The organism is Streptomyces sp. A01 (assembly GCF_059026195.1).
This window is the reverse complement of the sequence record NZ_JBWLKN010000001.1, coordinates 283707-341377: the sequence shown is the minus strand read 5'-3', so window position 1 is coordinate 341377 and position 57671 is coordinate 283707. Positions and strand designations below refer to the sequence as shown.

Genomic DNA, 57671 nt, shown 5'->3' with positions numbered 1-57671 from the left:
CGCGGGCCTCGTCCTCCACGGAGCGGGCCAGTTCGGTGAAGAACGGGTTGAGCACGTCGCTGATGACGAGCCCGAGGGTCCGGGTCTGGTCGGTACGCAACGAGCGGGCCACGGCGTTGGGCCGGTAGCCGAGCCCGGCGACAGCGGCCAGCACCCGGTCGCGGGTATCCGCGCGAACGGACGGGTGATCGTTGAGCACCCGGGAGACCGTGGCGACGGAGACCCCGGCATGCCGAGCGACGTCCTTGATGCTCGCCATCCGCGTTCCACCTCCTTGTGGAATCGATTACAAGGACGAATGAAATCGATTACATCAGCGGAACGCAAGACTCCGGGCCCCCTCCGAGACGTAATCGTGACCCCCGGGGGCGGGCGTGGGCGGGACGGGACGTAGGGACACCGCCGCCCCCGCAGAGGGTGTTCGCGCCTGCGCGGAGGCGGGGCGCTGGCGGGCGCCGGGCTCCGCCCGCGCCCACACAGGACGGACTACCCGTCGATCCGCGCCCGTGGTCCGTAGCGCTACGCGCCCGCGCCCGCGCGGGGCGGGGAGCGGTCCGCACGATCAGGCGGCTGAGCACGGTGGAACGGCGCGGCGGTGCGGCGCGGTGCGGAGGCGCGGTGCGGTGCCGGCCACCGCCACGACCGACTGGTTCCCCGCCCCGGACGGGGCTCTCACCCAGCGCGCCCCCGTGGGGTCCGCGCCGCTGACGTCCTTCCGCTACGACCCGGCCGACCCCACCCCCTCAATGGGCGGGCCCCTCCTCTCCCGCGCCGCCGGTCCCCGCGACAACGGCGACCTCGAAGCGCGGGAGGACGTCCTGACGTTCACCAGCCCGCCGCTGACCGAGCCCGTGGACGCTCTCGGCCCCGTCTCCGCGCGGCTGCGGGTCTCCACGGACACCGGCTACGCCGATGTCTTCGCCCGGCTCTGCGACGTGGACGCGCAAGGGCGTTCCACCAATGTCTGCGACGGGCTGACCCGGCTGCGGACCACCGGGGAGACTCCCTCGGACGTCACCGTGCCGATGAGCTCCACCGCCCACCGCTTCGCCGCCGGGCACCGCGTCCGCCTCCAGATCAGCGGAGGCGCCCATCCGCGCTACGCCCGTCACTCCGGCACCGGGGAGCCGTCGGCCGATGCCACTAGCCTTACGCCGGTACACATCACGCTGCACTCCGGCTCAGCGGTGACGCTCCCCCAGGATTCCGGGGCAGACGGCCCTTCGGGGTCCGCGAGGCGTGACGCGCCCCATCAATGAACGCGGTCAATGATCGGGGACAGTGATCGGGGCCGATGATCGGGTAGGAGGGCCAGGAGGCCCGGTCCTCCTACCGGCGCGGAGCGGTCCCGCATCCGGCACTGCCGGTGACGCTCAGCCGCACGGGGCTTCGGCATCGCGCGTGAGCCAGACATAGCCGACCGGCTGAGCAACGTTCCAACTCCCGGCAAGGTGGGCTTCAACCGGCACGAACCCGGCCCCCCGATAGCACCGCAGAGCTGTCTCGTTGTCCGGATGCACCCGCATGAAGACGTCGGAACAGCCCGCCCCGAGAGCCTGCGCGAGAAGCCCTCGCACCAGCACACGGCCGAGCCCCTTCCCGCGGATGCCGGGCGCCACAATGATCCGGGCGAGCTCGGCCTCGTCTTCCTCGGCGTCGAACCACAACTCTCCGTAACCGATGACTTTCTCATCCTCGACGAGGATGTGGGCCCGCACGTCGTCGTCCCGCTGCCAGTCAGTGATCGTCTGCGGGGTCACGGGGAACTCCTGCCGCCCGCACCACATGACGACCTCCCTCAAAGAAGTCGGCCAGCCCGCCACCGTGACGGCATGAGCGGCGGCAAACGGAAGAAGATCCATAGGTGTCAACCCATCCAGGGCCACGACCTGATGTGTACGGGCACCGGCCAGTCGGCTCAGCCACCACGCAGGCCGACAGTACGTGCCCCGCCTGTCCCTATCCACCTTTGCGTCGCGTGCGCATACCGCCGTCGCACACAGGCCCCACCGCACCCCCACACAACGGCCAAGCCCGACGTCCCTGAGATGCCGGGACGGGGCCCACAACACCTGTCACCAACAGGCGCCCGGTCAGACCCTGCGCCAGCGGGCCAGTGCGAGCGAGAAGACGCCGAACAGCACCAGCCCCACCGCGATCAGCGCCAGCAGCCACGGCCCCGCCGGGGTGTCGGCGAAAGTACGCAGTGTGTCGTCCATGCCCTTGGCCTCGTCCGGGTCGTAGGCGACCGCCGCCTTGACAGCGAAGCCGCCCGCGACGACGAAGAACACACCGCGCGCGATGCCACCGCTGACGCCCAGGAAGTCGACCGCCTTCCGGGCGTCACGGGACATCAGCGTGCTCTTCAGATGCTTGCGGAACTTCCGCAGCGCCGCCCGTACGGCGATCACCACGCCCGCCCCGGCCACCGCCAGCCCGGCGACGGCGACCAGCCACTGACCGGCGGGCATCCCCAGGACGTCGGCCGTCACGTCCCGCGACCGCTTGTCGCTCGATCCGCTGCCCTTCTCCCTGGCCGCGAAGGAGATCACCGAGTACGCGACCACGGCGTAGAACACGCATCGTGCGGCGGACAGCAGCCGCTTGCTCGCCTTGTGCCCACCGGGCCCGGCGGCCCCGAACAGGGCCTCCGACAGCCGCCACAGCGCCATCGCGGCGAGCCCGACGCCGATCGCCCAGATCAGGAAGGACCCGAAGGGCCTCTCGGCGAGTTCCCGCAAGGCCCCGCCGCTGTCGGCCTGTTCGCTGCCGCCGCCGGACGCGATCCGCAACGCCAGCAGCCCCACGAGGATGTAGACCACCCCACGGGCGGCCAGCCCCCAGCGTGCGGCTCCGTCCATGGCCGAACTGTTCGCGACCCGCCGGGCGGTGGCCCGTCCTCGTCTCGCGGTGAAGGCGCTCATCTCGTACCCTCCTGCCTTGGTCCCCTTCCGGGGTGCCCCGGGTTCCCCGGAGGAAACAGGGAGGAAACAGCCCGCCGCCGCTTCGGGCCGCGGCCCCGGCGTCACGGGGCCACGGGCCCCCGGGTCACGGTCACGGCACCACGGCCGTCATCACTCCCCGACGCCCGCGGCCCGCAGTATGCGGCGCACTTCCTTCCATTCCGGGTCGACCGTGGTGGCCGTGGTGGGCGTGCCGGAGGCGACGCCGCGGTCCTTGAAGCCGCTGGAGGTGGAAACGCAGACGACCGGGCCGACCGGGCCGTCGACGTGTTCGACGCTCCGCAGCCCCGCGAGTGCCGCGGCGCTGGAGAGTTCCGCCCAGAGGCCGCCCCGGGCCATGTCGCGCTGGGCGGCTCTCATCTGCTCGTCGGTGACGAGCAGGGCACGGCCGCCACTGTCCCGCAGGGCGACCACCCCGCGGTAACCGCTGACCGCGGAGTCGATCGCGTAGGCGTCGGTCGGTCCCACGGTGACGCGTGCGGCGGGGAGTCCCTGGCGCACCGCGGCGGCGAGGGGGCCACCGGCGGCGGGTTCGCATCCGAACATCCGGGGGACCGTCGCCGTCAGGCCCAGATCGCGCAGTTCGGCGAAGCCCTTCCAGACGCCGAAGAGGAGTTCGCCGTATCCGGTGGGCAGGAACACGGCCTCCGGCACACCGATCTCGGTGTGGATCTCGTACGCGATGGTCTTGTAGCCCTCGGGGCCGAAGGGGTGGCCGGTGTGCGTGGGGGTGAGGTTGCTGACGGGGTGCAGGCCCATCCGGTCGACGATCTGTCGCATCAGGGGCCATCGCGCGGCTTCCGGCACCGGCAGCACGACGGCGCCGTAGGCGTGCAGGAACGCGTCGACCGCGGGCGGTGTTCCGGCGGACGCGAGGACGACGCACCGCAGACCGGCGCGAGCGGCGAACGCCGCAGCGGACGCCCCGTGGTTACCGGAGGAAGCGACCACGATGCCCGGCGCGCCGACCCCCAGGGCGGCGCTGACCGTGCAGCGGTTGAGCCGGTCCTTGTGGCTCCAGGTGGGGTTGCGTGACTCGTCCTTCACGTAGACCCCGGGCTCCAGCTCGACCAGCGGCGTACCGCCTTCGCCGAGACCGGGCGCGGCCAGCGGCGGAAGGAGTTGCGCCCACCGCTCCAGCCCTGCACCGCACGACGCGGAGCCCCCCGCCGAGAGGAAATCGTGGCTCACGCGCGCGTAGGCGTAGTCCACTTCGACGGGGTAGGAGACGGTGTCCGTGCTGGTTCGGGGGCAGCCGTGGGTGAGTGGCGGCCACAGCGGATAGGTGAGGTCCGGGTCGCCCAGTGATCGCTGGGCGGTCGCCAGCGTCGCGTCTGTCGTCACGCCGACCGAGCCTAACCCGGTCTTCAACCCTGGAGGGTGGGCCTTCGATCCTGCTGGGCGGGCGGATGGTCGCCGCTGTCGCCGTCCGGCGTCGTCCGTGTCGTACGGTGTCCGTTCTACGGCTGCTACGGCTGCTACGGCGGGGAGGGCCCGGCTCCGGCCGCGCCAGGTTCCGGCCCCGCCGTCGCGGGAAGCCAGCCGTGGGGGCGCAGGACGCCGACGAGGATCATGACGAGTTCGTCGACGATCTGGTCGAGGGTCGCGGTGACACAACCGGCGGACCAGTCGTGCAGGAGGCCGTTGACCGCGCCGATGAAGGCGGTCGCCGCGACCCGGTAGTCCCGGCGGGCGGCCTCGCCGCGCTGGGCCGCCGCGGCCGCCTCCGCGAGCATGAGATCGGTCCAGCGAGCCCGCCGGGCGAAGCGCCGGCTCTCCAGCGCGGCGCTGACACCGACGACTTCGACGAACGCGATCCGGACGTACCGTGTATCGCGGGTGACGACCTGGGCGTACGCGCGGAAGGCGGCGGCGGCCCGCTGCTCGACGCCGAGCGCGGCGGTCTCGCCGAGCGCCGCCGTGGCGGCTTCCTCGGCTCGGTCGTTGACCTGGTGGTGGAGGACCGACAGCACCTCTTCGAGGTTGCGGAACTCCTCGTAGAACTGGCGTGTCGACAAGCCCGCGGCGTCGCACAGGGCCGTGACCGAGGTGGAGCGGTAGCCAGGGCTGTCGCCGAAGAGCTGCAGCCCCGCGGCGAGCAGTCGGCGCCGCCGCTCAGCGCGCCGTTCGGCCGCCGGTTTGCCCGCGTACCCGCGCGTGGTCCGCGTGGCGGCGTCCGGCCCTCCAGCGTCCCCACCCCAGTCGTCCGTCACGTTCCTCCCGCGCCTCGCTCGCGCCCGCGGCCTCGCGACCGGCCCGGCCCCGACCGACCCACCGACCGACTGGCAGGCAGGCAGGCAGGCAGGCAGGCAGGCAGGCAGGCAGGCAGGCAGGCGATTCTGAACAGTGGCCTTTTCGGACTGCTGCCAGGATGAGGCAGCCGCAGGGGGTGATCAAGCCCTCCGCGCGGAGAAAGCCAGGCTCTCGGGGCGCGGGGGTCCCCACGCGCCGGGACGGTGCCGCGGCCGCCGCCGCGCCCGGTGTTTGCGCCGGAAGACCCCGGGATACCCGGAATGCCCGTGGAGCGGGCGAAAAGCCGCAGACACGCACATTGGCGCGACTGTGCGGTCCCGTATCCCCCGCACCGCCACATCCGCATCGCCACATCCGCACGGACACAGCAGAGCAGCAGAGGGGCGCCAGCGATGACGAGCCGAACACCTCCAGGTAGCCGCCCACTGCGCGTCGTGGTGGTCGGGGCCACCGGCAATGTCGGTACGGGCGTGGTCAGGTCACTCGCTCGCGACCCCCGCATCGGTTCCCTCGTCGGAATCGCCCGGCGGAGGCCGGACTGGGCCCAGCCGAAGACGACGTGGGTGGAAGCGGACGTCGGCGACGAGCGGTCCGGACTCACCGGGCACTTCCAGGGTGCGGACGCGGTGATCCATCTGGCCTGGCTGTTCCAGCCCACCCACGATCCGGTCACCACGTGGCGCACGAACGTCGAGGGGAGCATCCGGGTCTTCGACGCCGTGAGCGCCGCCGAGGTCCCCGTCCTGGTCTACTCCTCGTCCGTGGGGGCCTATTCGCCCGGCCCCAAGGACCGGGCCGTGGACGAGTCCTGGCCGACACACGGCTGGCCCGAGGCCGCCTATCCGCGGGAGAAGGCGTACGTGGAGCGCGTCCTTGACGCCTTCGAACTGGCCCACCCCGGCATCCGGGTGACACGGATGCGGCCCGGCTTCATCTTCCAGCGGTCGGCTTCGCCGGAGCAGCGCCGGCTCTTCGCCGGGCCCTTCGTGCCCGGACGGCTCGCCCGCCCGGGACTGGTCCCGGTGGTGCCCGACGTGCCGGGGCTGCGGTTCCAGGTGCTGCACACCGATGACGCGGCCGAGGCGTTCGTGCGGGCCGTGACGCGCCCCGTGAGCGGAGCCTTCAACCTCGCCGCCGAGCCGGTGGTGGACGCCAGGGAGCTGGCCACGCTGCTCGGCGCGCGGCTGGTGCCGGTGCCGGCGGGCGCCGCGTCGGCCGCGGTGGCGGCGCTGTGGCGGCTGCGCCTGGTGCCCGCCACGCCAGGGCTCCTCCGCACGGTGTTGCGGCTGCCGGTCATGGATACCGGCCGCGCCGCCGACGAGCTCGGCTGGCAGCCCCAGCACAGCGCCCACTACGCGCTGACGGAGCTCCTTGAAGGGCTGCGGAAGCCCGTCGGCGCGCCCACTCCGCCGCTGCGCGGCCGTCGGCCCGGCGGGAGGCTGGGCGAGCTGGCGTCGGGTGTGGGCGGGCGCCCGTAACGCGTCACGCCGTACGCGGACGCCGCGGTGGCCGACTTGCGCACACGACGTGAGCACACGGCTGAACATGCGGCATTACCACATGGCGTTCGATGGATGCCGCAACCGGTTCGGATGACCTTGCGTGTCTTGCCGTGACCTTTGGGCCGATCGGGTGGATATCCCTGTCGATGGCACAAGCCGACAAACACGCAAGGCGAGGAATCGACATGAGGATGAAGGCCACCGCTCTCGGCGCGATGGTGCTGGCGTCTGTCTTGCCGACCGGGACCGCGTACGCCGACGAGACGCACCACAACTCGCACAACGCGCCGCAGTGGGCGCTGATTTCGACGGGACAGATCGACGACCCGCTGGAGGACGTGCTGGAGCACGCCACGCTCTTCGGCAATACCCACATGGTCGACTGAGCGATCGGCTGAACAGCTGGGTGGCTGGGTGACCGCGTCCGGCTGAGTGGCATGGCGCCCGGCGGGCTGCGCGATCCGCCCGCCGGCCGTGCCCCCGCCGCATGCCCCGATCAGGGCAACGGCGTGCCGCCCGTCGCGTTGACGATCTCCGCGGTGATGTAGCTCGCCTCCGCCGACGCGAGGAAGACGTAGGCGGGAGCGATTTCGGCCGGTTGCCCGGCGCGGCCGATCGGGGCCTGCGCGCCGAACTTCTGGGTGTCCGGCAGCGTGGCGGGGATCAGCGGCGTCCATACCGGCCCCGGCGCCACCGCGTTGACCCGGATGCCGCGCTCCACCAGCATCGCGGCGAGCCCCTGGGTGAACGTGATGATGGCGCCCTTGGTCATGGCGTAGTCGAGCAGGTGCGGGCTGGGCTTGTACGCCTGGACGGAGGTGGTGTTGATGATGCTGCCGCCCTCGGGTATGTGCGGGAGCGCCATCTTGGAGAGCCAGAACATGCCGTACAGGTTGGTGCGCGTCACCCGGTCGAACTGCTCGGTGGTGATCTTCTCGATGCCGTCCGGCTGCGACATCTGGAAGGCGGCGTTGTTCACCAGGACGTCGATGGTGCCGAACTCGGCGACGGCCCGGCGGATCAGCTCCTCGCAGGCGCTCTCCTCGCGGATGTCGCAGGAGACCGCGACCGCCCGCCGCCCGGCCTCCGTCACCAGCCGCGATGTCTCCGCGGCCTCGTGTTCCTCCTCCTCCAGGTAGGTGAAGACGACGTCCGCGCCTTCCCTGGCGTACGCCAGGGCCACCGCGCGTCCGATGCCGGAGTCACCGCCGGTGATCACGGTGTGGCGGCCTTCCATCCGGCCGCTTCCCTGGTACGAGGATTCGCCGTGGTCCGGCCGGGGTTCCATGCGCTCGGTGTCACCGGGGTGCGGCTGGTCCTGCTGCGGGAACTCCGGCTGCGGGTGCTGGTCGACGGGGTTCGGCGGTCGGCGGTCGGTCATAGGGCGACTCCTCCGGTCTCCTCGCTGGTCGGGGCCGTGTCAGCGGCTGCTCCCCAGCGGCCTGCGCCCTCGACGGAGCACGGTCCGTCTTCTACTCATACAGGAGTATTCGGTCCCTGGCGTGCCGGTGCTGGACCGTTGGGCGCGGGGCAGGCGGCGGGGCGCGTTCGCTGGCTGGTGCGGCGGGCCGTCCGCGCTCGCGCGCCACGCCGGGCGGGCCAGCCGCCGCCCTGCCGGCCGCGGGGAACCCTCGTCACGCGTACCCGACTCGCAGGTGTGAAACCTGGGCCGGGCGTCTACTCGTACGACATGGACAACAAGAATCCCGATCCGGACCCCGACAGCACCCCGGGCCTGGAGCCCGGCGGGTCGGTGCCACCAGGGGAGACTCCGCCCGCCGAGAGCAGCACGTGCGACGCGGGGCCGGAGGAAACCTACAACCCGACGACAGGGTGGGCCAAGGCTCCCCTGTTCCTCATCGGCGTGCTGGTCCTCGCCGCGCTGGTCTACTTCATCGCCCGCATCTGGCTGCAGTGAGCACCGCCCGCCCCCACAGGCGGCGTCCGCCAGGGCGCGGCGAGCGCGCCCGTCCGCTGAGGCGGAGCGATCCGGGCGGGCGAGCCGACGTGCGCGCCCCTGGCCGAGCTGGCAAGGTGACCGGCGGGGGCACGCGGTGGGGGCCAGCCCGAATGGAACGGGAATGAGTCGAGAACCCATGCCGGCCGTCGGCCCCGCGCCGGGCCCCAGACAAGCGGTGCCGGGCGCTCCCTGCTGGGTGAGCCTGCTGGCCCGTGACCTCCGTGCTTCCCAGGACTTCTACCGCGCCGTCTTCGGCTGGACCTACCGTCCCGCCCGGCTGGGCGAGGAGTTCGCCGTCGCCCTCGCGGGCGGCGCGCCCGTCGCCGGGCTCGGCGCCCTGGCCGACACCCTGCGCATCGCCGTGTCCTGGACGCCCTACTTCGCCGTGAAGAACGCCGACGAGACCGCGTCCCGGGTCCGCGAACGCGGCGCCACGGTCGCGGTCGGTCCCCTGGCGTTCGGTACCGGCCGCGCCGCGCTGGCCGCCGACCCGGACGGCGCCGTCTTCGGCCTGTGGGAAGGCAGGGTGCCGTCGTGGACGGTGGGGCGCGGCGCGGCTCCGGCGTGGCTGGAGCTGCGTACCCGCGACGCGTTCGCCGCCGCGATCTTCTACGCGCAGGTCTTCGGATGGGCCCAGGCCGACGAGACCGGCTGCGACGTGGAGTACGTCGACGACCAGGTACTCGTCCGCGACCGGGGGCACACGGTCGCCGGGCTGCGCGGCGGGGCCGTGGAGGCGGCGCCCGACCCCCGGGTACGCCCGCGCTGGCACGTGTACTTCGAGGTCCCCGACGTGGACAAGGCGGCGGAGGCGGCCGTGGCCGCCGGGGGCGGCGTCGCCTCCGAACCCGCCCTGACCGACACGGGATACGAGGCGACCCTCCATGACCCGGACCACGGCCTCTTCACCATCACGGGGCAGCGCGAACGGCGTGAACAGCGCGAATAGCCGTAATCGTCGCGCCCCGCGCACTGAGCTTTTCCCCCCGGCGCGCGTTTCCCCGCCGCCGGTTGGGTGACTCGCCGCTTGTTCCCGGCCACGGTCCCGGCCCCCGCCAGCGAGCGTCCGGTCCGTCGCCCGACCCGACAGGAGACTCATGTCCGCCAAGGTGTCCGACTACGTACTGCAACGCCTCCGCGAGTGGGACGTGGAGCATGTCTTCGCCTACCCCGGAGACGGCATCAACGGCCTGCTGGCCGCCTGGGAGCGGGCCGGCAACCGGCCGGTGTTCCTCCAGTCGCGCCATGAGGAGATGTCCGCCTTCGAGGCCGTGGGATACGCGAAGTTCTCCGGCCGGGTGGGGGTCTGCGCGGCGACCTCGGGGCCGGGCGCGATTCACCTGCTCAACGGCCTCTACGACGCGAAGCTCGACCACGTGCCGGTCGTGGCGATCGTCGGGCAGACCAACCGCAGTGCCATGGGCGGCTCGTATCAGCAGGAAGTCGACCTGCTGAGCCTGTACAAGGACGTGGCGTCGGACTTCTGCGAGATGGTGACCGTCCCTGAGCAGCTGCCGAACGTGCTCGACCGGGCCATGCGGACGGCGTACGCGAAGCGCACCGTGACGGCCCTCATCATCCCCGCTGACGTACAGGAACTGGACTACTCGCCACCGCAGCACGCCTTCAAGATGGTCCCTTCGAGCCTGGGCATCGCCGCCAGCGCGCCGGTGCCCGCCGAAGCGGACATCGCGCGTGCGGCGGAGCTGCTCAACGACGGCGAGAAGGTCGCCATCCTCATCGGGCAGGGCGCCAGGACAGCGCGGGCCGAGGTCGAGGAGGTCGCCGAGGTGCTGTCGGCCGGGGTGGCCAAGGCGCTGCTCGGCAAGGACGTACTCTCCGACGACCTGCCGTACGTGACCGGCTCGATCGGCCTGCTGGGCACCAGGCCGTCGTACGAGCTGATGCGCGACTGCGACACCCTCCTGGTGATCGGCTCCAGCTTCCCGTACTCGCAGTTCCTGCCGGAGTACGGGCAGGCGCGCGCGGTGCAGATCGACATCGACCCGCACATGATCGGGATGCGCTACCCGTTCGAGATCAACCTGGCGGGCGACGCCGAGCGGACCCTCAAGCAACTGCTGCCCCAGTTGCGGCGCAAGAAGCACGGGGCGTGGCGCAAGAAGATCGAGGAGAACACGGCGCACTGGTGGAAGGTGATGGAACGCCGCGCCAGCGTCACGGCCGACCCGATCAACCCCGAGTACGTGGCGTCCACCCTGGACGGGCTGCTGCCGGACGACGCGATCATCACCGCCGACTCGGGGTCGGCCGCCAACTGGTACGCCAGGCATCTGCGCATCCGCGGTGCGATGCGCGGTTCCCTGTCGGGCACGCTGGCGACGATGGGTCCCGGCGTGCCGTACGCGATCGGGGCCAAGTTCGCGCATCCGGGGCGGCCCGCGATCGCCCTCGTCGGTGACGGCGCCATGCAGATGAACGGGCTCGCGGAGATGATCACTGTCGCCAAGTACTGGCGCGAATGGCACGACCCCCGCCTGGTGGTGGCCGTCCTCAACAACCAGGACCTCAACCAGGTCACCTGGGAGATGCGCGCCATGTCCGGCTCGCCGCAGTTCCTGGCCTCACAGGCCCTCCCCGACGTGCCGTACGCGGAATTCGCCCGCTCCATCGGGCTCGACGGGGTGCGGGTGGAGGAACCGGCCGGGGTGGAGTCCGCCTGGCGTCAGGCGCTCAGCGCCGACCGGCCCTTCGTCATCGACTTCCGCACCGACCCTGCCGTGCCCCCGATCCCCCCGCACGCCACCCTCGACCAGATCGAGGCGGCGGCCTCCGCCGTGCTGCGCGGCGACAGCGACCGGGGCAGCGTGCTGCGGCAGGGCCTGAAGGCGAAGGTGCAGGAGATGCTGCCGGGCGGCAAGAGCCGCAAGGACGGAACGGGCGAGGGGCACGAGCGGTGAGCGCGGCGCCGCTCATCGCACCCCCGCACCGGGAGGGCTGACGATGGCCCACTCCCCCCAGCACGGGCCCCACCCCGCGACGAGAGCCCGCCGATGACCCTGGGCGGCACCGCCCGCGGCGGCGGAACCGGCCCCCTGGTGGACAGCCTGTCCGCCACCGCCTGCACCATTCCCACCGATGTACCGGAAGGCGACGGAACCCTGGAGTGGGACTCCACGACGGTCGTCCTCGTGCACGCCAGGTCCGGCTACACCGTCGGCCTGGGGTACACCTACGGCGCGCCGGTCACCGCGGCCGTCGTCAACCAGCACCTGGCCGCTGAGGTCGTCGGCCGGAGCGCCTGGGACGTGCCGGCGGCCAACGAGGCGATGAGCCACGCCATGCGCGACGCGGGCCGCCCCGGGCTGGTCTCGGCCGCCATCTCCGCGGTCGACATCGCCCTGTGGGACCTCAAGGCCCGCCTCCTCGGCCTGCCCCTGGTGCGGCTGCTGGGCGCCTGCCGCGAGGCCGTGCCCGTGTACGGAAGCGGCGGCTTCACCACGTACGACGACAGGCGGCAGGACCGGCAGCTGCGCGACTGGTGCGAGTTCCAGGGCATACCCCGCGTGAAGATCAAGATCGGCGAGGCCAGGGGCGGCGCCGAGCAACGCGACAGGGAGCGGGTCGCCAGGGCGCGCGTGAGCATCGGCGGCTCGGCGGAGCTGTACGTCGACGCCAATGGCGCCTACGCCCGCAAGCAGGCGATACGGCTCAGCTCCCACCTCGTCGCCGAAGGCGTCACCTGGTTCGAGGAGCCCGTCTCCTCCGACGACCGGACAGGGCTCGCGCAGGTCCGCGCCGCCGTGCCGATGGACGTCACCGCAGGTGAGTACGCGTACGGTCTCCCCCAGTTCCACGACCTGCTCAGCGCCGGTGCCGTGGACTGCCTCCAGGCCGACGCCACCCGGTGCGGGGGCATCACCGTATGGCTGCGGGCGGCGGCCCTGGCCGAAGCCGCCGGAGTGCAGATCTCCAGCCACTGCGCCCCGCACGCGCACGCGCATGTGGCGGCCGCTGTGCCCAACCTCCGGCACGTCGAATGGTTCCACGATCACGTACGCGTGGAATCCCTGCTCTTCTCCGGGGTACTCGGTCCCGGCGGCGGCGACCTCTACCCCGGCGGTGACGGGTCGCCCGGTCTCGGGCTGACCCCGCACGCCGACATCGCCCGGGCCTTTCGCACCGGCTGACGGTCCTGCCGCCCTCCGGCACCGTCGTTACCCACACCTGGAGGACTCTTCATGCTCCGGACGCCGTCCCGGCGCCAGTTCCACCGTCCCGCCGACCGCGACGGCGGTCGGCGCACCTCAGCGCCGCCCCGCCGTGAGCCGGCCCGCGTCGCCGTGCGTGGCGCGGCGGGCCACCGGTGAGCGCGCCCGGCCCGGCGGACGGCGTGCGGGCGGGGGTGCGGCGACTGCGGCTGGGGGCGCGCCACTCACTCGACTACCTGAAGCGGGCGGCGCGTCGGCCGGGCACGGAACGGGACGACGTCCTGCTCCAGGCCAAGTCGGCGGCAGCGGCCGTCATCGCCTGGCTGGTGGCTTCGTGGCTGCTCCAGCCCCAGGTCAGGACGTTCGCACCGTTCGCCTCGCTGCTGGCCTCGCAAGCGACGGTGTACCGGTCCTTGCGGCACTCGATGCGGTACCTGAGCGCCGTGGTGCTCGGCATGGTGCTCGCCGCGCTCTTCGGATCACTGGCGGGCGTGCACACCTGGAGCCTGGCCGTGCTGATGGTCATCGCGCTGGCCATCGCGAAGCTCCAGCACCTGGGCGCGCAGCGTCTCCAGGTGCCGGTGACCGCCCTGTTCGCCTTCACCTCCGGTGGCGGAAACGCCACCTACATCGGCCACCTGGGTCTCGCGGTGCTGATCGGCGTCGGATGCGGGGTCGTCCTCGCGGTGTTCCTCGCTCCGTCACCGCGCTTCCACACCGCTGAGGAAGCGATGACCGAGCTGTCGGGCGAGGTGTGCGGGCTGCTGTCGGACATGTCCCGCACGCTGCGGGAATCGGCCCCCACCGCCGAGCAGGCACAGGAGTGGCTGGAACACGCCAACACCGTGGAGTCCGTCGCGCGGCGGGCGCGCGCCACGGTCGAGAGCGGCGAGGAGAACGCCAAGCTCAACCCGCGCCGTCTGCTGTCCGGTGGCCCGCACACGCTTCCGGGCTATCACACGGTGATCAACACCCTGGACCGGGTGGGCGCCCAGGCGCGGTCCCTCGCCCACGGCCTGTCGTACGCCGCGCAGAGCGAGTACTACGACGCGCTGGCCCGCGACTTCCTGACCGCGTACGCCGACCTGCTCGCCGACACCGCCAGGGCGGCGGAGATATACAGCTCGGCGGAGGAGAGCCGCGACGGCCGGCGCGATGAACTGCTCGGCCACGTACGGCAGGGGCGGCGACGCTACCGCGAACTGGTCGAGCAGAGCCGCCGCGAGCACCTGGACGCGCCCGGTGAATGGCCGCTGTACGGCACCCTCCTGACCGATGCCCACCGCATCCTCGACGAGCTCCATGCCCCCTCGTCCGGCACGTCGCCGTCTTCGCCGTCCCCGCAGTCATCAGCGCCGTCACCGTAATGCCGCGGGTTCCGTACGGCGGCTGCGGCGGGGCGGCAGCCAGAACGACGACCAAGACGATGACAAGGACGACGGACCGCGGGTCCCGGTCCCCGGGTGGCGATCCCGGTCCCCGGGTGGCGGGAGGTGAACGCGGCAGGGCCCGGGCGAACGGTCGGTACCGGTCGGCCGGGCCCTGCCGCAGCCGTGGCCGCCACGGCCGCTGTTCCATCAGGGGCCGGCGTGCCGTCAGGGTGCGTGGTCCTCAGGGTGTGCGGTCAGACCCTGCGGTCCTCGTCGTCCACGATGTGGACGGCCGCCTCCTCGGCCGTGAGGCCGCTGGTGGAGCCCTCCTGCGAGTAGACGTCCTGGTTCCGCGGCTTGTCGGGGTCCGGCTCGTCGTAGAGCAGCCCGGCCGGTTCGTCCTCCGGCGTGTCCGCCCAGGCCGCCTCCACCACGTCCTCCTCCGCAGGGGCGGTCGCGGCACCCACGTCCGGTTCCTCGTCGGCCAGCCGCTCGTCGAGCGGTTCCCGCTCCCACGCCTCGTTGGTGGTCGTGCTCCGGTACTCGGCGATGGTGGGTTCGTCGCCCGGTACGGGCAGCTGCTGAGGGTCCGACGCACGCTGCTGCTCCGGCGTCCCGTCCTGCAGGTCGGGGATGCCTTCGTCCTCGGGGTCCGCGCCTGGATCGTGCGGAGTGGTCACGGCGTCCCTCCTCCCTCTTCCGCCTTCCGCGGCCGCCGGGCGGGGCCCGCCCGGAAGCGTTTGTTTCGTTCCGGCCTCCCGGGTGCCCGTCACCGGCGTCGCTATGCCCACCGTGATCACGCGACGCCGGACCGGGGCGCCGACCGCGGCTGTTTGCTCCGCGGCCGCCAGGGAACCCGGGCCGCGTTGCACCAGGAACTGACCGCCGGAAAATCGAGATGAGGGTGAGCGAATCGTGCCTACCGCACGCGGAATCATGACCCCTGGCGCTGAGTGCGTCGGTGCCCAGGACAGCGTCCTCGCGGGCGCCCGCAAGATCACCGAGCTCGGTGTCGGCGCCTTGCCCATCTGCGGTACCGACAACAAGCTCAAGGGAGTCCTCACCGACCGCGACATCGTGGTGAAGGTTCTCGGCGCGGGCAAGGACCCGGCGCAGACGAAGGCGGGCGACCTGGCCCAGGGGGAAGCGGTGACCATCGGCGCCGATGACGACGTCGAAGAAGTGTTCGCCACCATGAAGCAGCACAAGGTCCGCCGCCTGCCGGTCATCGACGGGCACACCTTGGTGGGCATGGTCGCCCTGGCCGACGCGGCCAAGGCACTGCCCGACCCCAAGGCCGGAGAGCTGCTGGAAGCGCTCTCCTCCGACGACTGAGCCGCGGGACTCCCGGTGGCCGCCGCGCTGCGGCTGTCCGGAGAAGCGGGCGATGCCGGGCAGGCCATGGAGCTGCCCGGCATCCCGGCTGCCCACGCCGCTCACCGCTGAGGCGGCGACGGGCCTGCCGGGCCCGGCCCTGGGGGAGGTCGCTCAGTGGCCGAGCGGGATCTCGTAGTGCACCGTGCCGAAACCCGGCCCGTGTTCGCCGGTCGTCCGGGCGTCGAACACCTCCTTGGCCACGTCGTCCCAGAAGCCCCGCGCTCCTGGGACGTCGACGTTGGTGTGCAGATAGACGCAGTCGTAGCCCTCGGTCGCCGCGGCGAACGCGCACGCCGTCCGCACCATGGCCCGCGCCAGCCCGTGCCGACGGTGGTCCGGCCGCACATAGACGCGGACGAGCTGGGCCGTGGAACCCGAGGGGTAGCGCTCGGCGAGCCAGCGCGGGTGGGGCGGGTGGGCCGGGCCACGGGAGAGCAGGCCGGTGGTTCCCACGACCTCGTCGTCCAGCGTGGCCACCACGAGCAACTGGCGCGGGTCATCGAGATACGCGCCCTTGATGTCGATGACATCGGCATGCCAGGCGGGAACGTAGCCGTAGCCGAATTCCTGGTAGAACGTGTCCAGCATGACCTGGCGGGCGCCCTCGCAGTCCTGGAGGCGGGCCGTCCTGACCTCGTAGGGACCGGTCATGTGGGGGCTGGTGTTGTCGCGCATGCGCTCACCCTACACGCTTAATGAAAATCATTCCCAACAGGCCGACCGGGGTAGCGGGCCCCGCGCCGCCGCCGCTCCGGCATGGGGCGTACGGGCGCCGGGCCGAGGGCTGATCACCGACCGTATCGGGCATAGGCCGGGCGGGGTCGGCCGCGCCCGGCTGGCGAGCGCGGCGGCCCTACGGGGCGTCAGGAAACGAGCCCGGCTGGGTTCGTACGGCAGGCGGCGGTCCGTCCTTGGTGGTTCGGCGACCGGGTGGGTGGTACCCGGACAGGCCCGGCGCGTCCTGCGGCTGCCGGGACCAGCCAGGTTCCCCGCTGCCGCCGGGCGGTTGTACGGGAGCGGGATGCAGGCGAGAATCCGCTCGTCCACGGCTGAGGGAGAGACATGGTTGAGGCTCTGCGGGCGGAGGACCCCCAGGTGATCGCGGGGTACCAGCTCAGGGGCCGGCTCGGTTCCGGCGGTATGGGGGTGGTGTACCTCTCGTTCAGCCGGGGCGGGCAGCCGGTGGCCCTCAAGGTGGTACGGCACGAGTACGCCGAAGACCCCGAGTTCCGCCGCCGGTTCAGCCATGAGGTACGGGCCGCGCGTCGCGTGCAGGGCCCGTACACGGTGCCGGTGCTCGACAGCAACGTGGACTCCGCGCAGCCGTGGCTGGCCAGCTCCTACATACCGGGGCCCGCGCTCGCCGAGGCGGTCCCCGAGCATGGGCCGCTGCCGCCGACAACGGTGCTCTCGCTGGTCGCCGGGGTCGCTGAGGCCCTGCAGTCGATCCACGCCGCCGGTGTGGTCCACCGGGACCTGAAGCCGACCAATGTGCTGCTGGCCTCTGACGGGCCGCGTGTCATCGACTTCGGCATCGCGCGGTCCGCCGACGCGACGGCCCTGACGGGCACGGACGTACGACTGGGCACTCCCGCCTACATGTCGCCCGAGCAGGTGACGGGGCATTCGGCGGGCCCCGAGATCGATGTCTTCGCGCTGGGCATCGTGGCGTACTACGCCGCGACCGGAAGCCACCCGTTCGGCGAGGGGGACGGACAGGCCCTGCTGTACCGGATCGTCTCCCAGGAACCGCAGTTGGACGACTGCCCGGATCGGCTGCGCGGGGTGATCGCGCGTTGCCTGGCCAAGGACCCCGCCCGGCGCCCCACCCCCGCCGAGGTGATAGAGCTGTGCCGGTCCGCCGCGGGAGCGGCGTCCTTCGAGCGTGGCACCGGGTGGTGGCTGCCGCAGCCGGTGGCGGCCGAGGTGACCCGCCGGGAAGCGGCGTCCTCGGCGCTGCCCTCTTCCGCTTCCGGCGAGCCGGGGGTCGCCCCGCCCGACGAGTCGACCCGGCAGCTCACCGCTGACGCCGCCCACACGAGCCGCACCGGGCGCCGACGGCTCGCCCTCGCCTTCGGAGTCGGGGCGCTCGCGGCCCTGCTGGTCGGCGGCGGCACAGCGCTCATCATCACTCAGCTGCCGGGCGACAGCACCGCGAAGGGCAGCGGCGGCGACAAGGGCGGGGGCGACGAGGCGCGCGACAGGCCCAAGGAAGAGAACGGCTGGACACGCACCCAGGACAACACGGCACTGGTCATCCGCCCTCCCGCCTCGGAGGGTGACGCGTTCGCCGACTGCGCGGCCGCACCGTCGACCTTCGTGGACCTGGACAGCATGAAGGTCACCACGGACAGCAACCACGGCAACTACATCGCTGACGGCCAGACCCTGGAGTACATGAACTGCGGCCGTGGCGGCAAGGCCCCGGGGAGCGGCCTCAAGCTCCGCGACGGGCAGGGCGTCATGGGCTCGGTCACCCAGCGGGACGTGGGCCCGGCGGAGTGCCGGGACGCCGCCCGTACGGCCAATCTGCCCAATCCGGTCTCCATCAAGAAGATCCAGAACGGTGCCGTGCTGAAGAAGGACCTGGGCATCTGCGTCGAGACGACCAAGAAGAACGTGGTCCTGTTATGGATCACCCGCGTGGACAAGCACCCGGACAATCACGGCCTGCGGACCTACGTCACGACCAGCACCCAGTGGACCCCGAGGAACTCCTGACCCGCCCCTGACCACGGGCGGCCACGCCTGCCGCCCGAGCTCGCGCGCCGCCGCACGGCTCGCCCCGTCCGGGGCGCCGCTCAAACCACTTCCCGGCATCGCGGGCCTGTGGCTACACTCGGCAGCATGGTTTCGCACTACTTCTTTCTCTGATTCCGGGCACGGTCCCGGCGCGACCCGCTGACCCTTTTGGTCGGTGCGCGGTTGAGCGTCGGCCCACTGCGTCGGCCCGTCGAAACCAGCCCCGGCCCGCCATGCGGCACCGAGGGCATGCCATATCAGGGAAAGAACCATGCGCGATCGCGCTCATACGCACGCCCATCTGACCGTCAAGGACGTCTCCAAGGCGTACGGGGACCGCTCCGTCCTCGACCAGGTGTCGCTGACCGTACGGCCTGGAGACAAGGCCGCCGTCATCGGAGAGAACGGCTCCGGCAAATCCACCCTGCTCCGACTGCTGGCCGGGGCCGAACAACCGGACACCGGGGAGATCACCGTCCACTTCCCCGGCGGCACCGGATACCTCGCCCAGACCCTGGACCTCGACCCCGCGTCCACCGTGCGGGACGCCATCGACCTCTCCCTCGCCGACCTGCGCGACCTGGAGCGGCGGATGCGGGAGGCCGAGGCCCGGATGGCGGAAGCCACCGAGGCCGAACTCGCGGCGTACGGCGAGCTGCTGACGTCGTACGAGGAGCGCGGCGGATACCAGGCCGACGCCCGTGTGGACGCCGCGCTGCACGGCCTTGGTCTCGGCCACCTGGCCCGCGACCGGCACCTGGGGTCGCTGTCCGGTGGCGAGCAGTCCCGGCTCGCCCTGGCCTGCGTGCTCGCCGCCGCACCGGAGCTGCTGCTGCTGGACGAGCCGACCAACCACCTGGACCAGCAGGCCACCGGCTGGCTGGAGGAACAGCTGCGGGCACACCACGGCACCGTCGTCGCCATCACCCACGACCGGGCCTTCCTGGAGCGCGTCGCGACCACGGTCCTGGAGGTCGACCGGGACACCCGGGCGGTGACGCGGTACGGCGACGGGTGGTCCGGTTACCGGGCCGCGAAGGCCGCCGCCCGCCGCCGCTGGGAGCAGGACCACCTGGAGTGGCTGGCCGAGGTCGCCCGTACGGAAGCGCTCGTCGCAGCCGCCGGGCAGCGGCTGGCGGGCAGCGGCAAGGACCCCGGCGAGGGGTTCGGCAAGCACCGCCGCTCCCACGAGGCGAAGCTGTCAGGGCAGGTCAGAGCCGCGCGGCAGCGCCTTCACCGGCTACGGCAGGAGCCAGTGCCCGCCCCGCCGGAGCCCCTGCGGTTCACAGCACGGCTCCCCGCGGCGGGCGGACCGCACCCCGGCGCGGACGGGCAGGGCGGCGTCGCGGACGCGGACGGGCAGGGCGGGGCCACGGACGGGCCTGATGTGCTCGCCGAGCTGGCCGGGGTCGCCGTCGGCGACCGGCTGCGGGTGGACGCGCTCACGGTGCTGCCCGGGCAGCGGCTGCTGGTGACCGGGCCCAACGGCGCGGGCAAGACCACGCTGCTCCGCGTCCTCGCCGGGGACCTGGAACCGGACGAGGGCACCGTGCGCCGCCCGGCCCGGATCGGCTACCTCGCGCAGGAGTTGCCCGCCGTGCCGTCGCGGTTGCCGCTGCTGCGGGCCTTCGCCGCCGGACGCGGCGGGCTTCCGGACGAGCACACCGAGGAGTTGCTGGCGCTCGGCCTGTTCCGGGAGGAGGACCTGCACGTGCCGGTCGCCGCACTCTCGATCGGCCAGCGGCGCCGGCTGGAGCTGGCCCGCCTGGTGACCCGGCCCGCCGACCTCCTCGTTCTCGACGAGCCCACGAACCATGTGGCGCTGAGCCTGGTGGAGGAGCTGGAAGCCGCCCTCGCCGCGTACGAGGGGGCGGTCGTCGTGGTCTCGCACGACCGCCGCTTCCGTGGCGGCTTCGAGGGTGACCGGCTGGAGCTGGCCGACGGACGCGCCCGCGAGGCGGCCGCCACCGGCGCGTCCCCGCGCTGAGCGCCATCGGCGCGGCCGCGGACCACACCCCGCCCGCCCGGCTCCCGGGCGGACGGGGTGCCGCCCGGGAACCGGGGCCGCGCCGTCTGGTCAGCGCCGCACTGGTTCGGCGCGGAGCGCGCGGGCGACGGCTTCGGCCGTGCCCGCCATGCCCGCGGCGCGCGGGTGGTAGCTCGCGGCCCGCGTCAGGTCGGTGTCCTTCCCCTGAATCCACGCCCGCCCTCCCGGGGCGCAGATGTCATGGCCGCGCGAGGGTGTGTAGGTGTCGACGTAGGCGGTCCTGCCGTCCTTCTCGGCAGCCCGCCGCAGCATGGCGTTGAGTTCCCGCTCGATGGAGTCGACCCAGGGCACGTCGCCGTCGGCGAGGGGCAGCAGGTCCGGGCACGTGCCGGTCTCGGGGGCGATGCGGGGATAGCCCACCAGCAGCACCTTCGCCTTCGGTGAGCGGTCGTGGACGCCCCGCAGGACGTCGGCGACGCGGGGCTCGATGGCGGCTGCCCGCTGCTTCATGGTGTCGACGCCCTCACCGGTGGTGAAGGCGTCCTGGCAGGGGTTGCCCTTCGGGTCCTCGGCGGTCTTCGTGGGGCAGGTCCCGGTCAGCGTGCCGAAGATGTTGTCGTCGTTCCCCGAGATGCCGACGGTGACCAGGTCCGTGTCCGCGGTGAGCGCGTTGAACTGCGGCGCGTTCACACCCAGCGGCACCGACTGTGACTGCCTCATGTGCTCGCTCGTCGCGCCCCCGCAGCTGACGTCGGTGAACGAGCGCACGCCGAGCTTCCTGGCCAGCAGGGACGGATAGTTCTGGGTGGAGCGGAAGCAGCCGAGCGGGTCCAGTCTCATCAGCGGGATGAGCGGTCCTGAGGTGTAGGAGTCACCGAGCGCCACGTACTTGGCGTACGTGGCCGCCGTGGGCGCCGGGCCGGGCGCGGCGCTGTCGACGGCGGTCGCCGCCGGGGCGCTGAGCAGCGCGCAGGTCACGGCTGTGGCGGTCAGGACGGCGTGACGGGCAGTGGAGCGCTTCGACATCTTCGCCTCGCAGGGGGAGTTGGATGCTCTGCCGACCGGGACTGACCGGCCGGGGGCGGCCCGGCCGGTCCCGTGCTGAGGCCGCTCGACCGGCCACGTCATCGCCTCCGCGCCGCCTCTTGGCTGTCCCTGACGGATTCACGCGCACATCGGATACGGCCCCGCATCGTGTGGGCAAACTGGTTCAAGCGTCAAGACCCGTGCGGGAGTTGGCGCGCTCCCCACCTACGGCCCGGCCCGGACGTGGCAAGCGCCCCCGGTGCCCCGCCCCGGCGCCGGGGCGCCTCCGGCCAATACCCCGTCACTTCCGCGAGGCGTGCCACCAGGCCGCCGAGGGCGTTCACCATCTGACGCGCGCGGGCGCCGCGCGGCAGCCGGGCAACCCCTCCGCTCGGTCGGACCGGTCCGGGCCCGGTCGGCTTCCGGCGGGCCCGCGCGCCCGCGGCCAGAGATGGACGAAAGCCTGAGGCGCCGTCGCCGTCAGCGATGGCATGCTGGCGCCGTGAACGGACCCGAGATCCACGTTGCCTTCGATCCTGAGCTGCGCGTCTTCGTCGCCGCCGAACGGCGTGGCGGCCCCGCCCCCGTCATCACCGACGGACTGTCCTCGCTCGGGCACGTCGTGGAGTCGCTCGGCGTTCCGCTCACCGAGGTGGGGCGGCTACTGACCGACGGGCGGCAGGTCCCGGCGTCCCATGTGCCGGTGGCGGGCGAGCGCGTGCGGGTGTGCGCTGTCAAGCGTCCGCAGTGGGTGGCGGGGGCACCACTGCGGTTCCTGCTCGATGTGCACCTGGGGACGCTCGCGCGGCGGATGCGGCTGCTGGGCATCGACACGGCGTACGAGAGCGAGGACATCGGGGACGCGGCGCTGGCCGCGCTGTCGGCGGCCGAGCAGCGGGTGCTGCTCTCCCGGGACAGGGGGCTGCTGCGGCGGCGGGAGATCTGGGCGGGGGCGTACGTCTACAGCGATCAGCCCGGAGAACAGCTCCGGGACGTCCTGGGCCGGTTCGCTCCCGAGCTCGCGCCGTGGACGCGGTGCAGTGCCTGCAACGGGCTGCTGGCGGACGCCGACAAGGAGGCCGTCCAGGAGCGGCTGGAGCACGGCACGCGCACCACGTACGACGTCTTCGCCCAGTGCACGGCCTGCGAGCGCGTCTACTGGCGCGGCTCGCATCACGCGCGCCTTGAGGCGATCGTGGAGGAGGCGATGCGGGAGTTCGCCGCCGCGGAGAAGCCGTCCGGAGACCGGTAGCCCAGTCGTCCAGCCCGCCGCGCGGGCGCTACGACCCGGTCCCTACGGCCGGCACCCGAGGGCTACGAGACCATCGGCCAGACCATCGCGGCCCATCGGTGACCGGCCCCGCGCAGGCGGCTGGAGCCGCCCCTGGGCTTCGGCCGCCGCGCGGGCCGGACGGCGGATCGAATCCCGGCCCCGGTGCGTGACGTCGGTGAGCGCGAGCGGCATCATCGTGAGGTGCTGGGGCGCCTGTCACACCCTGTGATTAACGTTGCCCTATGACCGATTCCGATGATGTGCGCCGCATCGCCCTGTCCCTGCCCGAGACGGTGGAGAAGCAGGCCTGGGGCATGCCCACCTTCAGGGTGGCGGGGAAGATGTTCGTGACGATGCCCGACGACCAGACGTCGTTCGCCGTGCGGTGTCCCCGGCTTGAGCGGCGGGAGCTGATCGCGGCGGAGCCCGCGAAGTTCTGGGTGCCGCCGCACGAGGCCGGCTCGAACTGGGTCCGGGTGCGGATCGCCGCGCTGGAGGACACCGGCGAGCTGCGGGACATCGTTGTGGACTCGTGGAAGCAGGCGGCGCCGCCACGGCTGCTGGAGGACTTCTCGCCCGTGACCGGCTGAGGCGCCGCCCGGACGCCCGCGCCTGAGGCGACCCCGCCGGGGGCGCGGGCCGAGCCTCGGCTGCCGGGCTGGCGGCAAGTCGCTCTCTCGCGCCGCCGTCTTCGCCCCGCCCTGGACGGCCGCCATCGATAGCTGCGCCTGGCACTGGCCCACGGAGCCCACGGGCAGCATCCTGGTAAGCAGCGCGATGCCGTCCCCGATGGGCCCCGGCGTCCCTCAGGCCGCGGCCGTCCTGGCCGGCCAGCGGGACTATCTCGCCCTCCGGCCCTGCCCGCCGTCAGCCCAGCGACGCCAGCAGGGTCCGGCACGCCTCCTCGCAGCGCCGGCATGCCTCGGCGCAGACCCGGCAGTGCTCGTGCGCGGCGGCGTGCTTCTCGCACTCGTCAGCGCATGCCTTGCACACGGTCGCGCAGGCTTCGAGCTGAGCCCGGGTGATGTTGGCGTCGTATCCGGTGTGCCGGGACAGGACCGACCCGGTCGCGGAGCAGATGTCCGCGCAGTCCATGTCGGTACGGATGCACTTGGCCAGGTCGCCGATCGCCCCCTCGGACAAGCAGGCGTCAGCGCACGCCGTACACGCCTGCGCGCACACGGCGCACTCCTCGATGCAGCGCTCCAGCGCCTCCCGGTCTACGCCACCCAGGTCGGCAGGGTAGGTGCGCAGCATTTCCTTGACCTGCGTGGTCATGGTGACCTCCTCGTCCGTCCTCTTCCGGCCTTGTTCGTCGCTTCATCGCGGCATTGATCGTCAGCGGTCGGCTGCCGGCCGCTGGTCGGCCTCGCCCGCCGAGCCGCCGGGCCCGTCCGGCCCGGCCGATCCGGAAGGTCGGCCTCCGTGCCCGGGTTTCACCCGATCATCCGGCGCAAACCCCCTTTCGCACGGCGGGCTTACGACCGCCTCGCCGCCGCGAGCAGGGGCGCCCTGTCCCGGCGACCACGGCGTTGATCACGCGGAGCAGGGGCGCCCGCCCACCCGGGACCGGCCCACGCGGCCAGGCACACCTGTCCCGTTTTTCGCGAAGGGTGATACCGGGTGATAACTACCGATAAAGGCGAGATAAGAGCACAATGGAGTCGGCCCCTACGCCGCAACGTGCGGTCAGGCTTGCTCGAACCAAAGGAGGCGAGTCGAATGGCCAAAGTCTCGCGTCACCCGGGTGATCTTTCCGGCCACCCGGACGTGCCGGAAATGCAGGAACGCTACGCGCGCATGATTGGGAAGCAGGGCGTGACAGCGGTCGACGGGCTCCTGTTGCTCGCCGGTCTGTACGTGGCGATCTCGGCCTGGACGGTCCACTTCGCCGCGACGAGCACCGAACTCGCCCTCAACAACCTGATCATGGGAATCGCCATCGCCGTGATGGGCCTGGCGCTGACCATGGCCCCCGAGCGGATGGCGGGACTGAGTGGTGCCTGCGCCGCCATCGGCCTGTGGCTGATCGTGTCGCCGTGGGTCGTCACCCGGGCCCCGCTCCCCGACGCCGGAATGATCTGGAACAACGTCCTCACCGGTGCCGTCATCTTCCTGCTCGGACTCGCTGCCGCGAGCATGGTGACACGCGCCGCCCGGACCAACAGAGAGGGCTGAGCTCCGCCCCGCCGTCCCGGCCCAGGGGGCCAGTTCGGTCCATGGGCAGCCTCGGCCCGCGGCGGGCGACCGCGCCGGTGACACCGCTCACCGGCGCGGTCGTATGTCGTATGTCGTATGCCGTGTGCCGTGGTCGTGTGCGGTGCGGCTCCCCCACACCCGGCCCGGCGCCGCGCCACGTCGGCGCCCAGCCCGGCCCCCTCCGGCACTCCCCCGCGCTGACGCACGCGGCGGCTTCGAGGGACTTCCCGCTTCGAGGACATCCGGGGATCTTCCTGAGCGCGGCGAGGCCGCCCGCGCCCGTACGGCGGCCGCCGCCACCCCGACCGCCCCGGCGGGCTGCGCGACGGCTGCCGTCGTGCGCGCCGGAGCACGCGGGCGGCGCACGCGGGCGGGAACACAGACCCTCGGCGGGGCGCTTCCGTCATGCCGGGCGCTCCGCGCGCGACTCCGTCCGCCCGTCGCATCGCACCTGGTGAACGGGATCGCCCCACGCCCCGTCAACTGCGCGGCCTGGGGATACGCTTGAGCGCGGACGCGCCTTTCGTATCAGCCCCGTTCCAGGGAAGGGAAATTCGTGAACAGTCTCAACAAAGGGCTCAAGAAAGTCGAGGTGGCCCTCAAGTGGGACCCGAGTCCCGCTGGTGAGCCGATCAACGATCTCGATATCGTCGCGGCGACGTACGCCGCTGACGACCCGTACGGCGATCCCGTATATCTCGTGCACTTCGACAGCCGGTCGCCTGACGGCACCATCACGCTCAACCGGGACAGCCGCACCGGCCAGGGGTTCGGTGTCGACGAGGCCATGACGCTGGAGCTTGAGCGGCTGTCGGAGACGTACTCCCGTGTCGTGGTGGGTGTCGCCATCCAGCAGAGCGACGGGCGCAAGACGTTCGGCGACGTGGCCAACAGCGGCGTCCGCATACTGGAGCGGGACAACGAACTCGTCCAGGACGACTTCGCCTCGGTGGCCGCTTCGACCGCCGCCACGGTCGCCGAGTTCTCCCGGGACGACACGGGACAATGGCAACTCCGGGAAATCGTCCGGGGATTCGATACGGGACCGGCCGAATTCCCCCAGTTGATGGGCAAGAAGATTTCCTGATCCCGCCGCTCCTCACTGAGACGCCTCATGCGCGGGGATGAGGTGTTCCAGGTATTCCGGTGCGTCTTCCTCTCTTTCACAGCGGCGACCGGCCGCCGCCCCGCAGAGCGGCGCCACCTCGGTGCGCGCGGCCCGTCGCCCGGTCGCCGGGCGTGATCAGCGCGCCCGGGTCCGGCTACTGCCCCTTGCGCGCCGCGTAAGCCCGCGCGGCCCTGACCCTGTTGCCGCATTTCGTGGTGCACCAGCGGCGGGCCGCGTGGGAGCGCAGGAACCACCGGTCGCAGCCCTGCGCCCCGCACTCCGCGAGTTGCCCGGCCTCGGGCCCGGTGAGCAGCTCCGTCCCGTCTTCGGCGAGCAGGGAGAGCGCGGCTCCGGCGGGGTTCCCCGTGTCCGGCTCGTCCGCCCGGTACGGACCTTCGGCCGTCCAGAGCAGTCGCGGGGTGGAGGGCGCCGCCGCCAGCGCCGCGTTCACCGTCTCCAGGCTCGCCGCCTGGGGTGCGCGGCGGGCGCCGTGCGCCGTGAACAGCTCGCGCAGCGCCTCCCGGAGTGAGCGCAGGCGGCTGAGCTGCCTGCCGCCGAGCGCCACCCGGTCCGGGAGGAGTTCGTGGCGTACGAGCCACAGCTGCGCCGCGCCCGTGTCCTCCAGCAGATCGATCGGCCCGTGGCTCACCGTGAAGCGGGTGTTCACCAGGGCGAGGGAAGCGAAGCGCTCCTCTCCGGGGACGGGCAGCTGGTGCAGGTAGTACGGGGTCTCGTGATCCACCGCCTCATGCTAACGCTTGAACTTCTCCGTGAGGAGAGTTAGCTTCTCTCACGCCAAACAACGCCAGAAGGCGTGAGAAATCAGAAGGTGCCCACCGTGGCCATCGATGGTGACAAGCTCCGCGAGGATTTCCCGATCCTGCGGCGGCGGATGGAGAGCGGTGCCCAGCTCGTCTACTTCGACTCGGGCGCCACGACGCAGAAGCCACTGCCCGTGCTGGACGCCGAGCGGGAGTTCTATCTGACACGCAACGCCGCGGTGCACCGCGGGGCGCACCAGCTCGCCGGGGAGGCCACCGAGGCGTACGAGGAAGCCCGGGGCACCATCGCCGGGTTCATCGGCGCGGACCAGGGCGAGATCGTCTTCACCAAGAACACCACGGAGGGCATCAACCTCCTCGCGTACGCCCTCGGTGAGGCGTGCCCCCAGGGCCCCGCGGGTGCCGGGGACGCCTCGGCCATCGGCCCCGGCGACAAGATCGTGGTGTCCGAGATGGAGCACCACGCGAACCTCGTGCCCTGGCAGCGGCTCGCCGAGCGGTCGGGCGCGCGGCTGGAGTGGTTCCGGCTCACCGACGAGGGCCGCCTCGACCTGGACGACCTCGACCGGCTCGTGGACGAGGACACCAGGATCGTGGCCCTCACTCATCAGTCCAACGTCCTGGGCACCGTCAATCCGCTGCGCCTGATCGCCGACCGCGCGCACGCCGTCGGCGCGGTCCTGGTGGTCGACGGCGCCCAGTCCGTACCCCACCGGCCCGTCGACGTCGCGTCGCTGGGTGCCGACTTCCTCGCCTTCTCGGGCCACAAGATGCTCGGCCCGAGCGGTGTCGGTGTGCTGTGGGGCCGCCGTGAACTGCTCGAAGGGCTGCCGCCGTTCCTCACGGGAGGCTCGATGATCAAGGTCGTCGAGATGGACCACTCGACGTTCCTGCCGCCGCCCCAGCGGTTCGAGGCGGGCGTGCCGATGACCGCCCAAGCGGTGGGCCTGGCCGCGGCCGTGGACTATCTCCAGGCGCTCGGCATGGACGAGGTGGCCGCCCACGAGGACGCGCTGACCGCCCACGCGCTGGAACTCCTCGCCGGGATACCCGGCGTGCGGATCATCGGCCCGCCGGACCTCACCGAGCGCGGTTCAGCGGTCTCCTTCACCGTCGACGGTGTTCACCCGCACGACGTGGGTCAGATCCTCGACGACCGGGGCATCGCCGTACGGGTGGGGCATCACTGTGCCCGCCCGATCGTGCGCCGCTACGGCATTCCGGCGACGACCCGGGCGTCGTTCCACGTCTACAACACCCTGGCCGAGGTGGAAGCGCTGGCCGACGGAGTCCGCGCGGCCCAGGCGTACTTCGCCCGGTAGCGGCGCCCACGGTGGCCGCTCGCCGACACGCCCCTATGGACTCATGGGTTCCGCTCGTGGTCGGCCATTCTGGTCACGACATGTCTCCGCGTCACGCGGGAGCACCGGGGCAGTGGGGCACGGCACGCGATCGGGGGGCACATCGTGAGGTCGTCGGCGCAGTTGAGGCTGGGCGAGTTACAGAACGTCAATGTACGGGTGTCGACGCATCCGGGGCTGTCGGTGCGCTCGCTCTTCTCCGACAGCCTCGGTGGTCCGCCACAAGGCGTGCCGCCGCAGATCCGTCGGATGATCCGCGCCGCGCTGCCGCCCGGGGCGGCCCGTCTGGTGCGGTCGCTGTTCACCGCGCAGCACGCACCGATCCCGTGCTTCCTCACGGCGGCGATGGACCCCTTCGCCGAGGGCGGCGTCGAAGCGCAGCTGGAACGGATTCGGGACCTGTCACCAGAAGCCGTACGGGCGCAGGTCGATGAGCACTTCGCCGGTGAGCCGCCCGCTTCCTGGAGACGGCTCTACCGCCATCCGCGCCTGTTCTCCGCCGCGTCAGCGAGCGTCCAGGCCGCGATATGGCAGGTGTACGAGCCCCTGTGGCACCGGACCGCCGCGATCAGGGACCGGGAGACCGAGCGGATCGGCACCGCGCTGGTCACCAACCAGCTCGACCTGGTGCTGTCAGGCCTCAGCACCGGCTGCCGGCTCTCCGGCTCCACGCTCCACTTCGCCGATTCCGCCCGCCTGCATCTGGGAGCCGCGCCCCCTGAGACGCCGGAACACGGCGGCAGGCTGCTGGTGCTGGTGCCGCTCACCTCCGGCACCCAGGCGCTGGCCGGCTGCGCGCTGGGGGACGACAGCGTACGCATCGGCTATCCGCCTGCCGGACTCCCGCTGGCCTGGAAGAGTGGCCCGCCCTCCCTCTCCGCGCCGCCTGACGCGCTGGCCCTGGTCCTCGGCGACCAGCGGGCGGCGATCCTGCGGCACGGACTGCGCTCAGCGACCATGAGCGAGATCGCCAACCACCTCGGCTGCACCCCAGCGACCGCCACCTACCACTGCCGGCAGCTGGAGAACGCCGGGCTGGTGCGCCGCGAGCGCCAGGGACGCCATGTCCGGCTGCGGCTGGCACCCAGGGGGGCGCAGCTTCTCGATCTCCTGCTGTGAGGAGCGGGCTCCGCTGTCGGAGCACGCCCCGCCCCGCTGGCCGACGCCCGCCTTGCCGCGTCGGCCCCGCACGAGAGCGGTGATTCCCCAAAAAGATAAGCCCCGGATGAATTGACATCCGGGGCTTGATCCTGCGTATATTTAATCCTTCATGTCTTTCACGAAAAGACATCAGGAGAAGTATTCTGCGAGAAGCATATCGCGTCAGGAGTGGAATTGTCAATCGAGGAAATGCGGCAGGAACAGCAATTCATCACCGGCCTCTACGCCCGGCTCGATCAGCTCAGGGAGGAGGCCGAGGAGTCGGTGCGCGGCGCGCTCGTGCAGGTCGGGAGCGGTTTCCAGGCCAGGCTTGAGCGCGATGTGCTGGTGGCGGAGCAGTCCGGGCTGCTCAGTGCGCTCCACGCGGGGGAGAACGGACTCTGTTTCGGACGCCTCGACTTCCGGGACGGCCGGACCTATCACATCGGGCGCATCGGAATTCGGCAGGACGACCCGTCCCGTACGCCTCTGGTAATCGACTGGCGGGCGGACACGGCACGTCCCTTCTATCTGGCCACCGGCCATTCTCCGATGCGCCTGCGGCGCAGGCGGCACATCACCACCGAGGGACGCACCGTCACCGCGCTCCACGACGAGCTGATGGACCTCAGGGACCCGACGCGCACCGGCCACGAGGGCGCGGACGCCGACGAGGTCCTGCTGGCCGCGCTGGACGCGGCCCGCACGGGGCGGATGCACGACATCGTCCGGACCGTCCAGGCCGAGCAGGACCGCATCATCCGGGCGCCCCACCAGGGCGTCATGGTCGTCGAGGGCGGCCCAGGCACCGGGAAGACCGTCGTCGCGCTGCATCGGGCGGCGTACCTGCTGTACGAGCACAGGGAACTGCTGGCCCGTCGCGCCGTGCTGATCGTCGGCCCGAATCCGGCCTTCCTGAGCTACATCGGCGACGTGCTGCCGTCCCTGGGCGAGACCGGGGTGCTGCTGGCCACCATCGGCGAACTCTTCCCCGGTGTGCGCGCCACCGGAACCGACAGTCCGGCCGCCGCCGAGGTCAAGGGGCGCGCCGCGATGGCCGACTTGCTGGCGAAGGCGCTGCGGGACCGGCAGACCGTGCCCGAGTGGGCGACGGAGATCGACCACGACGGATACGGGACACTCCACCTGGAGAGGGCCATGGCCGAGGACGCGCGCTGGCGGGCGCGCGAGAGCGGACTGCCCCACAACCTGGCCAGGCCCGTCTTCGCGTTCCACATCATTGACGCGCTCACCGCGCAACTGGCCGAGCGGATCGGCGCCGACCCGTTCGGCGGGCCCAATCTGCTGGGGCCCGACGACATGGCCCAGCTGGGCAAGGAGATCGCGACGAGCCGGGAGGTCCACGCGGCCGTCGACGAGCTGTGGCCGCAGCTGACCCCGCAGGAGTTCGTCGCGGACTTCCTCGCCGAGCCGGTCCACCTCGACGACGAGTCGGCCGAGCTGATCCGGCGGCAGGGCGGCGCGTGGACCCCGGCCGACGTACCGCTCCTCGACGAGGCCGCCGAACTGCTGGGCGAGGACGACAGTGCGGCCCGCGCCGCGGCCGAGGCCGAGCGCCAGGAGCGGATCGCCTACGCGCAGGGCGTGTTGGAGTTGTCCGCCGGCTCGGAGACGTACGAGTTCGAGGACCAGGAGTCCGAGGTCCTCGCGGCGCACGACATCGTCGACGCCGAGCGGATGGCCGAACGGCACGAGGAGGCCGACCGCCGCAGCGCGGCCGAGCGGGCGGCGGCCGACCGGACTTGGGCGTTCGGCCACATCGTCGTCGACGAGGCGCAGGAGCTCTCGGCGATGGCCTGGCGGCTGCTGATGCGGCGCGTTCCGACGCGTTCCATGACGCTCGTCGGGGACCCGGCGCAGACCGCGGAAACGGCAGGGCTCGGCTCCTGGGAACGCGTCTTGGAGCCGTACGTGGGCGACCGCTGGGAGCACGTGCGGCTGGGGGTCAACTACCGTACGCCCGCCGAGATCATGGAGGTGGCCGCCGGGTTCCTGCGGGCGCACGACCCGTCGTTCGAGCCGCCCGGTTCGGTGCGGTCGACCGGGGTGCGGCCCTGGGCGCTGCGCGTCGCCGCGGGCGGCCTCGCCGCCGCCGTGGCACGGGAAGCCGCGGCGGCCCTGGGTGGGGGACGGGTCGCGGTCCTCGCCCCGGCGGCGCTGCACGCACCGCTCCTCGCGGAGCTGCCGGACGCGGGTCACGGGACCGCGCCCGACCTCACCCGGGACGTGGTGCTGCTGGACGCACGGCAGGCGAAGGGGCTGGAGTTCGACACGGTGCTGGTCGTGGAACCGGCCGAGTACGGGGTGAGTGATCTGTACGTCGCGCTGACCCGAGCCACCCAGCGCCTCGGGGTGCTGCACACCGGTGATCTGCCGGAGGCGCTGGGGGGACTGAGGGAAGCGGGGGGCCGCTAGGGGGTATCCGGCGGATCACGCGTGCCCGCCATCGGGCTGCTCATGGGGCCTCCCCAGGCCGCCGCCGACTCGCGCACTCCACCGCGGCGAGCGGCCCGGTCGTGGACCCCGACCGGCTCTCCTGCCTCCGCCGCGTCCGGATCGCTCGGCGCAGCGTGCCGTCCCAGCACGGCTCCCCCAGGCGCGAGCTGACCAGCGCCTGGGCGGAGACCGCCCAGGAAGCGCGCTGTCGCCTGCTGCCGCCGCGATCCGGCCGGGACTGACCGCGCGCGATCAGGAAGCCGATGCGGTGGCCGATCCTGAGAACCCGGAGCGGTCGCAGCGAGGTGGAGCCGGGCCGGTGGGTCCACAACCTCAGCGAGCAACGCGTACACCGAGGTGCTGGCAGACCCGTGGCCCGCGCTCCGCAAGAGGAGGCGTGAACCTGGTGCGCTGGAGGTTACGGCGCGGCTGGGTGCCATGGTGCGTCAGTCCGGGTGGGCAGCGGGTCGGCGACCAACTGGAGTGCGTACACCGGTTGCGCGGGGCCGGGGACGGGCCCGAGGTAGGCGTGGCCGGTCATGTGACACCAGGCAGGCAGGTCCAGCGGGGCGGCCGGGTCGGTGGCGATGACGTGGACGACCGTGCCCGGCTCGGCGTTGTCGATCTGCTTGCGCAGGCGCAGCAGAAGGGTGACGCAAAGCAAACCGGTGCCGTCGACCGTGATGTCTGCTGGCGGCACGAGCTGTGCGGTCATCGCGGCAGGGTCTGGGTGACGCGCCACAGGCGGCGGGGCAGGTCGCCCTCCTCGAAGGCGTGGACCTCGTTCAGGGTCCAGCCGTCGGCGAGGACGTCGACCAGGTCGCGGGGAACGAAGTGGACGGCGAAGCCGCCGTGCTCGTAGATGTCGTCGCCGTGGCCGGTGCCGGCGCCGTAGTGCGCATCGCCGGTGTGCCGCACGGTGTAGACGAAGACCCCGCCGGGCCGCAGGACGCGGCGGGCCTCGGCGACCAGGGCGTGGATCTCCTTTGTCGACAGGGCCATGCACAGCAGCATGTGCGCGAAGACCGCGTCTACAGAGGCGTCCGGCAGGGGCAGCGGGTCGCGTACGTCGTGCACCGCGGTGCTGATCCGCCCATCGACACCCTGGAAGCGGGCGGCTTCTCGCAGCTGCTCGCCCCACCGGCCCCGAGGGCGCCGGGCGCCGGGCCCCGCAAATACTTCGATGTGTGTCAAACTAGGGGTATGGCGAAGACTCAGACGCTCACTCTGCCGCTGCTGGAACCAGGCGTGGAGCCGTGCTGCCCGCCGCTGACCGAGCGCCCGCTGACGCCCAGCGAAGCGGAGCACACCGCCGCGATGTTCAAGGCGCTCGGCGATCCGGTCAGGCTGCGGCTGTTCTCGCAGATCGCCTCACACCCGGACGGGGAGGCGTGCGTGTGCGACATCTCGGATGTCGGCGTCTCGCAGCCCACCGTCAGCCACCACCTGAAGAAGCTGCGCGACGCCGGACTGCTGACCTCCGAGCGGCGCGGCACGTGGGTGTACTACCGCGTGGCCCCGTCGGTCCTCGCGGCGATGGCCGGAGCACTGACCGCCGGAAACTGATCCGCGCGAAAAGCCGGACGCCGCGCCGCGCGTCAATTCGACGCACGGCGCGGCACATGAGACGACTGCTTTTCGGGCGGCCCCGAAAGAACCGGGGCGGCTTATGCCACCGCCGGGCATTGCACCCCCAGCGCGGCAGCCGGGGACGGATTTCCGCGGATAGCGGCGCGACGGGTTCCGCCACACGTCGGCGCGGGAAGCCGCGTACTGAGCGCACAAGCTCGCGGCGAACGCCTACGCGGGACCTACGCGGGGCGCCCGCACGGCGTTTCCCCGCGGGCGCGCCGACCGGGGTTGCCGCTATCCGCCACCGATGGTGGCCATGCACATCGCCAGGGAGGTATCGCTTTCCTTCGCGACCTCCTTGCCGTCCACGGTGACCCGGCAGCCGAGGGTCTGACTTGCCCCCGTGAAGTCGGTGGGCGTCACCTTCATGCTGGTCATGTAGGGCTGCGAGGCCGATCCCAGGTCGATGACATCCGACTTGGACCACGGGCCGGTCACACCCTGGAGGGTCGTGGTCTTCGGCGCGGGGTCATTCACATCGATATGCGGCGGATACTCGATATTGACCTTCCCCTTACCCGTCACCTCGTAGACCACCTTGACCTTGTTCGAATCGCCGCCTCCTGCCTTTCCTGAATTCTTCTTGCTGCTGCTACTGCTCTTGCCGTTGCTTTTCTCGCCATCGCCGTCACTGGAACAGCCGACGAGGAGGGCGGATATCGCGACGAGAGCTATCGCGGCGGTATGTGAACGCATAAGCAGGGAGCTTGGCACGCGCCAGGGCCATTACTCCATACTTTCCGGAAATGATCCCAAGGAAATTTCTGCTGACATCCGGATCAGTTCGCACCGCGCCGCTCGACGCGCCAGTCGCCCGCACTCTCCAGGCCCCGTGCCCCCCGGGGCCGTGCCGGGGAGCTAGCCGCCCTTCGGGAGGTCCTTCTCCGGTACGTACACCACCCACACCCGCCCCCGCGCGAAGGCGAGTCGCTCGCCGTCGGGGGTGGTGAACTCCGTGCCGTCGTCCGCGTCCGGACGGCTCCACCGCGCCTTGTGCGCCGTGCCGCCGCGCAGCACCAGCGCGGGCCCCGAGCCCGTGGTCTCCGTGTACGGGGACGCGCTGCCCCAGCGGTCGTGGAAGCGCGAGGAACGGATCTCCACGCCCTGCACCACGACCGTCGCCGGGCCCCGCCCCTTGGCGTCGGCCACCGGGAGCGACGCGCCGTCCATCGCCACCGTCCACTGCTTGCCCTCGCCCGCCCAGGTGAAGGAGACGGACGCCGCCGGGTAACGCACCGTGTAGACGGGCATGTCGCGGCCACTCTTGGGCGCGGCGCCGAAGCGGAACCCGATGTCCTTCGCGTCGCTCGCTCCGCGGGCCGCCGCCAGGGCACGTTCGGGCTTGAGGTAGAGGTTGTGCGGTGCCGGGCGGCTCTGGCCGCGCGTATATCCGTCGCCGACCTCGCCGGGCGGGACGGGGTGGAGGGGGGCCGCCTTGATGAGCGGCAGCAGCTTGGACTGCGCGCCGGAGTACGCGAACGCCGGGCGGCCGAACTGCCGCAGGAGTTCCAGGTCGCTCTCGCGGGCACTGCGTACGGGGCCGACGGTGGGTGGCACCTGGGACGAGTAGACGGCCATCAGCCGGGAAAGCCCGGCCTCCACCCGCTCCACGTAGACGATGTCGGCCGCACCGAGGCCGGTCTGCGGCCGGGCGACGCCGACATTGTCGATCTTCACGGCGAGCACGGGCTCCCGCCCGCCCGGCAGCCCGGTGAGGGGCGACCGGCCGTCGTGCGGCGACTCGCCGTCGGTGTCCTTCTCGCAACCGGCCGTGGCGACGGCGAGAGCGGCCAGCAGCAGCGCGAGCGCGCTCACCGGCCGTGTGGCTTTCTTTCCCGGCACCGCTGCCCCTCTCGCTTCTTTCATGTCACCCGGTCAGCGGGCGACACCGGACGGCACCGCGCGCCCGGCTGGTCTGCCGACGGCCCACGAGCCGGTCCGCGCCCTGCGAGCGGGTCGCAGGGCTTGTCCGGCCAGCGGCCGCGCGAGGAACAGCGCTGCCTGCTGCCCAGTCTGGCGCGAGTGCGGCCGTACCGGGTGGAACTGCGGCCGCGTCAGCGCGTGTCCGACCCAGTTCGTTACGCGCCGCGGCGCCGGCCGCTCCTCCCTCACTCGCCGGGCGGCGGCGCGAGGGCGTTCGGCTTGCGCCGCACGCGCGAGTGAGCGGGCATCAGACCGGCCACCGTGCCCCGCAGTGAGGTCCGCGCGCCGCCACTCCGCGCCGCGCCGACGGACCCGGGCCCGTCGGGTGAACCCGCGTCCGCGCACGCGTCGCGCAACGTGGCGAAGACGAGGAAGGAGCGGTCGAGTCCGGTCAGCCGCAGCATCCTGCGGGTGAGCGGCCTGGTCACCACCACCCGCAGGCGGCGGCCCCGCACGAGTAACCGTTTATGCAGGACGCACAGCATGCCGAGCCCACTGCAGTCGATGAAGGTCACCGCGCGCAGGTCGATGATCACTGCACGGCTGTGACCGCTGGTCAGGCGACGCAGGCGCGGCATGAGGGACTCCGCCGCGGCGATGTCGATCTCCCCCCGGAGTTCGACGACGGTGACGGTGTCGTCGTGCCAGCATCTCGCTTCGAACGTAGGGTGCCACTGGCGCATGAGATGCCCTCATCGCTTTCGGTGCGTCCTCGGATAGACGGTGAACCGTCGGTGCCCGCCGAGGCGGAGCCGCTCCGGCGCGCTGCTTGCGGTGGGGGGTTGGTGTGCACCAGGGATCGGGGTGACACCGGTGAACACACTATTGCCGCTGTCACGTGCCCCCACACAGCGCTTACCAGCCAACTCCCAACGCCCTGCGGACTGCCGCACGGAGAGCCCGACGGCCGCTGACCGCCGACGACGAGCGTACGCGCCGCAAGCCGGGGTTGTCGGTTACAACGTCAGGGCCGCGAGTTCCGTTCCGGCGAGGAGGAAGGCCCCGACACCGAAGTCGGAGGTCGTTCCGTGCCCGACGGGCTGGCTGGACTCGGGCCGGTCGCCGACGCCCTGCACATAGCCGAGGAAACCGTCCGGGTGGACGGCCGTGGTGACCATGCCGTGCCAGGCGCGGGCCGCCACCGGCAGGAAGTCCGCCCCGGCGACCAGGCGCGCGCGGACCGCGTAGGCCGTGGCGTACGTGAAGAACGCGGTGCCGCTGGTCTCCGGTCCCGGCAGATGCCCGGCGTCGCCGAGATTGACGTTCCAGAACCCGTCGGGGCGCTGGACACCGCGTACCGCGCGCAGCAGCCGTACCAGCGTCGCGCGGTACTCCGGCACGTGCCGGGCGCCGCGCGGCAGCGCCTTGAGCGTCTTGACGTGCCCGGCGGCCACCCAGCCGTTGCCGCGCGACCACAGCACCGGTTTGCCGTTCGGGGAGCTGATCCCGCCCGGCAGGAACCGGTCGTCGCGATACCAGAGGCCCAGGTCAGCGGAGTACAAGCCGGGCCCGCCCTGGTGGTGCTTGGTGTGGGTGTAGAGCTGGTGGAGCTTGTCCGTGCAGCGCGGGTCGTCGCGCAGCACGCCGATCCGGGCGAACGGCGGCATGGCCATGTGCAGGGCGTCGTCCCACCACCAGTCGTCGTTCTTCTCCGGCCGGTCGGTGGCGACCATGCGGTGCAGGGACGCCTCGATGGCGGCGACCTTTTCGGGGCCTGGTTCGAGCGCGTACAGGTCCAGGTACGCCTGCCCGGCGCAGTGGTTGTCGGCATGGCGGGTGGTGATGCCCCCGCGGAGTCCGTACGCGAGTCCTTCGGCCCAGGAGCGCGCGTAGTCGAGGTAGCGGGCGTCGCGCGTCAGCCGGTGCAGGGCCATCAGGCCGCTGAAGAAGGTGGCGCGGGCCCAGCCGTTGTCGCCGGGCGTGGGATGCTCGGCTATCCAGTGGTCCGCCACCGACCGGAGGGTCGCTGTGACGCTGGCGCGCGAGGGCAGCCGGTCGTGGCGTACGACCGCCGACGTCCGGAGCGCGGCAGCCGGCGCGGGGGCGGAACGGCCGGCATCGGGGGCGGCTGCCGCGGGGTGGGCGAGGGCGGGGAGCACGGGCGCGGTGGCGGCTAACGCGGCGGCACGCAGCAGAAGTTGACGTCTGTCCATGAGAACACCTCTTCGGTCGCGAGGTTCCACATACTGAATGCTGTGCTGGGATGTGTCCATGGGTACCAGCCAAGACACCTGTGCTTGCACAGGAGTTATCCCCTCTACGCTTGTTGTTCATATAGAGAAACACGAGGTTGCTCGGAACAGAGGCGCGCTCGGTGGTACGTGCCGGGTGCGCGACCGGGACCGGATCAGGGGCCGCGCTCGCCGATCCCCCTGGGGAGAGGCTGAAACGTCCCGACCGTGGAATGGCCAGAAATCTACGGCCGCCTGCATCGCCTGGCTGGTGCGTCAGGGGCCAACCGCCCGCCGCCCTCCTACCGAAGGCGTACTCGGGTCCGTCAGACGCGGTGCGGTGCAGGAGACGGCACCGGCACAGCGGCGGTACCTCGGTCACGGCGCGCCCGTCGCGTCATCAGACCGTGGTCCCCTCGGCGGCCCCTCGATACGTCTCAGCCCCACACCCCGCCGTCGACGCTGATGTCCCTGACGCAGCGTCGACTCAGCGTTCAGGGACACGGACACCACAGCTTTCCCGCCACGTCTCACTCGCCCCACCGGCACCGGGTCCCGGCATCAGCGCGCGCCACCGGCATGCCCACGCCCGCCTCCCCGGGCAGCCAGACCGGTCACGGGTCCGGGCTCAGAAGTCGGGTCGCCCGGGGGTGAGATCCCCCCGGGCGACCCGACTTCTCAGTACGTCACGACACCCCACAAGGCCGCGGCGACGACGGCGACCACATAGCAACTCGCCGCCGCGACCACCGTCGTGCGCCGCGCCTCATGGCTCCAGTGGGTCAGCGAGAGCAGCCAGGCCAGCGCGGGAAGCACCAGGATGGCGTGCAGGCTGACGCCGTGCAGCGGCTTGAGCGGGCCCGTCGAGTGGTAGCCGTCCAGTTGGTGGCCGGTGCGGGTCAGGAAGACGCCGCGCGCGATCATCGCGGCACCGGACAGCAACGCCAGCAGCATGATGGCGAAGCCGGTGCGCAGCGCCAGCGGCATCCCCGCGGGCCCTTCCGGTTTCCGGGTGAACGAGGCGATGGCGAACGAGGAGAGGATGACGACCAGGATGGCACCACCGACGGCGAGGGACATGGAGACGAAGGTGTTGAACGGTGTCTCCATGTTGAAGTGCGAGGGCACACCCCGCCATGCCTGAACGGTGATTCCACCGACCTCAAGCACGCAGTCGGCGGCGAAGACGCCGGACAGTACGGCGCGGGTGCGCGCGCCCATCCGCAGATACGAGGTCACCCAGGTGAGGGCGATGAGCGTCAGCCCGAAGGAGAGCCCGAAGGTGAACGGCTTGCGCCAAGAGACGGGCCCCTCCCAGGAGCCGCCGTCAACGACGAAGACCCCCAGGTGGAACACGCCGGAGGTGACGAGCGCCGCGCCTGTCGCGTAGCAGAGACGCTCGCTGCCGCTCAGCGCACGCCACCTCACCGGCGGCACGTGGCGCAGCGTCGGCCAAGGGCCGTGGGCGTGCTCGGACCGCGGCATGGCCGCACGGGGTGGCATCGTTGTTCTCCTGGCGGGGCGTCAGCGTGATCCGGCGCCGGGGCCGCCGGTTGGCGGCCCCCGTCGCGGGTGCCGTACGGGCCAGCATGCCGGGGGACGGCCGAGGGGTCGTCGTACGGCTGGAGGCCTCCGCACTACGCCCCGGAGAGTAAGCCTGCGAGAGGCTTGGGCCGCCGCGCCTGCCTCCGGCCCCCGGAACGGCTGACGGCAGCGTGACTGACCGGCTCCGGGCCGGCCTTCGGCGCGGTGGCTCACGCCCCGAGGTCGGCCAGCCGCTTCAGCGCCGCATCGACCGCCTCACGCCCGGCGGGCAGCAGCGGAAGCCGTACGTCCGGGGTGGGAATACGGCCCTGCGCGGCCAGCACCCCCTTCACGACGGTCGGGTTGGGCCCGGCGAACGCGGCGGCCGACATGGCGGCGAGCGCGTGCCCGAGCTCGCGCGCCCGCGCGATCCGTCCGTCGCGCCAGGCGGCGGCGAGTTCCACGTAGTGGGCGGGGGCCAGGTTCGCTGAGGTGAGGATGGCGCCCACCGCGCCGAGCGCGAGCAGCGGCGACGCGAAGAGGTCGTCGCCCGCGAGCACCACGAAGTCCGGCGGCAGATCACCGAGCAGGGTGATCGCCTCGTTGTCGACGGCTCCCGTCGCGTACTTCACCCCGGCCACTCCGGGCAGCTCGCCCAGGGTGCGCAGCGCGGCCGCGCTCAGCGACTGACTGGTGCGGTAAGGGATGTGATAGATGATCAGCGGCAGGGGGCTGCTTGCCGCCAGTTCCGTGAAGTGCGCCACGACGCCGGGCTCGGAGGGGCGCGTGAAGTAGGGCACGGGCACCAGCGCGGCCGTCGCCTGCGGCCAGCGGGCGAGGCGTGCGAGGTCAGCGGCGCTGCCCCGGGTGTCGTTGCTGCCTGCGCCGATGACGAGGTCGGCGTTCCGGTCCTGGCAGACCCGGGCGCACACCTCGATGACCGTGTGCTTCTCGGCGGCGTCGAGGGTGGCCGGCTCGGCGGTCGTGCCGAGCGCGACGATCCCGGAAGCGCCCGCGTCGAGCATGGCGTGGGCGAGTCCTTCGAGCGCGTCGGTCGCGATGCTCCCGTCGGCGGCGAAGGGGGTGACGAGCGGCGTGTGAATCCCGTACAGGGAGGAGTGCTGGTCCATGGGCATGAGCCTGCCGCCCTCTAACGTGCAGGTCCAGTTCGCTTTTCTGGAGGAAAGCGTAAGCTGACCTTATGCTCGATGTCCGTCGCCTGCGCCTGCTGCGCGAACTCGCCCTGCGCGGCACCATCGTCGCCGTCGCCGAGGCCCTGGCCTTCACGCCCTCCGCCGTCTCCCAGCAGCTCAGCGCGCTGGAACGGGAGGCGGGTGTTCCCCTGCTCGAACGCACCGGCCGCCGGGTCACGCTCACGCCCGCCGCGCACAACCTGGTGCGGCACGCGGAGGCCGTCCTCGAACGCCTGGAACAGGCCGCCGCCGAACTGGTGGAGGCCCGCCAGGGCCTGGCCGGGCCGCTGCGGATCGGCACCTTCGCCACGGCGGCACGGACGATCGTCCCAGCGGCGCTGGCCACGCTGGCGGAGCAGCACCCCCACCTGGAACCGATGGTGTCCGAGGTCGACCCCGCCGGTGTCGCCGACGCGCTGCGGGCCGGGGACCTGGACGTGGCGCTGGTCCACGACTACGACTTCGTCCCCTCCCCCGACGCCCCCGGCCTGAGCACCGAGCCACTGTGCGACGAGACCATGTATCTCGCGTCGATCTCCCCTGCCGACGCGTCCGGAGTGCCGTCGCTCAGCCACTGGAAGGACATGCCGTGGATCACGGCGACCCCCGGGACGCTGTGCCAGGCGATGACGTTCCGGGCTTGCCAGGCATTCGGCTTCACCCCGCGGGTGCGGCACCAGGTCGACGAGTTCGCCACCGTGCTCGCCCTCGTCGCGATGGGGCAGGGGGTTGCTCTGGTGCCGCAGCTCGGCCTGGTCGATCCACCCGCCGGCGTCGTGCTCACCCGGATGCCGATGCGGCGACGCACCAAGATCGCCTTCCGGAGCGGAGCCGGTACCCACCCGGCCGTGGCCGCCATCGGCGCCGCGTTGCGAGCCGTCATCCCGGCCGAGCTGAGCACCATGTCCGAGTCTGGCTGAGCACCACGGCGGAACAGAGCCGGGCACCACGCGGGAGCTGAGCACCCCGTCGCGGCGGACCTGGCCGCGGCCGGTCCGAGTGGGGCCGCCGGTCCGAGCCGGGTCCGAGACCGGCACTTGACTTCAAGTCGACTTGAAGTTGCAAGCTGACTGCCATGACCTCCACGACCTTTGACGAGACAGTCCTCACCCGCCAAGGCCCCGGATACGACGAGCTTCCGGCGCTCATGAGCCTCATGACGGGCGACGAGAAGCACTCCACGGCGGCGACCTCGACCCTGGACGCGCTCTGGGTCCTCTACGACAGGGTGCTGCGGATCTCCCCCACCGAGGCGGACGCCGCCGACCGCGACCGGTTCCTCCTGTCCAAGGGGCACGGGCCGATGGCGTACTACGCGGTGCTCGCGGCGAAGGGCTTCTTCCCGGTGTCGCTGCTGCCGACCTTCGGCGCGTACGACTCGCCCCTGGGCCACCACCCGGACCGGCTCCTCGTCCCTGGCACCGAGATCGGCAGCGGTTCACTCGGGCACGGGCTGCCGCTCGCCGTCGGCACGGCGCTGGGGCTCCGTGCGCAGGGACTCACCGACCCGCCCGTCTGGGTCCTCATCGGTGATGCCGAGCTGGACGAGGGCAGCAATCACGAAGCCATCGCGTACGCGGGCGCGGCCGGGCTGGAAAGGCTGCACACCCTGGTCATCGACAACTCCTCCGCCACGCACGGCTGGCATGGCGGCATCGCCTCCCGGTTCGAGGCGGCGGGCTGGTCGGCGACGACCGTGGACGGGCGCGACCACGAGGCGCTGTACGCGGCCTACACCGCCCCGCACCCGGGGCGACCGCACGTCGTCGTGGCCCGCGTCGAGCCCAAGTAAGCCCGACCGCTACGGGACTGGGCCCGCCCGCGCGAGCTCGCTCCCCTCGGCGGCCCGCGGTGCGGACACCGGCCGCTCTCCGTCCCACCTCTCTCGTCCCTCCACCGCTTCTCTCTCCACCACTTCGTCTTCCGGCAGCAGCTTCACCTTCCAGAAGGACAGGACTCATGGACACCATGCGCGAGCGCTTCACAGCCGTCACTTCCCAGCTCCTCGACGATGATCCCCGGTTGGCTGTCGTGCTGGCCGAGATCAGTAAGGACGGCTTCGCGGACGCCTCGCGCGCTCATCCTGACCGGGTGATCAACGTCGGCATCCGGGAGCAGCTGCTGATCGGCGCCGGTGGCGGGCTGGCGTTGACCGGGATGCGGCCGATCATGCACACCTTCGCGAGCTTCCTTGTCGAGCGTCCCTTCGAGCAGGTGAAACTGGACTTCGGCCACCAGGGCACCGGCGGCGTACTGGTCAGCGCGAGCGCCTCGTACGACTGGCCCGCGGGCGGCTTCACCCACATGGCGCCCGGCGACGTCGCCCTGATGGACACGCTCGACGACTGGACGATCCACGTACCCGGGCACCCCGACGAGGCGGAGACGCTGCTGCGCCATGCGGCGGCCGCCGGTGACGACCGGGTCTACCTGCGGTTGTCCGCGCAGGCCAATGCCAACCCGCTGCCCGTCGACGGCAGCCACTTCCACGCCGTCCGGCAGGGGCGAGGCGGCGTGGTCGTCGCCGTCGGGCCGATGCTGGACAACGTCCTCGCGGCCGTCACCGGGCTCGACGTGACCGTGCTCTACGCGACGACCGTGCGGCCCTTCGACGACCAGACGCTGCGTCAGGCCGTGGGCGCGGCGGACAACACCGACGTCGTACTCGTCGAGCCCTACCTCGCGGGCACGTCCACCGCCGCCGCCAACGACGCTCTCGCCGACCTCCCGCACCGGGTGCTGGGGCTCGGAGTGGGCCGCGGCGAGCTGCGGCGCTACGGCTCGATCGAGGAGCACCTGGTGGGACAGGGACTGGACGCGACCTCCCTGCGCGAGCGCGTCACCGGCTTCCTCGCCGCCTAGCCCCGACTCGGCCTCCGTCACCACCACCGCCGGCGCACAGCGCGACCCCCTGCTTCCCAGACCCCGCGCACGCTCCCCCAAGAACCCCTGAACCCGCCGTCGCGGACCTGTACGTCGTGTACCGCGGCTGCTGGTAGGGGGTGGGGTCGTTCCGGGGCACGGTAGGGGTGCCGGGCCTGAATTCGTCTTCTTACCCTGTGACTGACCGCGTGTGCGGACGCTGTCTCCTACCCGAGGGGGATCATGCACGAACTGGGCCTATGGGGAGTGCGCAAAAACGGGAATTCTCGGGAGGTCGTGCTGGCCGCGGATTTCCCCATGCCCGGTCGGCCCGAAGCGGGTTTCACTGATTTCGCCCGGATTCTGCCCCCGTCGCTGACCTTGTGGGAGACGCTTCCGCCCGCGGTGAAGGGTGAGGGCCGGATTTCCGGCCAGGCGCAGGTGGAACGCTGGCTCGGCGCTGTGCGGGAGAGCGGGCGGACGGTTCGTGCTGTGCTCAGCTTCTGCACCGGGGCGGCTTTTGTGGGCGCGCTGGCCGACGGAATCGCCACGTGGCAGGAAGAGGCGCCGCGCGTCATCGTGCTCGATCCGGAGTTGCCGAACGGGTTGACGCTGTATACGCAGTTCCTCCAGGGGATCAACCGGTTCGCGATGGTGATGACCACACGGGAGCTGGCGCGGGTGCGTGCCGAGGCTCAGCGGGCGTACGAGGAGCACAGCGAGGATCTCGACGCGCTGTTGGCCGCGTTTCGCGGGTTGTACCGCGCTGTCGATGACGACGGTTTCGCGAAGGTGGGTATCCAGCCCAAGCACGCGGCCGATCTCGTGGCGGCGTTCGACGCGTTCTTGCGTTATGTGGTGGCGGCGGCGCGCATGGACGGGCTCCCGGGATGGAGATCCGCTCTCGCGGTCAGTTCGAACTCGCCCACCAACGGCCTGAATCTCGTGCCGGAGGCCGACCGTGCTCAGCTGGTGGCCCAGGAGTTGCTGCTGGATGTCCCGCATGCCGAGCTGCTGCGCAGCGAGGAGTGTGCGCGGGTCATCGCCGAACTGCTGGTGGACCGCCCATGACCCCGGCGCGTCGCGAGGTACCGCGGCTGCCGGACATGTTCCCGCGTCCGACGCCGGCGGCCCTGGGCTTCGTTTGTGCGGGGCATTGAGGGAACGGGTGCCGCCGGTCCCTGACTTCGCGCGCTTTCAGGGGCCGACCCCTAATCTTCGCCGAATTCCATGGTGCGCGGTGTGGCCATGGTTTTCCCAGGGGATGCGTACCTCATGGCGTTCGTGGAACGAGCCCGAGAGGTCGATACGCTCCGAAATCTGTACGCGCGAAGCTGTCGGTGCAGAGCCCAGGTCGTTCTGGTCAACGGCGCGGTAGCCAGCGGAAAGACCGCACTCCTCCACACGTTCGCCGAAGAGGCTTTCGAGTCGGGGGCACTTCTGCTCACCGCTACCGGTTCTCAGGCCGAGCGGGCCATTCCGCTCGGCATAGCCTGCCAGCTGTTCCTCAACCCAGAACTTCCACGGTCCGTATCGGAGCGGGTGGAAGCCCTGTCGGGCGCCGACACGCTGCTGTCCCTCGCGCCGGACCAGGAGTTCGCCACTGCGGAAGTCACGATAAGACAGACCACCGTGCGCCTCGCCCGGTATCTGTGCCAGGCCCTGTTCGCGCTTTCCGCCGAGCGCACCGTTCTCCTGTGTATCGATGACGCACATCACGCGGACGGTCCTTCCCTGCAAATTCTGCTGTATCTGCTGCGCAGGCTCACGTTCCGCCGCCTGCTGGTGATTCTCACCGAAAGGCCCGCGCTCCAGCCCCCACACCCCGGGTTCCACGCCGAACTGCTGCGCCAGCCCCATTGCCATCGGCTGCCGCTCGGGCCGCTCTCCGAAACCGGCGTCACAGAAATGCTGTCGGAATGTCTCGACGACGCGACAGCGTCCCGTCTTGCCGCCGCCTACCACGACGTCAGCGGGGGCAATCCGCTGCTCCTGGGCGGGCTGATCGAGGACGGCGGTATCCGTTCGTCCCGCGCCCCGGAAGGCGTGCCGAGCGCGCCGGTCGCAGGGGCCTCGTTCCGCCGGGCGGTGTGCGCGTGCGCGCATCAGTGGGACGCGACCACCATGGAGATCGCGCGCGCCCTGGCCGTCCTGGGCGAGTGGGCGACACCCGCGCTGGTCGGCGAGCTGCTGGCGACGGAGTGCGAAGCGGTCACCCAGGTCACGCACGTTCTCGCCGAGTCCGGACTGCTCGCGGGCGACCGCCTCCGCCATCCGGCCATCGGCGGCGCGATCCTCCACGGCACGCCACCCGATCAACGCCGGGACCTGCGGCTGCGCGCGGCCCGGGTGCTCCACGGCAGCGGGACCGTCTCGACGGGGATCGCCGGGCAACTGGTCTCCGCCGGGCCGGTGGCCGCCCCGCACCGGATCTCCTGGGCCCCGGACGTGCTCCAGGACGCCGCGCGGCAGGCGCTCGCCGAGGGCCGGGCCGAGTTCGCCGTGGCGTGCCTGGAAACCGCACAGGACCACTGCGCGGACGAGCGGCAGCGGGCCACCCCCACGATGGCCCTCGCCAGGTTGCAAGGCCACGTGCAGCCGTCGGCGACCGCCCGCCACTTCGCCGACCTGCTCCGCGCCGTCACGGCCGGACACCTCGGCGGGGAGGACGCCCTGACGCTCACGAAGCTCCTGCTCTGGCACGGCAGGACCCACGACGCCCTGCGGGTCATCGCTCAGCACACCGGGACGGCGGGGCCGCCGGGCCCGGATGACACGGCGGACCTCACTGTTCTGCGGCTGTGGCCACGCCTGGGACAGCCGGGGGCCACGCCGGGGCCGCCCACGTACGCGAAGAGCACGGACACCCGCCCGGCCGCAGCGCGCCAAAGACGGGCTCACCGGCCGCGACACACGGACGACAGCCCCTGGGACGAGCTGAACGCCATCCTGGTGCGGGGCCCCGACCAGGAGGCCACCGGCTGGGCCGAGCGCGTCCTCGCGGGCTCCGCCCTGTCGGAGGAGACACTGAGCACGGTGCTGTCCGCCCTGCGCACCCTCGTCCACGCCGACCGGCCGAACAACGCAGCGTGGTGGTGCCACTCCTTCCTCGGTGAGGCCCGGGCCCGCCGGGCGACCACGTGGGAGGCGCTGCTCAGCGGGTGCCGCGCGGAGGCCGCCCTGCGCCAGGGTGATCTGCCCTCCGCCGTACGCTGGGCCCGCGAGGCGCTGGCCCTGATCTCCCCGCACGGCTGGGGAGTGGCCGTCGGCCATCCGCTGGCTGTGCTGATGTCGGCGCGGACCCTGCTGGGCCAGCACGACGAGGTCGCCCGGCTCGCCGGGTACGCCGTCCCTCAGGCCATGTTCGACTCCGGCTTCGCGCCGGGCTATCTCCACGCACGCGGCCATCACCATCTCGCCGTCAAGCGCCCCCAGGCCGCTCTCGCCGACTTCGAGCACTGCGGGAAGCTGCTGCGCGCGTGGAGGTCGGATCTGCCCTCCCTGGTCCCGTGGCGTGCCGACGCCGCCGAGGCCCACCTCGCGCTCAACCAGCCGCGGGCGGCCGGGGCTCTGCTGTCCGATCAGCTGCGGATGCCAGGAGCGGACAGTCCCCGTACCCGGGGCATCAGCCTGCGCTTGCTGGCCTCCGCCACGGATACGAGAAAGCCGCGCGAGCTGCTGCGGGAAGCCGTCGCCCTGCTCCGTAAGTCCGGCGACCGGGCCCACCTCGTCCTGGCGCTGGTGGACTTGAGCCGGGCGCACGACGGCCTCGGCGAGTTCTGCCACGCGCGGATGGTGGCGCGGCGGGCCGTGCTGGTCGCCAAGGACTGCGGGGCGGAGTACCTGTGCCGACGCCTGCTGCCCCCGCACGGCACCGCTGGGCATGTGGCCGACCCCGTGGGCGCGGTGGACGAGGCGGAGCTCCTCAGCGACGCGGAACGGCGTGTGGCGGAGCTCGCCGCCATGGGATACACCAACCGTGAGATCGGCCGGGAGCTGCACATCACCGTGAGCACGGTGGAGCAGCACCTCACCCGGGTATACCGCAAGCTCGGCATCGGCCGCCGGTCCGACCTGCCGCTGCGCATGGAGCCGGGCCAGGACGGCGGCGCGGCGCTCGCCGTGGCCAACGGGCGCCCGCCGCCGAGGCGGTGACGCGCCGCGGGCATCCCGCCCAACGGCCGGTGCCCGTACGTGCGTGGTCTGCCGGGTGACTGGCGGGCGGAGGCGGCGGCTGCCGTACGGGCGGTCGGGGAATGTCCGAGCGAGGCGGTGTTGACCGGATGGCCATCCGCTGTGTCACGATCAAGCGCCCCGTTCGCCTCTCCTGCCCCGCGCCATCCCCGTGTTCCAGGAGGACCGTTGGACATCACCGGCACGACTGGCCATTCCGGCGCCACTCCCCCGGCGCATGGCACCGAAACCGCGCACGACCCCCTCCCTGACGCCGCGCCCGCTCCCCGCCCCGGCGCGACGGCGGCGCCAGCAGACGGCACGCCCGCCGCCCTCACGTCTCCCCCAGTCCCGTCCCGGCGCACGTTCTTGCAGGCAGCCGTCGGCACCGCCGCCGTCGCGGGCACGGCCGGTGCCACCGGTCTCGTCGCCGAACCGGCCGCCGCTGCCACGCCGCGCTCCACCACCCTGTCGTTCACCGCTGCCACCAATGGCGCCGCTTCGCTCTCCCCCGCCGGAGACCGGCTGGTCGCCGAGGTGCAGAACGTCCTGTGGTCGGTCCCGCGCTCCGGCGGCGACGCCACCGCGCTGACCCCAACCGACCTGGAACCCACCCGGCCCGTCCACTCGCCCGACGGCAAGCTGATCGCCGTCTGCGCGTACCGGGGCGGCGCCTTCCACCTCTGGACCCTGCGCCCCGACGGCTCGCGGCTGCGGCAGCTCACGGACGGCCCGTGGGACGACCGTGGTCCGGCGTGGTCGCCGGACGGCACCAAGATCGCGTTCGCCTCGGAGCGGGGCGGAGACCCGGTGGCGGGCAGTCCCTACCGGGTGTGGGTCCTCGACGTGGCCACCCACCGGCTCACCCGGATCACCGGGCTGCCCGGCCAGGAAGGGCCGCACCAGGACGGCGCCTGGGAGGACTTCGACCCCACGTGGTCACCGGACGGCGAGCGGGTGTTCTTCGTCCGCGCACGACTGGTGGGAACCGCCCTCGACGCCCGTACGATCGCCTCCGTACGCGCGGACGGCACGGGACCGGTCGCGGTGGAGCACGCCGACGACAGCACGGCCCAGGTCATGACGCCCGCCGTCGCGCCCGATGGCACGCTCGGATATCTGCGCACCACGCCCGCGCCCAAGGCGTCCTGCGCGTTCGTCGTCAACGGCACGCCGGTCCCGATCGACGGTGATGTGCTGCCGGTGCCGCCGCGCTGGGTCTCGCGTGACCAGGTGCTGCTCACGGTGGGCGGGCGGTTCCAGCTCGTACGGCCGAGGACTCCGCATGCCGCGGAGCGCACGGCTGCGGGCGGCGCCCACCCGACGACGGCAGCGACACCCGCACGGACGGCAACTCGGACGACAACGGGGGCGGCCACACGGACAACGCCGGCGGCAGCCGAGACGATCCCGTTCGCGGCCTCACTGCCCGTCGACCGGCCCCGGTACCGCGTCAAGCGCTACGACTTCGACGGGGCCGGCGCGCGCCCGGTGCGCGGTGTTCACCTGCCCGCGCTCTCCCCGGACGGGCGGCGGGTCGCCTTCGCCGCCCTCGACTCCCTCTGGGTCGCCGACCTCTCGGGCGGGCGCCCCCCGCGCCGCGTGGTGCGGACCGGCCCGACCCACTATCTGCTGGCCCCCACGTGGACCGCCGACGGTCGCGCTCTGGTGTACGCCGACGACCGCGACGGCCTGTTCGCGGTGCGCCGCCGCGACCTCGGCAGCGGCGAGGAGACGCAGCTGGCCTCCGGTGGCCGTGTGCATCCCGCGCTCTCCCCCGACGGCACGCGGCTGACTTGCGTCGACATGTCGGGAAACCTCGTCCTGCGCGACCTGGAGGCCGGTGAGGAGCGCGTGCTGGCCGCACCATTGGGGGCCGGGGGGCTGCCCGGCAGGCCCAGCTGGTCGCCTGACGGCCGGTGGATCGCGCTGTGCGACCGGAACCGGCTCAACCAGCGGTTCCGGGAGGGTTACAACCTGATCCGGGTGGTCGAAGCGGCGAGCGGCACAGCGCGGCTGCACGCGATCGCACCGCATGTGTCACTGTCCGACCGCTACGACTCCGGTCCTGTGTGGTCGCCGGACGGCCGCTCGATGGCAGTGATCACCGAATCCGCCCTGTGGCTGCTGCCGGTACGGCCCGACGGCACGCCCGACGGCGCACCGCGGCGGCTGACCGACGAGAGCGCCGACCACCCTTCGTGGTCCGGTGACTCCGGCAGCCTGCTGTACCTGTCGGCCGGGAAGCTCCGGCTGATCCCCGCGAAGGGCGGCCACCCGCGCACCATCCGGGTGCCGCTGGACTACCGGCGGCCGAGCCCGGCCGACACCGTCGTGCACGCCGGACGGCTGTGGGACGGCACCGGCGAGAAGGTCCGTGAGGACGTCGACGTGCTGGTACGCGGCGGGCGCGTCGCCGCCGTCGAGCCCCATCGCGCGCGGCGCCGCGCCGCGCGCCGGGTGGACGCCTCCGAGCACACGGTCATCCCGGGCCTGTGGGACGCGCACACCCACCCCTGGCAGTACACCTACGGTGGGCGCCAGCCCGCCTCGCAACTCGCTTACGGCATCACCACCGCCGTCTCCTTCGGTGGCTTCGCCTACGAGCAGGTCCGCATCCGCGAAGCGGTCGCCGCGGGCGTGCTCGCCGGGCCACGGCTGCTGACCACTGGGGAACTGCTCGACGGCGCGCGCGTCGCGTACAGCATGGGCCGCGCCCACCGGACCCGCGCCGGGCTGCGCCGCTCGCTGGCCCGCGGGCAGGCGCTGGACTGGGACTTCGTCAAGACCTATGTGCGGGCTCCGGGCTGGATCATGGCGGAGGCGGCGCGCTTCGCCCACGAGCGGCTCGGGGTCAGGTCCGGCAGCCATCTGTGCTCACCCGGCGTGCAGCTCGGACAGGACCTGACGACCCATCTCCAGGCGACCCAGCGCCTGGAGTTCGGGCACGCCACCTCCGCCTCGGGGCGCGCCTACCAGGATGTGACGGAGATCTACTCGGCCACGGACTTCCATCTCGTCGCCACCCCGTTCACCTCGACCCCGCTGGTGGGCACCGAGCCCTCGCTGGCCGACGACGAGCGGGTCACCCGGCTGATGCCGCCCTGGGACACCGCTCTCGTACGGCAGCTCGCCGGGCAGCCGCCGACGGCCGACCAGCTGGCCACGCTCCGCCGGGAGACCGACGTCTACCGCCGGGTGCTGGCCAACGGCGGTCTGGTCGCGCTGGGCACGGACGCGCCGCTGGTGCCAGTGGGGCTTGGGTTGCACATGGGGCTTCGCGCTCTGCACCGGGCCGGCCTGTCCCCCGCCGAGGCACTGCGTACCGCGACGGTGCTGCCCGCCCGGGTGTTCGGCGCGGAACGGGATCTCGGCACCGTGGAGACGGGCAAGCTCGCCGACCTGACGGTGGTGGACGGCGACCCGTTCACGGACTTCGCCTCGCTCGTCCGGACGGTGTCGGTGCTGCGCGGCGGAGTGCCGTACGAGCAGCGGGACCTGGTGGCGGCCTTCCCCGCCGGGGACACGCTGCCGGGGCCCGGCGCGGCGGGCGGCGCCGACGAGGGGGACAAGGCGTCCGGCGGGGGCGTCTCTTCAGCGAGGGAGGGCTGGCTCGATGTCGGCCGCAGGCTGCGCCGCGACTCCTGCTGCGACGCGGAAGGGTAGGCCGCGACGGGGCTTCCAGGCTCGGGGGCCCGGTGCGAGCGACCGGGCCCCGGGCTCGCGGCCAGGCGCTCACGGCCGGACACTCACGACCGGGGGCTCACGGCCCAGGGCTCACGGCCGGTGGTGGTCGGCCAGGGCCTCGCGGCCGAGGGCCGACCACCGAGGCCCGCGTCCTGCGCGCCCCGGTCGTCGCCGAAAGGTCGCCTCGCCTTTTCCTCAGCGCCACCGTGGCGCGACGTTGGCGCGGGCAGGGTGTGGTACTCGCCGTGGTCGAGCCCGGCAGTCGAGTGAGGAGAAGGATGAGCCACCGCGCGGAGACTCCGTATCCGTACTACGAGGACGTCTCGCCCGGCGTCGGCACCCTGCCGCCCCGGGCCTGGTACGCCGTGTCCGACGCCATGCGCCTGGACCTGAGCGGCGTCTGGCGCTTCCGGCTGTCACCCAGCGCGGAGGCGCAGGGACCGGAGTTCGCGCGGCCGGAGTACGACGCGTCGGACTGGGAGGAGCTGGTGGTCCCCTCGCACTGGGGGCTGCGCGCCACCGGCGGGGAACGGCCGACCACCGCGCCGATCTACACCAACACCGGCTACCCGTTCCCCATCGATCCACCGCGCGTGCCCACCGAGAACCCCACGGGCGACCACCGCCTCGTCTTCGACCTGCCGGAGGGCTGGCCGGATTCCGGGGACGCGGTGCTCCGCTTCGAGGGGGTGGACTCCTGCGCCCGGGTCTGGCTCAACGGCCGGGAGCTGGGCGACTTCAAGGGCAGCCGGTTGCCGCACGAGTTCCGGCTGGGCACGGGAACGGACCAGGACGAGACCCCGGATACGGAGACGGAGACGGAGACGGTGACCGAATCGGGCGGCACGGGTGAGGGGGCCGGTGAACCGCTGCTGCGGCGGCGGGGAAACGTCCTCGCCGTACGCGTACACCAGTGGTCGTCGGGCAGCTATCTCGAAGATCAGGACCAGTGGTGGCTGCCCGGCATCTTCCGCGAGGTGACGCTGCTGCACCGGCCCGCCGACTGCGTGGCGGACTTCTTCGTCCATGCCTCGTACGACCACCGCGACGGGCACGGGACGCTCCGCGTCGACTGCGCGCCGGGCGCGCCGTCCGCCGGGGCGGGTGAAGGCCGGGTCACCGTGCCCGAGCTGGGACTTGACCTGGCCGCCGGGGAGAGCGCCACCGTCGCCGTCGAGCCCTGGACGGCGGAGACGCCCAGGCTCTACGCGGGTGAGCTGGCCACAGCGGGTGAGCGCGTGCCGCTGCGGATCGGGTTCCGTACGGTCGCCGTCGAGGACGGTGTGCTGAAGGTGAACGGCAAACGGGTGCTGTTCCGGGGAGTGAACCGGCATGAGTTCCACCCCGAGACAGGCCGCACACTCGACCGCGCCACGATGCGCCGGGACCTGCTGCTGATGAAGCGGCACAACATCAACGCCGTACGCACCAGCCACTACCCGCCCCACCCGGCGTTCCTCGACCTCTGCGACGAGCTGGGCCTGTGGGTCATCGACGAGTGCGACCTGGAGACCCACGGCTTCCACGCCGTGGGCTGGCGGCGTAATCCGGTGGACGACGACCGCTGGACACCCGCCCTGCTCGACCGCGCGGCGCGCACCGTCGAGCGCGACAAGAACCACCCGGCCGTCATCATGTGGTCGCTCGGCAACGAGTGCGGCACCGGCGCGGGGCTGTCCGCCATGGCCGACGCCATCCGCGACCGGGACCCCAGCCGTCCGCTGCACTACGAAGGCGACCGGTCCTGCGCCGACGTGGACGTCTACTCGCGGATGTACGCCCCGCACGAGGAGGTCGCCGAGATCGGGCGGCGCGCCGAGGGCGCGCTGCCGGACCCGGCACTCGACGCGCGGCGCCGCGCGCTGCCGTTCATCCTGTGCGAGTACGCGCACGCCATGGGCAACGGCCCCGGTGGGCTCAGCGAGTACCAGCGGCTGTTCGAGACGCATGAGCGCTGCCAGGGCGGGTTCGTCTGGGAGTGGATCGACCACGGGCTGGCCCGGCGTGCCGCCGACGGCACGCCGTACTTCGCGTACGGTGGCGACTTCGGCGAGGAGCTGCACGACGGGAACTTCGTCTGCGACGGCCTCCTCTTCCCCGACCGCACCCCCTCACCCGGTCTCATCGAGTACAAGAAGGTCATCGAACCCGTCCGCATGGAGGCCATCGCGGGCACCCCGGACGCCGCGGGCGGCGCTGCCGGTGCGGGCGGCGCCGTCAGCGGAGTGCGCGTCACCAACCAGTACGACTTCGCCGACCTGTCCCAGTTGGCTTTCCGCTGGTCGTACGAGGTGGAGGGCGAGGCCGTCGCCCGGGGGGAACTCGCCGTGCCGCCGCTCGCGCCAGGAGAGTCGGCGGACGTAGAGCTGCCCGCGCCCGAGCGGCCCGGCCCGGCCGGCAGCGAGGCGGTGTGGACGGTGCGCGCCGAACTGGCGGCGGACACGCCGTGGGCGGCGGCGGGGCACGAGGTCGCCTGGGCGCAGTTGCCGGGCCGGGCCCGCGCGGCGGCTCCGGCCGGGGAGGCCCGCCCCGTGCCGGGCGCGGTGGGGGCCTGGGGCGGTCGGGCGGTGGCGCCACGCCGCGGCGAGGGGAACGTCATCATCCTCGGCCCCGGCACCTTCGACGCGACGACCGGCGTGCTCGGCTATCTCGACGGCTACCGGGTCGCGGGGCCCACGCTGGACGTGTGGCGGGCGCCGACCGACAACGACGAGGGGGCACCGTGGCAGCCGGACACCCGTCACGCGTCGGTGTGGCGGCAGGCGGGCCTGCACCGGATGCGGCACCGCACGGACGAGGTGCGGGCCGGGGACGGCGCGCTGACGGTGCGGTCCCGGGTCGCCCCCGCGGCCAGTGACCGCGCGCTGGCCGTCGACTGCCACTGGACGGCGACCGGCCGGCGGCTGCGCGTCGACGTCACGGTGACGCCGGAGGGCGACTGGGACTTCCCCCTGCCCCGGCTCGGCGTGCGGCTGGGGGTGTGCGCGAGCCTCGGGGAGGTCGAGTGGTACGGCGGCGGGCCGGGTGAGGCGTACCCCGACACGAGGGCCGCCTCGCGGCTCGGCCTGTACAGCATGCCGGTCGACGGGATGCAGACCCCGTACGTCCGGCCGCAGGAGAACGGCGCGCGAGCCGACGTACGGTGGGCGCGGCTGCGCAGGGCCGACGGCACGTGGTTGCGGATCGACGGCGAACCGGCCTTCTGGTTCACCGCGCGGCGGTGGACGACCGGGCAACTGGACGCGGCCACGCACACTCCCCAGCTGACGCCGGGCGACATGATCTGGCTCAACCTCGACCACGGCCAGCACGGCATCGGCAGCCAGTCCTGCGGGCCTGGCGTGCTGCCGCCACACCGGCTGTCGGCGGAGCCGTCGGCGTTCTCGTTCACCTTCTCCACGGGGGAAGCACCGCAGAGATGAGGCTGGTCAGCGGGCTGACCGGCCACGTGGCCGGGTGGCCGGGCCGGTGACGAACCGCGCGTGGTGACCGGTCGGCGCCCCCCGCACCGCACCGCGTGGTGCGGCATGACAGTGGACCCGGGGATTCCCGGGTCCACTGGCCGTTTCCGCCCTGCGGGCGCTGCTCCGTGCGCTTCCACCTCCGTTACGGCTTGCACCGGGGTATGCAGCGCCTCATCGCCGCGCGGGCGCGGTGCTGCTTGGGCTGCTTGCGCTTCGCGGGCGTACGGCAGATCAGGGCGACGGCGGCGATGACGGCGCTGGCCGCTTTGGCTACCGACCTGGCTCGGATGTGACCCATAAGAAAACTCCCATAAATGTCGCTAAGCGGTATTTATCCGTCTCTTATGAGTCTGGCGAGTCCCCCGCCTCGGGCACATGAGGCGTGGGTCCCATCGCTGTCCCGATGTCGCCCCGCGACGTGGGACCCGCTGCCGTGGTGGGGGCGGCTGACGCGGGGCGGGAGGGGAAGACCGCGCGGACCACCGTGCCGTCGGTGGTGCTGGTCAGGGTGAACTGGCCGCCGAGTTCGCCGGAGCGCTCCGCCATGGAGCGCAGGCCGACGCCGGTGCTGTGCTCGTGCGCGGGGAAACCGTCGCCGTTGTCGTCGACCTGGACGGTCGCTGTGCCGTCGGCGACGGTGACCGTGGCGCGGGCCTGATCGGCGTGCGAATGCCGTACGGCGTTGTTGAGCGCCTCGGCGGTGATGCGGTATATCGCCACTTGGAGGGCGGCGGGCAGCTTCGGCAGCGGGTCCGGACGCACGGCCACCGAGATCCGCAGTGTCCGGCTGCTGAGGTGCTCGGCCAGCTGCCGCACCGCGCGGGGCAGGTCGGCGCCGTCCAGCGCGGCGGGCGCCAGGCCGTCGGTGATGTGGCGCAGCTCCTCGATCGCACGGCCGATGCCCGCGGAGACGGTACGCAGCGGCGACGCGATGTCCGGCGGCGCGGCCCGGCCCGCCGCGTCGACCTGGAGGCGCAGGCCCGACAGGGCGGGCCCGAGCCCGTCGTGCAGGTCGTGGCGCAGCCGCCGCCGTTCCTCCTCTCGGGCGAGGACGATCTGCTCGCGACTGCTCTGCAGCTCCTCGTACAGCCGCAGCGAGGCGACCGCGGGAGCGACATGGTCGGCGAGGACCTGGACGGCCTCCCGGTCCTGCGGGTCGAGGGCGAGCTCGCCGGGGCGCGGCGGCACGGCCAGCCGCCCGATCTCCTCCCCCTGGTGGCAGAGGGGGAAGTCCTCGGCGACGGGCCCCGGATCGCCGAGCCGGGCCAGCTCGCGGGGGCCGTGGTAGGTGTCCACGGTCACCGCCGCCGCGGTGAGCCCGAGGGTGCCGACGACGGTCGTGCACAGCAGCCGGGGAGCTTCGCCGGGGTCGGGGGCCTTGCTGAGGCGGTCGGCGAGGTCGCGGACCACCTGGTAGGGCTGGGCGCGTGCGCCGTAGTAGTAGCGGTCCACGATCCGCGCCGCCCAGTGGGCCGTGGGGTGCAGCAGGGCGCCGATCACCAGGGCCGCGCAGGCCGGGAGCAGCACCGCGGTGTCGAGGTAGCCGGGCGCGAGGTTCCACAGCAGCAGCCCGCCTCCGACGTACGCCAGGAACAGCACGAAGGTCAGCAGGAGGGCTGTCAGGACGCGGCGGGCCGCCCGGTCCAGGTGCCACGTCCGCTCCCGGGCGTGGAGGTTGCCGAGGGCCACGGGCCAGACGGCCGCGCCGGCGTACTGGGCGGCGATGTGGACGCTGTCGGGGATGTCGGCGTAGGCGCCGAAGTACATCACGGCGACCCACAGGAGGTAGGGCGCGACCAGGAAGTAGTAGCCGCGTACGTACGCTGGTGAGCGGTACCACCGGACCGCCATGACGAGGATGGCCAGGGCGACGGCGAGCGGTGGTACCCACACGACGGCCGGGTCCATGACGGGGGCGGCCCACTGCTGGGCCTGGGCCCACGCCCCGTGGAAGAGCGGGTTGCGCACGTCGTACCAGGTCTCGCTCAGGGCGAACTCGTAGAGCTGCTGCGCCAGGCTCCACAGGGCCAGGACGGCCACGTAGGCCCTGCCCCACCCGCTGGGGAGCCTGCCGTCGGGGAGCCACAGGGGCAGCGTGTACACCACCACCCCGAAGAGCGCGTAGTCGACGACGGCGACGAGGACCACGGCCGTGTACACCACGGGGCCGACGCCGACGAGTGCGGCGGCCAGCGACAGTGCCTCGCCCACCGCGGACATGGCGCCGGTGGACAGCAGCAGCCAGCCCAGGGCGCGCCCGGAGCGGCGGATGATGAAGGCCATGCCGGACAGGGCGAGGCCGAGTCCCAGCAGGATGTTGATGGCCGCGAAGTGGAGCCTGGCCTCCCCCACCGCCGGATGATCGAGGTGGGTGAGGGTGAGGATCACCCAGAGGAGCCCCGACAGCATGGTGGCCACGCAGACGCCGTAGGCCGGAAGCGTGGCGGGGCCCGTTCGCGGCGTCCTCCTCGGCTGCGGTCCGGACATGGTGCGCTCCTCGCCGTCGCTGGCTGGCCTTTCAGTCTGGGCTGCCGGCCGTCCCAGGCGCATGGGACCGCTGTCCCGTCCGGGTCCCGGAAACGCGGCTGGGACCAGGGGTCGGGATCAGGGGGTCAGGCGTCGTCGCCGAGGCCGACGTCCCGCGCCCTGGCGACGGCCTCGGCGCGGGTGGCCACATGCAGCTTCTCGAAGATGTGGGTGATGTGATTGCGGACGGTCTTCTCGGACAGGACCAGTTCGCGGGCGATGCGTCGGTTGTCGAAGCCGCGCGCGATCAGCTCAAGAACCTCGCACTCGCGGGCGGTCAGCACCGGGAAGAGCTGCTCGGCGTCGCGCCGTCTGCCGCTGGTGACCAGTCCTGTCAGGCGGGCGGCGACCCCGGCGCCGAACACGGCGCCGCCCGCGGCGACGGTCCGCACGGCGTGCAGGACCTCGTCGGCTCCGGCGCCCTTGACGACATAGCCGCGCGCCCCGGCCTGGAGCGCGGCCAGCAGGTCACCGTCGTCGTCGGACATGGTGAGGGTCAGGACGGGCAGGCCCGGGTGCAGCTCGGCCAGCTGCCGGATGGCGTCGATGCCGGAGCCGTCCGGCAGGCCGAGGTCCATGATGACGACCTCGGGCCGGTGCCGTGCCACGGTCTCGGGCACCTCGGCGACGGTCCCCGCCTCACCGACGACGATGACCTCGCCCAGGCTCTCCAGGGCGGCCTTGAGTCCGCTGCGGAACAGCGGATGGTCTTCGACGATGACCGTACGGAGCGCGGGCCGATCAGCGACTCCGGGATTTTCACCCTCTTCAGGCACAAAACGACCCTAACAGCGACCTTCGACTCAGAAGGGGATTTTCCGCCTGCTTGATCGAGAGCGTGGGC

Annotated in this window: 47 protein-coding genes and 1 pseudogene (1 of these 48 only partly in view); 26 read left to right on the top strand and 22 right to left on the bottom strand. The window is 72.3% G+C overall.

The window, feature by feature from the left end; all coding sequences use genetic code 11:
* On the bottom strand, positions 1-259 hold the beginning of the coding sequence (locus tag AC5P1B_RS01285; protein WP_493884242.1) for a LacI family DNA-binding transcriptional regulator. 746 nt of this gene lie to the left of the window's left edge; only the first 259 of its 1005 coding nucleotides appear in the window; its start codon is at positions 257-259; the stop codon falls past the left edge of the window.
* Positions 260-626: 367 nt separating this feature from the next.
* Here AC5P1B_RS01285 and AC5P1B_RS01280 point away from each other — a divergent pair.
* Positions 627-1259 (top strand): annotated as a pseudogene (locus AC5P1B_RS01280) (CocE/NonD family hydrolase); the annotation flags it as partial.
* 114 nt (positions 1260-1373) lie between these two features.
* Here AC5P1B_RS01280 and AC5P1B_RS01275 read toward each other — a convergent pair.
* The 4 genes from AC5P1B_RS01275 to AC5P1B_RS01260 all read right to left on the bottom strand — a co-directional run bounded on the left by AC5P1B_RS01275 (position 1374) and on the right by AC5P1B_RS01260 (position 5176).
* Positions 1374-1862 carry a GNAT family N-acetyltransferase gene (locus AC5P1B_RS01275; RefSeq protein WP_493884241.1) on the bottom strand — a complete coding sequence of 163 codons (489 nt, stop codon included), beginning with the start codon at positions 1860-1862 and terminating at the stop codon, positions 1374-1376.
* 231 nt (positions 1863-2093) lie between these two features.
* Positions 2094-2924, bottom strand: coding sequence for a DUF1206 domain-containing protein (locus AC5P1B_RS01270; RefSeq protein ID WP_493884240.1), 831 nt, complete (start codon positions 2922-2924; stop codon positions 2094-2096).
* A 150-nt stretch (positions 2925-3074) separates the two neighbouring features.
* On the bottom strand, positions 3075-4307 hold the full coding sequence (locus AC5P1B_RS01265; protein WP_493884239.1) for a threonine synthase: 1233 nt from the start codon (positions 4305-4307) through the stop codon (positions 3075-3077).
* Between the two features lie 134 nt (positions 4308-4441).
* A complete protein-coding gene (locus AC5P1B_RS01260; protein WP_493884238.1) occupies positions 4442-5176 on the bottom strand; it encodes a TetR/AcrR family transcriptional regulator in 735 nt (244 codons plus the stop codon).
* Between the two features lie 432 nt (positions 5177-5608).
* Here AC5P1B_RS01260 and AC5P1B_RS01255 point away from each other — a divergent pair, with 432 nt between their 5' ends.
* Entirely contained in the window at positions 5609-6694 is a 1086-nt protein-coding gene (locus AC5P1B_RS01255; protein WP_493884237.1) for an NAD-dependent epimerase/dehydratase family protein, read from the top strand.
* A gap of 209 nt (positions 6695-6903) precedes the next feature.
* Entirely contained in the window at positions 6904-7104 is a 201-nt protein-coding gene (locus tag AC5P1B_RS01250; RefSeq protein ID WP_493884236.1) for a hypothetical protein, read from the top strand.
* 110 nt (positions 7105-7214) lie between these two features.
* Here the strand turns inward: AC5P1B_RS01250 and AC5P1B_RS01245 are convergent, their stop codons facing one another.
* Positions 7215-8099, bottom strand: coding sequence for an SDR family oxidoreductase (locus AC5P1B_RS01245; RefSeq protein ID WP_493884235.1), 885 nt, complete (start codon positions 8097-8099; stop codon positions 7215-7217).
* A 309-nt stretch (positions 8100-8408) separates the two neighbouring features.
* Between AC5P1B_RS01245 and AC5P1B_RS01240 the strand changes: the two genes are divergently transcribed.
* The 5 genes from AC5P1B_RS01240 to AC5P1B_RS01220 all read left to right on the top strand — a co-directional run bounded on the left by AC5P1B_RS01240 (position 8409) and on the right by AC5P1B_RS01220 (position 14217).
* Positions 8409-8636, top strand: a complete 228-nt coding sequence (locus tag AC5P1B_RS01240) for a DUF6480 family protein (protein WP_493884482.1) — start codon at positions 8409-8411, stop codon at positions 8634-8636.
* Positions 8637-8799: 163 nt separating this feature from the next.
* On the top strand, positions 8800-9627 hold the full coding sequence (locus tag AC5P1B_RS01235) for a VOC family protein (protein WP_493884234.1): 828 nt from the start codon (positions 8800-8802) through the stop codon (positions 9625-9627).
* A gap of 148 nt (positions 9628-9775) precedes the next feature.
* Positions 9776-11599 (top strand): thiamine pyrophosphate-requiring protein, encoded by a 1824-nt coding sequence (locus tag AC5P1B_RS01230; RefSeq protein ID WP_493884233.1) that lies wholly within the window; start codon positions 9776-9778, stop codon positions 11597-11599.
* Between the two features lie 93 nt (positions 11600-11692).
* A complete protein-coding gene (locus AC5P1B_RS01225; protein WP_493884232.1) occupies positions 11693-12829 on the top strand; it encodes an enolase C-terminal domain-like protein in 1137 nt (378 codons plus the stop codon).
* 176 nt (positions 12830-13005) lie between these two features.
* Positions 13006-14217 (top strand): FUSC family protein, encoded by a 1212-nt coding sequence (locus AC5P1B_RS01220; RefSeq protein WP_493884231.1) that lies wholly within the window; start codon positions 13006-13008, stop codon positions 14215-14217.
* 257 nt (positions 14218-14474) lie between these two features.
* Here AC5P1B_RS01220 and AC5P1B_RS01215 read toward each other — a convergent pair whose 3' ends face one another.
* Positions 14475-14900, bottom strand: a complete 426-nt coding sequence (locus AC5P1B_RS01215) for a DUF5709 domain-containing protein (RefSeq protein WP_493884230.1) — start codon at positions 14898-14900, stop codon at positions 14475-14477.
* Positions 14901-15135: 235 nt separating this feature from the next.
* Between AC5P1B_RS01215 and AC5P1B_RS01210 the strand changes: the two genes are divergently transcribed.
* A complete protein-coding gene (locus AC5P1B_RS01210; protein ID WP_493884229.1) occupies positions 15136-15555 on the top strand; it encodes a CBS domain-containing protein in 420 nt (139 codons plus the stop codon).
* Between the two features lie 153 nt (positions 15556-15708).
* Here the strand turns inward: AC5P1B_RS01210 and AC5P1B_RS01205 are convergent, their stop codons facing one another.
* The gene (locus AC5P1B_RS01205) at positions 15709-16272 is read right to left on the bottom strand and encodes a GNAT family N-acetyltransferase (RefSeq protein WP_493884228.1); all 564 of its coding nucleotides are present in this window, start codon (positions 16270-16272) and stop codon (positions 15709-15711) included.
* A 387-nt stretch (positions 16273-16659) separates the two neighbouring features.
* Between AC5P1B_RS01205 and AC5P1B_RS01200 the strand changes: the two genes are divergently transcribed.
* Entirely contained in the window at positions 16660-18318 is a 1659-nt protein-coding gene (locus AC5P1B_RS01200) for a serine/threonine-protein kinase (RefSeq protein WP_493884227.1), read from the top strand.
* A gap of 292 nt (positions 18319-18610) precedes the next feature.
* Positions 18611-20326 carry an ABC-F family ATP-binding cassette domain-containing protein gene (locus AC5P1B_RS01195; protein WP_493884226.1) on the top strand — a complete coding sequence of 572 codons (1716 nt, stop codon included), beginning with the start codon at positions 18611-18613 and terminating at the stop codon, positions 20324-20326.
* Between the two features lie 90 nt (positions 20327-20416).
* On the opposite strand, the gene AC5P1B_RS01190 is transcribed toward AC5P1B_RS01195, so the two are convergent.
* The gene (locus AC5P1B_RS01190) at positions 20417-21352 is read right to left on the bottom strand and encodes an SGNH/GDSL hydrolase family protein (RefSeq protein ID WP_493884225.1); all 936 of its coding nucleotides are present in this window, start codon (positions 21350-21352) and stop codon (positions 20417-20419) included.
* A 502-nt stretch (positions 21353-21854) separates the two neighbouring features.
* On the opposite strand from AC5P1B_RS01190, the gene AC5P1B_RS01185 reads away from it, so the two are divergent.
* Positions 21855-22604 (top strand): Mut7-C RNAse domain-containing protein, encoded by a 750-nt coding sequence (locus tag AC5P1B_RS01185; RefSeq protein ID WP_493884224.1) that lies wholly within the window; start codon positions 21855-21857, stop codon positions 22602-22604.
* A gap of 263 nt (positions 22605-22867) precedes the next feature.
* Entirely contained in the window at positions 22868-23215 is a 348-nt protein-coding gene (locus tag AC5P1B_RS01180) for an MmcQ/YjbR family DNA-binding protein (protein WP_493884223.1), read from the top strand.
* Positions 23216-23492: 277 nt separating this feature from the next.
* On the opposite strand, the gene AC5P1B_RS01175 is transcribed toward AC5P1B_RS01180, so the two are convergent.
* A complete protein-coding gene (locus AC5P1B_RS01175) occupies positions 23493-23903 on the bottom strand; it encodes a four-helix bundle copper-binding protein (RefSeq protein WP_493884222.1) in 411 nt (136 codons plus the stop codon).
* 444 nt (positions 23904-24347) lie between these two features.
* Here AC5P1B_RS01175 and AC5P1B_RS01170 point away from each other — a divergent pair, with 444 nt between their 5' ends.
* Positions 24348-24803: an SPW repeat protein gene (locus AC5P1B_RS01170; protein ID WP_493884221.1), complete on the top strand. Its 456-nt coding sequence runs from the start codon at positions 24348-24350 to the stop codon at positions 24801-24803.
* 577 nt (positions 24804-25380) lie between these two features.
* Positions 25381-25911 carry a TerD family protein gene (locus AC5P1B_RS01165; RefSeq protein WP_493884220.1) on the top strand — a complete coding sequence of 177 codons (531 nt, stop codon included), beginning with the start codon at positions 25381-25383 and terminating at the stop codon, positions 25909-25911.
* A gap of 175 nt (positions 25912-26086) precedes the next feature.
* On the opposite strand, the gene AC5P1B_RS01160 is transcribed toward AC5P1B_RS01165, so the two are convergent.
* On the bottom strand, positions 26087-26674 hold the full coding sequence (locus AC5P1B_RS01160) for an ABATE domain-containing protein (protein WP_493884219.1): 588 nt from the start codon (positions 26672-26674) through the stop codon (positions 26087-26089).
* Positions 26675-26770: 96 nt separating this feature from the next.
* Between AC5P1B_RS01160 and AC5P1B_RS01155 the strand changes: the two genes are divergently transcribed.
* The 3 genes from AC5P1B_RS01155 to AC5P1B_RS01145 all read left to right on the top strand — a co-directional run bounded on the left by AC5P1B_RS01155 (position 26771) and on the right by AC5P1B_RS01145 (position 31651).
* Positions 26771-28036, top strand: coding sequence for a SufS family cysteine desulfurase (locus AC5P1B_RS01155; protein ID WP_493884218.1), 1266 nt, complete (start codon positions 26771-26773; stop codon positions 28034-28036).
* 198 nt (positions 28037-28234) lie between these two features.
* The gene (locus AC5P1B_RS01150; protein ID WP_493884217.1) at positions 28235-29194 is read left to right on the top strand and encodes an ArsR/SmtB family transcription factor; all 960 of its coding nucleotides are present in this window, start codon (positions 28235-28237) and stop codon (positions 29192-29194) included.
* A gap of 231 nt (positions 29195-29425) precedes the next feature.
* Entirely contained in the window at positions 29426-31651 is a 2226-nt protein-coding gene (locus tag AC5P1B_RS01145) for a HelD family protein (protein WP_493884481.1), read from the top strand.
* A gap of 439 nt (positions 31652-32090) precedes the next feature.
* On the opposite strand, the gene AC5P1B_RS01140 is transcribed toward AC5P1B_RS01145, so the two are convergent.
* Together AC5P1B_RS01140 and AC5P1B_RS01135 are read right to left on the bottom strand one after the other, a co-directional pair.
* Positions 32091-32387 (bottom strand): sulfurtransferase TusA family protein, encoded by a 297-nt coding sequence (locus AC5P1B_RS01140; RefSeq protein ID WP_493884216.1) that lies wholly within the window; start codon positions 32385-32387, stop codon positions 32091-32093.
* The gene (locus AC5P1B_RS01135; protein ID WP_493884215.1) at positions 32384-32866 is read right to left on the bottom strand and encodes a class I SAM-dependent methyltransferase; all 483 of its coding nucleotides are present in this window, start codon (positions 32864-32866) and stop codon (positions 32384-32386) included. Before AC5P1B_RS01135 ends, AC5P1B_RS01140 begins: the two co-directional genes overlap by 4 nt.
* A 9-nt stretch (positions 32867-32875) precedes the next feature.
* Here AC5P1B_RS01135 and AC5P1B_RS01130 point away from each other — a divergent pair, with 9 nt between their 5' ends.
* A complete protein-coding gene (locus tag AC5P1B_RS01130; protein WP_493884214.1) occupies positions 32876-33238 on the top strand; it encodes an ArsR/SmtB family transcription factor in 363 nt (120 codons plus the stop codon).
* A gap of 300 nt (positions 33239-33538) precedes the next feature.
* On the opposite strand, the gene AC5P1B_RS01125 is transcribed toward AC5P1B_RS01130, so the two are convergent.
* The 6 genes from AC5P1B_RS01125 to AC5P1B_RS01100 form a co-directional block, all read right to left on the bottom strand.
* Entirely contained in the window at positions 33539-34000 is a 462-nt protein-coding gene (locus AC5P1B_RS01125) for a hypothetical protein (protein ID WP_493884213.1), read from the bottom strand.
* Between the two features lie 162 nt (positions 34001-34162).
* Complete coding sequence (locus tag AC5P1B_RS01120; protein WP_493884212.1) at positions 34163-35170, bottom strand: DUF3048 domain-containing protein; 1008 nt, start codon at positions 35168-35170, stop codon at positions 34163-34165.
* 242 nt (positions 35171-35412) lie between these two features.
* Positions 35413-35910 carry an STAS domain-containing protein gene (locus AC5P1B_RS01115; RefSeq protein ID WP_493884211.1) on the bottom strand — a complete coding sequence of 166 codons (498 nt, stop codon included), beginning with the start codon at positions 35908-35910 and terminating at the stop codon, positions 35413-35415.
* Positions 35911-36183: 273 nt separating this feature from the next.
* Positions 36184-37380 carry a glycoside hydrolase family 88 protein gene (locus AC5P1B_RS01110; protein WP_493884210.1) on the bottom strand — a complete coding sequence of 399 codons (1197 nt, stop codon included), beginning with the start codon at positions 37378-37380 and terminating at the stop codon, positions 36184-36186.
* Between the two features lie 696 nt (positions 37381-38076).
* Complete coding sequence (locus AC5P1B_RS01105) at positions 38077-38901, bottom strand: hypothetical protein (protein ID WP_493884209.1); 825 nt, start codon at positions 38899-38901, stop codon at positions 38077-38079.
* A gap of 251 nt (positions 38902-39152) precedes the next feature.
* Positions 39153-40058, bottom strand: a complete 906-nt coding sequence (locus tag AC5P1B_RS01100) for a dihydrodipicolinate synthase family protein (protein ID WP_493884208.1) — start codon at positions 40056-40058, stop codon at positions 39153-39155.
* Positions 40059-40123: 65 nt separating this feature from the next.
* Here AC5P1B_RS01100 and AC5P1B_RS01095 point away from each other — a divergent pair, with 65 nt between their 5' ends.
* From AC5P1B_RS01095 to AC5P1B_RS01065, 7 genes are all read left to right on the top strand, one after another.
* A complete protein-coding gene (locus AC5P1B_RS01095; protein ID WP_493884207.1) occupies positions 40124-41035 on the top strand; it encodes a LysR family transcriptional regulator in 912 nt (303 codons plus the stop codon).
* 155 nt (positions 41036-41190) lie between these two features.
* Positions 41191-41907 (top strand): thiamine pyrophosphate-binding protein, encoded by a 717-nt coding sequence (locus AC5P1B_RS01090; RefSeq protein WP_493884206.1) that lies wholly within the window; start codon positions 41191-41193, stop codon positions 41905-41907.
* A 167-nt stretch (positions 41908-42074) separates the two neighbouring features.
* Positions 42075-42977 (top strand): transketolase family protein, encoded by a 903-nt coding sequence (locus AC5P1B_RS01085; RefSeq protein WP_493884205.1) that lies wholly within the window; start codon positions 42075-42077, stop codon positions 42975-42977.
* A 243-nt stretch (positions 42978-43220) separates the two neighbouring features.
* Positions 43221-44048, top strand: coding sequence for a hypothetical protein (locus AC5P1B_RS01080; RefSeq protein ID WP_493884204.1), 828 nt, complete (start codon positions 43221-43223; stop codon positions 44046-44048).
* Between the two features lie 213 nt (positions 44049-44261).
* Positions 44262-47132, top strand: coding sequence for a helix-turn-helix transcriptional regulator (locus AC5P1B_RS01075; RefSeq protein ID WP_493884203.1), 2871 nt, complete (start codon positions 44262-44264; stop codon positions 47130-47132).
* 387 nt (positions 47133-47519) lie between these two features.
* Positions 47520-50816 (top strand): amidohydrolase family protein, encoded by a 3297-nt coding sequence (locus AC5P1B_RS01070; protein ID WP_493884480.1) that lies wholly within the window; start codon positions 47520-47522, stop codon positions 50814-50816.
* 299 nt (positions 50817-51115) lie between these two features.
* Complete coding sequence (locus AC5P1B_RS01065) at positions 51116-54259, top strand: glycoside hydrolase family 2 TIM barrel-domain containing protein (RefSeq protein ID WP_493884202.1); 3144 nt, start codon at positions 51116-51118, stop codon at positions 54257-54259.
* 184 nt (positions 54260-54443) lie between these two features.
* Here the strand turns inward: AC5P1B_RS01065 and AC5P1B_RS01060 are convergent, their stop codons facing one another.
* The 3 genes from AC5P1B_RS01060 to AC5P1B_RS01050 form a co-directional block, all read right to left on the bottom strand.
* Complete coding sequence (locus AC5P1B_RS01060; RefSeq protein WP_493884201.1) at positions 54444-54599, bottom strand: hypothetical protein; 156 nt, start codon at positions 54597-54599, stop codon at positions 54444-54446.
* Between the two features lie 44 nt (positions 54600-54643).
* Positions 54644-56788: a GAF domain-containing sensor histidine kinase gene (locus AC5P1B_RS01055; protein ID WP_493884200.1), complete on the bottom strand. Its 2145-nt coding sequence runs from the start codon at positions 56786-56788 to the stop codon at positions 54644-54646.
* A 125-nt stretch (positions 56789-56913) separates the two neighbouring features.
* On the bottom strand, positions 56914-57603 hold the full coding sequence (locus tag AC5P1B_RS01050; RefSeq protein ID WP_493884199.1) for a response regulator transcription factor: 690 nt from the start codon (positions 57601-57603) through the stop codon (positions 56914-56916).
* Between the last annotated feature and the right edge of the window lie 68 nt (positions 57604-57671).

Coding starts and splice junctions, on each gene's coding strand:
- AC5P1B_RS01275 (WP_493884241.1), bottom strand. CDS start 1,862: ATGGATCTTCTTCCGTTTGCCGCCGCTCATGCCGTCACGGTGGCGGGC.
- AC5P1B_RS01055 (WP_493884200.1), bottom strand. CDS start 56,788: ATGTCCGGACCGCAGCCGAGGAGGACGCCGCGAACGGGCCCCGCCACG.
- AC5P1B_RS01065 (WP_493884202.1), top strand. CDS start 51,116: ATGAGCCACCGCGCGGAGACTCCGTATCCGTACTACGAGGACGTCTCG.
- AC5P1B_RS01230 (WP_493884233.1), top strand. CDS start 9,776: ATGTCCGCCAAGGTGTCCGACTACGTACTGCAACGCCTCCGCGAGTGG.
- AC5P1B_RS01100 (WP_493884208.1), bottom strand. CDS start 40,058: ATGCCCATGGACCAGCACTCCTCCCTGTACGGGATTCACACGCCGCTC.
- AC5P1B_RS01095 (WP_493884207.1), top strand. CDS start 40,124: ATGCTCGATGTCCGTCGCCTGCGCCTGCTGCGCGAACTCGCCCTGCGC.
- AC5P1B_RS01060 (WP_493884201.1), bottom strand. CDS start 54,599: ATGGGTCACATCCGAGCCAGGTCGGTAGCCAAAGCGGCCAGCGCCGTC.
- AC5P1B_RS01110 (WP_493884210.1), bottom strand. CDS start 37,380: ATGGACAGACGTCAACTTCTGCTGCGTGCCGCCGCGTTAGCCGCCACC.
- AC5P1B_RS01140 (WP_493884216.1), bottom strand. CDS start 32,387: ATGACCGCACAGCTCGTGCCGCCAGCAGACATCACGGTCGACGGCACC.
- AC5P1B_RS01090 (WP_493884206.1), top strand. CDS start 41,191: ATGACCTCCACGACCTTTGACGAGACAGTCCTCACCCGCCAAGGCCCC.
- AC5P1B_RS01190 (WP_493884225.1), bottom strand. CDS start 21,352: ATGTCGAAGCGCTCCACTGCCCGTCACGCCGTCCTGACCGCCACAGCC.
- AC5P1B_RS01205 (WP_493884228.1), bottom strand. CDS start 16,272: ATGCGCGACAACACCAGCCCCCACATGACCGGTCCCTACGAGGTCAGG.
- AC5P1B_RS01255 (WP_493884237.1), top strand. CDS start 5,609: ATGACGAGCCGAACACCTCCAGGTAGCCGCCCACTGCGCGTCGTGGTG.
- AC5P1B_RS01130 (WP_493884214.1), top strand. CDS start 32,876: ATGGCGAAGACTCAGACGCTCACTCTGCCGCTGCTGGAACCAGGCGTG.
- AC5P1B_RS01080 (WP_493884204.1), top strand. CDS start 43,221: ATGCACGAACTGGGCCTATGGGGAGTGCGCAAAAACGGGAATTCTCGG.
- AC5P1B_RS01085 (WP_493884205.1), top strand. CDS start 42,075: ATGGACACCATGCGCGAGCGCTTCACAGCCGTCACTTCCCAGCTCCTC.
- AC5P1B_RS01175 (WP_493884222.1), bottom strand. CDS start 23,903: ATGACCACGCAGGTCAAGGAAATGCTGCGCACCTACCCTGCCGACCTG.
- AC5P1B_RS01270 (WP_493884240.1), bottom strand. CDS start 2,924: ATGAGCGCCTTCACCGCGAGACGAGGACGGGCCACCGCCCGGCGGGTC.
- AC5P1B_RS01180 (WP_493884223.1), top strand. CDS start 22,868: ATGACCGATTCCGATGATGTGCGCCGCATCGCCCTGTCCCTGCCCGAG.
- AC5P1B_RS01105 (WP_493884209.1), bottom strand. CDS start 38,901: ATGCCACCCCGTGCGGCCATGCCGCGGTCCGAGCACGCCCACGGCCCT.
- AC5P1B_RS01120 (WP_493884212.1), bottom strand. CDS start 35,170: ATGAAAGAAGCGAGAGGGGCAGCGGTGCCGGGAAAGAAAGCCACACGG.
- AC5P1B_RS01170 (WP_493884221.1), top strand. CDS start 24,348: ATGGCCAAAGTCTCGCGTCACCCGGGTGATCTTTCCGGCCACCCGGAC.
- AC5P1B_RS01195 (WP_493884226.1), top strand. CDS start 18,611: ATGCGCGATCGCGCTCATACGCACGCCCATCTGACCGTCAAGGACGTC.
- AC5P1B_RS01200 (WP_493884227.1), top strand. CDS start 16,660: ATGGTTGAGGCTCTGCGGGCGGAGGACCCCCAGGTGATCGCGGGGTAC.
- AC5P1B_RS01240 (WP_493884482.1), top strand. CDS start 8,409: ATGGACAACAAGAATCCCGATCCGGACCCCGACAGCACCCCGGGCCTG.
- AC5P1B_RS01250 (WP_493884236.1), top strand. CDS start 6,904: ATGAGGATGAAGGCCACCGCTCTCGGCGCGATGGTGCTGGCGTCTGTC.
- AC5P1B_RS01245 (WP_493884235.1), bottom strand. CDS start 8,099: ATGACCGACCGCCGACCGCCGAACCCCGTCGACCAGCACCCGCAGCCG.
- AC5P1B_RS01125 (WP_493884213.1), bottom strand. CDS start 34,000: ATGCGTTCACATACCGCCGCGATAGCTCTCGTCGCGATATCCGCCCTC.
- AC5P1B_RS01225 (WP_493884232.1), top strand. CDS start 11,693: ATGACCCTGGGCGGCACCGCCCGCGGCGGCGGAACCGGCCCCCTGGTG.
- AC5P1B_RS01115 (WP_493884211.1), bottom strand. CDS start 35,910: ATGCGCCAGTGGCACCCTACGTTCGAAGCGAGATGCTGGCACGACGAC.
- AC5P1B_RS01145 (WP_493884481.1), top strand. CDS start 29,426: ATGCGGCAGGAACAGCAATTCATCACCGGCCTCTACGCCCGGCTCGAT.
- AC5P1B_RS01235 (WP_493884234.1), top strand. CDS start 8,800: ATGAGTCGAGAACCCATGCCGGCCGTCGGCCCCGCGCCGGGCCCCAGA.